The 57,671-nt window shown below is 63.9% G+C and carries 50 protein-coding genes (2 of these 50 only partly in view); 32 read left to right on the top strand and 18 right to left on the bottom strand.

The genetic code is table 11. From position 1 onward, the window contains the following. Positions 1–773, top strand: partial view of an MATE family efflux transporter gene (locus J5X93_RS03135; RefSeq protein WP_250034410.1) — the 3' portion only. Its footprint begins 565 nt before the window's first position; only the last 773 of its 1,338 coding nucleotides appear in the window; its start codon lies beyond the left edge, outside the window; it ends in the stop codon at positions 771–773. 176 nt (positions 774–949) lie between these two features. Next, positions 950–1,822: a class A beta-lactamase gene (gene bla / locus J5X93_RS03130; RefSeq protein WP_250034407.1), complete on the top strand. Its 873-nt coding sequence runs from the start codon at positions 950–952 to the stop codon at positions 1,820–1,822. Positions 1,823–1,862: 40 nt separating this feature from the next. Here the strand turns inward: bla and speA are convergent, their stop codons facing one another. The 4 genes from speA to J5X93_RS03110 all read right to left on the bottom strand — a co-directional run bounded on the left by speA (position 1,863) and on the right by J5X93_RS03110 (position 6,195). Then, complete coding sequence (gene speA / locus J5X93_RS03125; protein ID WP_043207896.1) at positions 1,863–3,776, bottom strand: arginine decarboxylase; 1,914 nt, start codon at positions 3,774–3,776, stop codon at positions 1,863–1,865. A 154-nt stretch (positions 3,777–3,930) separates the two neighbouring features. Beyond that, a complete protein-coding gene (locus J5X93_RS03120; protein WP_043207898.1) occupies positions 3,931–4,302 on the bottom strand; it encodes a translation initiation factor Sui1 in 372 nt (123 codons plus the stop codon). 286 nt (positions 4,303–4,588) lie between these two features. Next, complete coding sequence (locus J5X93_RS03115; protein ID WP_043207901.1) at positions 4,589–5,125, bottom strand: NUDIX hydrolase; 537 nt, start codon at positions 5,123–5,125, stop codon at positions 4,589–4,591. Between the two features lie 2 nt (positions 5,126–5,127). Beyond that, the gene (locus J5X93_RS03110; protein WP_070572707.1) at positions 5,128–6,195 is read right to left on the bottom strand and encodes a DUF2333 family protein; all 1,068 of its coding nucleotides are present in this window, start codon (positions 6,193–6,195) and stop codon (positions 5,128–5,130) included. Between the two features lie 251 nt (positions 6,196–6,446). Between J5X93_RS03110 and J5X93_RS03105 the strand changes: the two genes are divergently transcribed. The 6 genes from J5X93_RS03105 (at position 6,447) to accC (ending at position 14,649) form a co-directional block, all read left to right on the top strand. Further along, a complete protein-coding gene (locus J5X93_RS03105) occupies positions 6,447–8,084 on the top strand; it encodes a diguanylate cyclase (RefSeq protein WP_250034405.1) in 1,638 nt (545 codons plus the stop codon). A 112-nt stretch (positions 8,085–8,196) separates the two neighbouring features. Next, the gene (locus J5X93_RS03100; RefSeq protein WP_182942264.1) at positions 8,197–10,158 is read left to right on the top strand and encodes a methyl-accepting chemotaxis protein; all 1,962 of its coding nucleotides are present in this window, start codon (positions 8,197–8,199) and stop codon (positions 10,156–10,158) included. A gap of 138 nt (positions 10,159–10,296) precedes the next feature. Then, positions 10,297–12,075, top strand: coding sequence for a protein-disulfide reductase DsbD (locus J5X93_RS03095; RefSeq protein WP_250034403.1), 1,779 nt, complete (start codon positions 10,297–10,299; stop codon positions 12,073–12,075). Between the two features lie 179 nt (positions 12,076–12,254). Beyond that, positions 12,255–12,707, top strand: coding sequence for a type II 3-dehydroquinate dehydratase (gene aroQ, locus J5X93_RS03090; RefSeq protein ID WP_070090423.1), 453 nt, complete (start codon positions 12,255–12,257; stop codon positions 12,705–12,707). Positions 12,708–12,808: 101 nt separating this feature from the next. Continuing rightward, complete coding sequence (accB, locus tag J5X93_RS03085) at positions 12,809–13,276, top strand: acetyl-CoA carboxylase biotin carboxyl carrier protein (RefSeq protein WP_043207908.1); 468 nt, start codon at positions 12,809–12,811, stop codon at positions 13,274–13,276. A gap of 17 nt (positions 13,277–13,293) precedes the next feature. Continuing rightward, positions 13,294–14,649, top strand: coding sequence for an acetyl-CoA carboxylase biotin carboxylase subunit (gene accC, locus J5X93_RS03080; protein ID WP_043207909.1), 1,356 nt, complete (start codon positions 13,294–13,296; stop codon positions 14,647–14,649). Positions 14,650–14,705: 56 nt separating this feature from the next. Here the strand turns inward: accC and J5X93_RS03075 are convergent, their stop codons facing one another. Further along, positions 14,706–18,617: a type III effector 1 gene (locus J5X93_RS03075; protein WP_250034401.1), complete on the bottom strand. Its 3,912-nt coding sequence runs from the start codon at positions 18,615–18,617 to the stop codon at positions 14,706–14,708. A gap of 177 nt (positions 18,618–18,794) precedes the next feature. Here J5X93_RS03075 and prmA point away from each other — a divergent pair, with 177 nt between their 5' ends. From prmA to tspR, 8 genes are all read left to right on the top strand, one after another. Next, a complete protein-coding gene (gene prmA, locus J5X93_RS03070; protein WP_043207910.1) occupies positions 18,795–19,673 on the top strand; it encodes a 50S ribosomal protein L11 methyltransferase in 879 nt (292 codons plus the stop codon). A gap of 41 nt (positions 19,674–19,714) precedes the next feature. Beyond that, on the top strand, positions 19,715–21,079 hold the full coding sequence (locus J5X93_RS03065) for a DUF3426 domain-containing protein (protein WP_090343133.1): 1,365 nt from the start codon (positions 19,715–19,717) through the stop codon (positions 21,077–21,079). Positions 21,080–21,302: 223 nt separating this feature from the next. Then, positions 21,303–22,316: a tRNA dihydrouridine synthase DusB gene (dusB, locus tag J5X93_RS03060; RefSeq protein ID WP_043207912.1), complete on the top strand. Its 1,014-nt coding sequence runs from the start codon at positions 21,303–21,305 to the stop codon at positions 22,314–22,316. Beyond that, on the top strand, positions 22,313–22,633 hold the full coding sequence (fis, locus tag J5X93_RS03055) for a DNA-binding transcriptional regulator Fis (RefSeq protein WP_008093076.1): 321 nt from the start codon (positions 22,313–22,315) through the stop codon (positions 22,631–22,633). The genes dusB and fis overlap by 4 nt, the downstream gene beginning before the upstream one ends. A 77-nt stretch (positions 22,634–22,710) precedes the next feature. Next, the gene (gene purH, locus J5X93_RS03050) at positions 22,711–24,318 is read left to right on the top strand and encodes a bifunctional phosphoribosylaminoimidazolecarboxamide formyltransferase/IMP cyclohydrolase (RefSeq protein WP_043207913.1); all 1,608 of its coding nucleotides are present in this window, start codon (positions 22,711–22,713) and stop codon (positions 24,316–24,318) included. A gap of 182 nt (positions 24,319–24,500) precedes the next feature. After that, complete coding sequence (gene purD, locus J5X93_RS03045) at positions 24,501–25,793, top strand: phosphoribosylamine--glycine ligase (RefSeq protein WP_043207915.1); 1,293 nt, start codon at positions 24,501–24,503, stop codon at positions 25,791–25,793. A 132-nt stretch (positions 25,794–25,925) separates the two neighbouring features. Further along, positions 25,926–28,697, top strand: a complete 2,772-nt coding sequence (locus tag J5X93_RS03040; protein WP_043207916.1) for a hybrid sensor histidine kinase/response regulator — start codon at positions 25,926–25,928, stop codon at positions 28,695–28,697. Positions 28,698–28,841: 144 nt separating this feature from the next. Next, positions 28,842–29,438: a type III secretion system genes modulator TspR gene (gene tspR, locus J5X93_RS03035; RefSeq protein WP_043207917.1), complete on the top strand. Its 597-nt coding sequence runs from the start codon at positions 28,842–28,844 to the stop codon at positions 29,436–29,438. Between the two features lie 19 nt (positions 29,439–29,457). Here the strand turns inward: tspR and J5X93_RS03030 are convergent, their stop codons facing one another. The 6 genes from J5X93_RS03030 to cobG all read right to left on the bottom strand — a co-directional run bounded on the left by J5X93_RS03030 (position 29,458) and on the right by cobG (position 35,317). Next, on the bottom strand, positions 29,458–30,081 hold the full coding sequence (locus J5X93_RS03030) for a hypothetical protein (protein WP_250034400.1): 624 nt from the start codon (positions 30,079–30,081) through the stop codon (positions 29,458–29,460). An 82-nt stretch (positions 30,082–30,163) separates the two neighbouring features. Next, positions 30,164–30,850 carry a hypothetical protein gene (locus tag J5X93_RS03025; RefSeq protein ID WP_052352398.1) on the bottom strand — a complete coding sequence of 229 codons (687 nt, stop codon included), beginning with the start codon at positions 30,848–30,850 and terminating at the stop codon, positions 30,164–30,166. A gap of 82 nt (positions 30,851–30,932) precedes the next feature. Further along, on the bottom strand, positions 30,933–32,654 hold the full coding sequence (gene cobJ, locus J5X93_RS03020) for a precorrin-3B C(17)-methyltransferase (protein ID WP_043207924.1): 1,722 nt from the start codon (positions 32,652–32,654) through the stop codon (positions 30,933–30,935). After that, on the bottom strand, positions 32,642–33,373 hold the full coding sequence (locus tag J5X93_RS03015) for a precorrin-2 C(20)-methyltransferase (RefSeq protein WP_043207927.1): 732 nt from the start codon (positions 33,371–33,373) through the stop codon (positions 32,642–32,644). Before J5X93_RS03015 ends, cobJ begins: the two co-directional genes overlap by 13 nt. Beyond that, entirely contained in the window at positions 33,373–33,999 is a 627-nt protein-coding gene (locus J5X93_RS03010; protein WP_043207930.1) for a precorrin-8X methylmutase, read from the bottom strand. The genes J5X93_RS03015 and J5X93_RS03010 overlap by 1 nt, the downstream gene beginning before the upstream one ends. Then, positions 33,992–35,317, bottom strand: a complete 1,326-nt coding sequence (gene cobG / locus J5X93_RS03005) for a precorrin-3B synthase (RefSeq protein WP_244155203.1) — start codon at positions 35,315–35,317, stop codon at positions 33,992–33,994. The genes J5X93_RS03010 and cobG overlap by 8 nt, the downstream gene beginning before the upstream one ends. A gap of 240 nt (positions 35,318–35,557) precedes the next feature. Here cobG and cbiE point away from each other — a divergent pair, with 240 nt between their 5' ends. The 10 genes from cbiE (at position 35,558) to J5X93_RS02955 (ending at position 45,900) form a co-directional block, all read left to right on the top strand. After that, positions 35,558–36,769 (top strand): precorrin-6y C5,15-methyltransferase (decarboxylating) subunit CbiE, encoded by a 1,212-nt coding sequence (gene cbiE / locus J5X93_RS03000; RefSeq protein WP_090343142.1) that lies wholly within the window; start codon positions 35,558–35,560, stop codon positions 36,767–36,769. Beyond that, the gene (locus J5X93_RS02995) at positions 36,762–37,856 is read left to right on the top strand and encodes a cobalt-precorrin-5B (C(1))-methyltransferase (protein ID WP_250034399.1); all 1,095 of its coding nucleotides are present in this window, start codon (positions 36,762–36,764) and stop codon (positions 37,854–37,856) included. Before cbiE ends, J5X93_RS02995 begins: the two co-directional genes overlap by 8 nt. Beyond that, positions 37,853–38,572 (top strand): cobalt-precorrin-6A reductase, encoded by a 720-nt coding sequence (locus tag J5X93_RS02990; RefSeq protein WP_043207938.1) that lies wholly within the window; start codon positions 37,853–37,855, stop codon positions 38,570–38,572. Before J5X93_RS02995 ends, J5X93_RS02990 begins: the two co-directional genes overlap by 4 nt. Positions 38,573–38,799: 227 nt before the next feature. Beyond that, positions 38,800–39,189 carry a DUF2946 domain-containing protein gene (locus J5X93_RS02985; protein ID WP_182817083.1) on the top strand — a complete coding sequence of 130 codons (390 nt, stop codon included), beginning with the start codon at positions 38,800–38,802 and terminating at the stop codon, positions 39,187–39,189. Between the two features lie 46 nt (positions 39,190–39,235). Continuing rightward, on the top strand, positions 39,236–39,718 hold the full coding sequence (locus J5X93_RS02980) for a copper chaperone PCu(A)C (RefSeq protein WP_043207941.1): 483 nt from the start codon (positions 39,236–39,238) through the stop codon (positions 39,716–39,718). A 19-nt stretch (positions 39,719–39,737) separates the two neighbouring features. After that, entirely contained in the window at positions 39,738–40,169 is a 432-nt protein-coding gene (locus tag J5X93_RS02975) for a DUF2946 domain-containing protein (protein ID WP_250034398.1), read from the top strand. Positions 40,170–40,235: 66 nt separating this feature from the next. Then, on the top strand, positions 40,236–42,287 hold the full coding sequence (locus J5X93_RS02970) for a TonB-dependent copper receptor (RefSeq protein ID WP_250034397.1): 2,052 nt from the start codon (positions 40,236–40,238) through the stop codon (positions 42,285–42,287). Between the two features lie 57 nt (positions 42,288–42,344). Further along, positions 42,345–43,709, top strand: coding sequence for a PepSY-associated TM helix domain-containing protein (locus J5X93_RS02965; RefSeq protein ID WP_182817078.1), 1,365 nt, complete (start codon positions 42,345–42,347; stop codon positions 43,707–43,709). A 216-nt stretch (positions 43,710–43,925) separates the two neighbouring features. Then, positions 43,926–45,341, top strand: coding sequence for a D-serine/D-alanine/glycine transporter (gene cycA / locus J5X93_RS02960; protein WP_043207947.1), 1,416 nt, complete (start codon positions 43,926–43,928; stop codon positions 45,339–45,341). A gap of 40 nt (positions 45,342–45,381) precedes the next feature. Continuing rightward, positions 45,382–45,900, top strand: coding sequence for a GNAT family N-acetyltransferase (locus J5X93_RS02955; protein ID WP_043207949.1), 519 nt, complete (start codon positions 45,382–45,384; stop codon positions 45,898–45,900). 86 nt (positions 45,901–45,986) lie between these two features. Here J5X93_RS02955 and J5X93_RS02950 read toward each other — a convergent pair whose 3' ends face one another. Continuing rightward, positions 45,987–46,292 (bottom strand): chaperone modulator CbpM, encoded by a 306-nt coding sequence (locus J5X93_RS02950; protein ID WP_043207952.1) that lies wholly within the window; start codon positions 46,290–46,292, stop codon positions 45,987–45,989. Positions 46,293–46,294: 2 nt separating this feature from the next. After that, the gene (gene cbpA / locus J5X93_RS02945) at positions 46,295–47,245 is read right to left on the bottom strand and encodes a curved DNA-binding protein (protein ID WP_250034396.1); all 951 of its coding nucleotides are present in this window, start codon (positions 47,243–47,245) and stop codon (positions 46,295–46,297) included. 164 nt (positions 47,246–47,409) lie between these two features. Here cbpA and J5X93_RS02940 point away from each other — a divergent pair, with 164 nt between their 5' ends. Then, positions 47,410–48,681: an Hsp70 family protein gene (locus J5X93_RS02940; protein WP_043207958.1), complete on the top strand. Its 1,272-nt coding sequence runs from the start codon at positions 47,410–47,412 to the stop codon at positions 48,679–48,681. 97 nt (positions 48,682–48,778) lie between these two features. Here the strand turns inward: J5X93_RS02940 and J5X93_RS02935 are convergent, their stop codons facing one another. The 3 genes from J5X93_RS02935 to J5X93_RS02925 form a co-directional block, all read right to left on the bottom strand. Further along, positions 48,779–49,786 carry an AI-2E family transporter gene (locus J5X93_RS02935; protein WP_043207960.1) on the bottom strand — a complete coding sequence of 336 codons (1,008 nt, stop codon included), beginning with the start codon at positions 49,784–49,786 and terminating at the stop codon, positions 48,779–48,781. 71 nt (positions 49,787–49,857) lie between these two features. Then, positions 49,858–50,139, bottom strand: coding sequence for a PsiF family protein (locus J5X93_RS02930; protein WP_043207962.1), 282 nt, complete (start codon positions 50,137–50,139; stop codon positions 49,858–49,860). A gap of 74 nt (positions 50,140–50,213) precedes the next feature. Next, the gene (locus tag J5X93_RS02925; protein ID WP_250034395.1) at positions 50,214–50,999 is read right to left on the bottom strand and encodes an AraC family transcriptional regulator; all 786 of its coding nucleotides are present in this window, start codon (positions 50,997–50,999) and stop codon (positions 50,214–50,216) included. 207 nt (positions 51,000–51,206) lie between these two features. Between J5X93_RS02925 and J5X93_RS02920 the strand changes: the two genes are divergently transcribed. After that, positions 51,207–52,100, top strand: a complete 894-nt coding sequence (locus J5X93_RS02920) for a DMT family transporter (protein WP_043207967.1) — start codon at positions 51,207–51,209, stop codon at positions 52,098–52,100. On the opposite strand, the gene J5X93_RS02915 is transcribed toward J5X93_RS02920, so the two are convergent. Then, on the bottom strand, positions 52,081–52,971 hold the full coding sequence (locus tag J5X93_RS02915) for an esterase/lipase family protein (protein ID WP_250034393.1): 891 nt from the start codon (positions 52,969–52,971) through the stop codon (positions 52,081–52,083). The two genes, J5X93_RS02920 and J5X93_RS02915, sit on opposite strands and share 20 nt — an antisense overlap. 119 nt (positions 52,972–53,090) lie before the next feature. Here J5X93_RS02915 and osmE point away from each other — a divergent pair, with 119 nt between their 5' ends. Both osmE and J5X93_RS02905 read left to right on the top strand, forming a co-directional pair. After that, on the top strand, positions 53,091–53,432 hold the full coding sequence (gene osmE / locus J5X93_RS02910) for an osmotically-inducible lipoprotein OsmE (RefSeq protein ID WP_043207971.1): 342 nt from the start codon (positions 53,091–53,093) through the stop codon (positions 53,430–53,432). A 47-nt stretch (positions 53,433–53,479) separates the two neighbouring features. Then, a complete protein-coding gene (locus J5X93_RS02905; protein WP_043207973.1) occupies positions 53,480–54,010 on the top strand; it encodes a ferritin-like domain-containing protein in 531 nt (176 codons plus the stop codon). Between the two features lie 135 nt (positions 54,011–54,145). On the opposite strand, the gene J5X93_RS02900 is transcribed toward J5X93_RS02905, so the two are convergent. Continuing rightward, positions 54,146–56,212, bottom strand: coding sequence for an AsmA family protein (locus J5X93_RS02900; RefSeq protein WP_250034391.1), 2,067 nt, complete (start codon positions 56,210–56,212; stop codon positions 54,146–54,148). Positions 56,213–56,521: 309 nt separating this feature from the next. Here J5X93_RS02900 and J5X93_RS02895 point away from each other — a divergent pair, with 309 nt between their 5' ends. Both J5X93_RS02895 and J5X93_RS02890 read left to right on the top strand, forming a co-directional pair. Next, the gene (locus tag J5X93_RS02895) at positions 56,522–57,022 is read left to right on the top strand and encodes a phage infection protein (protein ID WP_090343167.1); all 501 of its coding nucleotides are present in this window, start codon (positions 56,522–56,524) and stop codon (positions 57,020–57,022) included. A gap of 121 nt (positions 57,023–57,143) precedes the next feature. Further along, positions 57,144–57,671: the 5' portion of a TetR family transcriptional regulator gene (locus J5X93_RS02890; protein ID WP_043211922.1), read on the top strand. It continues 105 nt past the right edge of the window; the window shows 528 of its 633 coding nt (coding positions 1–528); its start codon is at positions 57,144–57,146; its stop codon lies beyond the right edge, outside the window.

Here is a 57,671-nt window from a genome sequence, read left to right as displayed (position 1 = left end):
TCGACTGGGGCGTGCTGGGCTCGGCGCGGGCCTCGGTCATGGCCGAATGGAGCGCCGCGCTGCTCGGGCTTGCCCTGACGCGTCCGGCCCTGCGCGCCTACCCTGGGCACATTGCCTGGGCCGCACTCAAGCGCTGGCAGTCCTGGCGGCCGCTGCTGTCGGTCAACCGCGACATCTTCCTGCGCAGCTTGGCGCTGCAGTTGGTGTTCCTGCTGGTAACCGTTCAGGGGGCGCGACTGGGCGAAGCCACTGTGGCGGCCAACGCCCTGCTGCTCAATGGCCTGATGCTCACCGCCTATGCCTTGGACGGCCTGGCCCATGCAGTCGAAGCCCTGTGCGGCCACGCCATCGGTGCCCGAGATCACCAGACCCTACGCCGCTCGCTGGTGGTGGCCTGCGGCTGGTCGCTGATCGTCAGCCTGGGTTTTGCCGCGCTGTTCTTGCTCGCAGGGCATCTGTTCATCGACCTGCAGACCGATATCGACAGCGTGCGCGTAGCGGCCTACCCGTTCCTACCCTACCTGGCGGTATTGCCGTTGATCGCCGTATGGAGCTACCTGCTCGACGGCCTGTTCATCGGCGCCACACGCGCACGGGAGATGCGCAATGCGATGCTGCTCAGCGTGGCGCTGAGCTTGCCCTTGGCGCTGGCGATGAGCGGGCTGGGCAACCATGGTCTGTGGTTGGCCTTTCTCGTATTCATGGGGCTACGGGCGATAACGCTGGGATGGGTGGGTTGGCAGCTGCGGCAACAAGGCCTATGGGTTCCATGAGGGACGGCGATGCGTCTGCATCACGACCTGGCATTGAGGCAATCAAAGGAATGCCCCAGAAACACCCTACCCAATAACCAGAACAAGTCTTCGTAGCTTGAGGCCATATCCTGCATCTGAAACAACCAAAGCCTCTTAACGTCGCCCGCTCCCTCTTTTATCGACAGGACTTACTCATGCTTTCCCGTCAGGTCAGACGCTTGGTCGGCTCATGGCTGTTCGCTACTGCTGTCACTTTCCCAGCCCAGGCGGCCATGGCCGGCGGCGACCCAATCCAGGAAGCAGCCCTGCAGATAGAGCGCACGCTCAAGGCGACAGTCGGATACTCGATTCATGACACCGGCACGGGTCGCTCCTGGCAGTATCGGGCCGACGAACGCTTTCCGATGGCAAGCACCGTGAAGCTTCTTTTGTGTTCGACGCTGCTCAATGAAGGGCAAGCGCTGATGACCCGATCGGTGCCTATTCACTCGCAAGACATCCTGGCCTACGCGCCGGTGACCAAAGACCTGGTCGGCACGCATGTACCTGCGGCAAAACTGTGCGCCATCACCCTCAAAACCAGCGACAACACCGCCGCCAATGCCGTATTCGAGGTCCTGGGAGGGCCCAAGGTAGTGACCGCTTTTGTCCGAGGACTGGGCGACCAGACCACCCGATCGGATCGAAACGAACCGAGTTTGAATGAGGTCATGCCTGGGGATGAGCGTGACACCACGACACCACGGGCCATGGCAAACACGGTAAAGGCATTGTTACTGGGAACGGCCCTGGACACACCGTCCAGGGCACAACTGACCGAATGGCTGAGCAACAACGAGGTGGGTGGCCCGCTTTTGCGGGCGGCAATCCCCAACGACTGGCAAATCGCCGACAGGACCGGCAGCGGAAGTTTCGGGGCGCGAGGCATTGCGGCGGTCCTATGGCCGCCGCGGGGCGAGGCGATCGTCGCGACCATCTACCTCAAGGACACCGAAGCTTCCCTGGATGAACGCAACGCGGCGATCGCCGCCATCGGCAGGGCCATGGTCAAGGCCGTTTCACCCTAGCCCGCGCCTCGATCGCTCCAGACGCTAGCGCATCGTGCGATCAGGAAGACAGGTACGACGACCGGGTCAGCCCCAGACGCAGCGCATCCAGGAACTGGGTACGCTCACGCGCCGTGATGCGGGCGCTGGCGACCTTGTCTCGGTAGTGCGTCATCAACTCCTCCGGCGAGAGGTGCACATAACGCAGCATGTCCTCGATGGTGTCGTGGGTCTCGATGCCGGCGTGGTACACGCTGCCATCGGCGTTCTGGTAGATGTTCACCGAGTCGGTGTCGCCGAACAGGTTGTGCATATCACCCAGGATTTCCTGATAGGCACCGACCAGGAACACACCCAGCAGGTAGTCCTCGCCTTCCTTGACCGCGTGCACCGGCATGCTGGTCTCGATGCTCTGTTCGTCGACGTACTGGTTGATCTTGCCGTCGGAGTCGCAGGTCAGGTCCTGCAACACGGCGCGGCGCATTGGTTCCTCGTCCAAGCGGTGCAGCGGGATGATCGGCAGCACCTGGCCGATGGCCCAGGTGTCCGGCAGGCTCTGGAACACCGAGAAGTTGCAGATGTACTTGTCGGCCAGCTTGTCGTTGAGCTCGTCCAGCACCTGGCGGTGCGAGCGTTGACGGGCCTTGAGCGAGTTGTGCAGGCGGCGGCACACGGCAAAGTAGCACTGCTCGGCCAGGGCTTTCTCGGCGAGGCTGATCTTGCCGTCAGCATATTGCGCGGCCACATCGCCCATGTAGTGGGTGGCGCGCCAGTAGGTCTCGGTGACCATCTCGATGTCGGTCGGGCCCAGCAGGTCGACCAGCCACTGCACGGTTTCAGGCAGCGATTCCTTGTTCTCGATGGTCGGCACTTCGTCGTTGTGCTTCTCGACGTCGGTCACCTGGATCACCAGCATGGCGTGGTGCGCGGTCAGCGAGCGGCCGCTCTCGGAGAAGATGTGCGGATGCGGCAGGCCTTGAGCGTCGCAGAACTCCTTGAGCATGCCCACCACCACGCCGGCATAGTCGTCCATGTCGTAGTTGATGGAGCTGGCGTTACGCGAGTGTGTGCCGTCGTAGTCCACGCCCAGGCCGCCACCGACGTCGATGTGATCGACCGGCAGGCCCAGGGCGCGCAATTCGCCGTAGTAACGAATGGCCTCCTTGAAACCGTGCTGGTAGTCGGCCAGGTTGGCGATCTGCGAGCCCATGTGGAAGTGCAGCAGGCGAATGCCCTGGTCGAGGCCTGCATCGCGGAAGCGCTGCACCACCGAGATCAGCTGTGCGGCGGACAAGCCGAACTTGGACTTCTCGCCCCCGGTGTCGGCCCACTTGCTCGAAGCCAGCGACGACAGGCGCACACGAAGGCCGACCTGCGGCTTGACCTTGAGATCGGCGGCTTCCTCGATCACCAGGGCGACCTCGGACTCCTTCTCGATAACGATGAACACGTTGTGGCCAAGCTTCTGGCCCATCAGCGCCAGGCGGATGAACTCACGGTCCTTGTAGCCATTGCAGACGATGGTCCCACCCTTGGGCGCCAACGCCAGGACCGCCAGCAGCTCGGGCTTGGACCCGGCTTCAAGGCCTATGGAAACGTTCTGGGTGGCGATGATGTTCTCCACCACCGCTTCCTGCTGGTTGACCTTGATCGGATACAGGGCCGTGTACTTGCTCTGGTATTCCAGGCGCGCGATGTTGGCATCGAAGGCGCCGGTCAGCTGGCGCACGCGGTCCTGCAGGATGTCGGGGAAACGCACCAGAAGCGGCAGCGACAGGCCGCTCTGGCGCAACTCGTCGACCTGCTCGTACAGGTCGATCGGGGCACTGTCCGGACCGTTGGGGCGCACTTCGACGCGCCCGGCCTCATTGATGGCGAAATAACCAGCGCCCCAATGGCGAATCCCATAAACACTGCGGCTGTCGGCCACGGTCCACTGGCTGCCATCATCTTTGCGTGTGCGTCGTACGGACATTCAAGTCCCCTGTAGATAAGTCGAAGACACTGCACCACGAGAGCGCGGATGCAGTGTAAAAACCGAAAATGACGATTCGTCCGTGCCAGGGGATAGACCCTTGCCACGGGAACGAGTTTAGAAAGCAATGGGCGAAAAATCGCGCGGGCCGGGATCAGCCGCCGGATTTCTTCGCCTTGAAGCCCTGCTTGGTCAACTCACCGAGCAGCAGCTCGACATGGTCGCCCTGGATCTCGATGACCCCGTCCTTCAGCGCGCCTCCGGTGCCACAACGGCGCTTGAGATTGCTGGCCAGCTCCTTGAGCTGGTCGAGGGGCAGCGGGACGCCACTGATGGTGGTCACGGTCTTGCCGCCACGGCCTTTGCTTTCGCGGCGCACGCGGGCGATACCATCACCTTCGGGGATGACCTGTTGCTTGCAGATGCAGGCGTCCACCGGCTTGCCACAGTCCGGGCAATGCCGACCGGCATCGGTGGAGTAAACGAGACCGCCAAGGGCGGCGAAGGAAGAAGCTTTCTTGGCCACTTTTGTTCCTCTTTGCTGAGGACAAAAACTGGTCGGTGCCTGGGGCCAGGACCGACCGCGAAGCCCCACTCTGGCAGGGGCAGCGCTACTGCCGCAAAATCCTGCGACAGCCCGAAAAGGGCGCGCAGTGTAACGATAAATCTGCCGGTTGCTAAGTACCGGAATGCGCCATTTTTCGAATGTTTTGCGACCCTTCGCGAACAAACCCATTCCCACAGCGCTCAAGCGCTATATGAGCCCTGTGAGTGCGGGTTCACCTGCGTAAGAGCCGGCCCTGCCAACACAGCTATTTCAGACTGGCGGCGTAACGATCCAGCGCCGCCAGCGAGTCCGGACAGAACGACAAACGTCCACGATCGGCTTCTATCTGGGCAAGACTCATGAACCGCGCTTCACTGACTTCTTCGGGCTGCAGCTTCAACGGTGCATCGGAAACCGCCGAGAACACCGCGCACCATAGGCGGTTGTCCGGTTGATCGAAGTAGAACCGCTCGTGAAAGCGCAACTCGACGCCCGAGATACCCAGCTCTTCCTCCAGTTCACGCGCCGCCGACATCTCGTAACTTTCGCCGGCTGCCACCATGCCACCAGCTGCCACGTCCCAATAGCCGGGATACAAGGCCTTGCTCAACGTGCGCCGGTGCACGCACAGCTCACCGGCGCTGTTGAACAACAAGATGAAGGTGCAGCGCCCGATCAGGCCGCGCTCACGCAGCTCGGCCCGGGGTAGCGCGCCGAGCAGTCGGTCGGCCTCGTCGACCCAGGCGACCGATTCACGATCGGAGGCCGCGCGATGCGCAGCCTCCTGTGGGCTGATGGTCATCCTCAGCCCTGCGACAGCAGTTGACGCAGATCGATGACAGCGGCGTTGGCCCGGGAAATATAGTTGGCCATTACCAGCGAATGGTTGGCCCACATGCCAAAGCCACTGCCGTTGAGCACCATCGGGCTCCACAGCGCCTCCTGGGAGGCCTCCAGCTCACGGATGATCTGGCGCACGCTGACCGTGGCGTTCTTCTTGGCCAGTACATCGGCGAAGTCGACCTCGATGGCGCGCAGCAGGTGCGACAGCGCCCAAGCCTGACCCCGGGCTTCGTAGAACACGTTGTCGATCTGCAGCCATGGGGTTTCCACCAGTTCCTCGTCGACCTGCGGCGCCTGGCCTGGAACGACCGACTCGGTCTTCAGGGTGCTGTTGAGCTTGACCCGACCGACACTGGCCGACAGGCGCTGGGACAACGAGCCCAGGCGGGTGGCCACATCACCCAGCCAGTTGTTCAGGTTGTCCGCGCGGGTATAGAAGATGGCGCCCTGGTCGCCGGCAGCCAGACGGCGCTGGTAGCGGCTGAGCGACTTGATGCCCTCCTCGAACTCCGATTCGCTCGACGGCAGGATCCAGCTCTTGTTGTCGAAGTTAAAGCGCGGCTCGGCCTTGGCCAGGTCCGCATCTTCGGTCGATTGCGACTGGGAGCGGGCGAAGTCCTTGCGCAGGGCGCGGGACAGGTCACGCACCTGGACCAGCACGCCGTATTCCCAGCTCGGCATGTTGTCCATCCACAGCCCTGGCGGGAAACGGTCGTTGGAGATGTAGCCGCCCGGCTTGTTCAGCAGGGTGCCGGCGACGGTCTTGAGGGTCTCGATGGTGGTATAGCCCACCACCATTTGCTGGCCGGTGCGCTCGGCAGCAGCCTGGGCGTTCTGCTGAACGGGGAACAGCTCCGGCTCCTGGCTCCAGTACCAACCGAGGCCGATGCACACCAACAGATACAGGCCGATCAGGGTGCCCAAGGCTCGGCTCCACAACCCCCCCAGATAGCTACGTGCAGCGGCGCCACGGGCGTCGACGCGCTCACGGGGCTCGGCTTTGGCCTCGCGGTTTTTCCAATCCAGCATGGCGTTGTCCTTATCAGTCCGACAGTTCAGGGGCTTGGACCACCAGCCCCAGCCAGGGTGCCACGGCAAGCCCGCGTGGCAGCACTATAAAGCAGACACTGCCTTACGCATAAGCGACCAATCGGTCGGTAACTGAATATTCGTACCTGGGCAGACTTTGTTGACATGGCGCACTGGCCAGTCCAGAAATGAGTGCTAGCATGGAGCCATCATTGCACCTGCATAACCACACACCAACAAGCAGTCAGGACATGACCCAGCCAGCCGACCCGAGCCACGAGCGCCTCAAGCAGCACTTCGCCCAGCGGGTCATCCACCAGGCCCGACAGATCCTGGAGATCTGGCAGCGCCTGCAACGGGGCGAGTGGTCGGCTGCGGAGTTGGGCGAGCTGTGCGAGGCCAACCTGCGCCTGCAACGCTATGCCGAGCGCTTCGAACAACCCGAGCATAGCGTGCTCTCGGCGGCGATCGGCCAGACGTTGCGGGCCATCGAGGCCAACAGCGCGCGGCTGAACTCGGAGCTGATCAGCGAACTCAACCGCCTGATGCAGCGCCTCTCACGTACCGGCCTGCGCAAAGGCGACCAGCTCGACAATGTGCCCCTGCCACCCGTACGCAAGCCCGTCTACATCCTGCTTCAGGACCACGACCGAGCCGAGCGCCTGGCCCAGCAGCTCGAATTCTTCGGCCTGGGCGTGCAGGCGCTGTACAGTGCCGAGGCCTTCTGCGCCTCGATGCGTGAACGTTTGCCTTCGGCCATCGTGATGGATGTGGACTTCACTGGCCCAGGCCAAGGCCTGAAACTCGCGGCCCTGGCCCAGCAAGGGCTGGATCAGCACATCCCGCTGCTGTTCTTCAGCCACCACGAGACCGACACCCCCACCCGTCTGGCCGCCGTACGCGCCGGAGGCCAGGAGTTCCTGACCGGCACGCTGGAGGCCTCGAGCCTGCTGGAGAAAGTCGAGCTCTACACCAGCGCCACCCAGTACGACCCCTTCCGTGTGCTGATCATCGACGACTCCCGCGCCCAGGCCATGTATACCGAACGCCTGCTCAACGGCGCGGGCATGATCACCCGCACCCTCACCGAGCCGATCCGCACCATGGCCGAGCTGGCGGATTTCCAGCCCGACTTGATCATCCTCGACCTCTATATGCCCGACTGCACCGGCCCCGAGCTTGCCAAGGTCATCCGCCATAACGATCGCTACGTCAGTGTGCCGATCATCTACCTGTCGGCCGAGGATGATCTGGACAAGCAACTGGACGCCATGAGCGAGGGCGGTGACGACTTCCTGACCAAGCCGATCCGCTCACGCCACCTGATCACCACCGTGCGCAACCGCGCGGCCCGCGCCCGTCACCTCAAGGCCCGCATGGTGCGCGACAGCCTCACGGGGCTGTACAACCACACCCATATCCTGCAGTTGCTGGAAGATTGCAGCTTCCGCGCACGCCGCGAAGCGCAGCCGCTGAGCTTCGCCATGCTCGACATCGACCATTTCAAGAAAATCAACGATCGCCATGGCCACCCGATGGGCGACCGGGTGATCAAGAGCCTGGCGCTGTTTCTCAAGCAGCGGCTGCGCAAGACCGACTTCATCGGGCGCTACGGCGGCGAGGAGTTCGCCATCGTCATGCCTAACACCGCGCTGGACGCGGCCCACAAGGTACTGGACGAGATTCGCCGACGTTTCGCCGAAATCCTCTACCCGGCCCAGCCCCACGATCTCACGTGCACGTTCAGCGCCGGCGTGGTGCAACTGGACGACAACCTCGATGCCCTGACCATGGCCAGCGCCGCGGACGAGGCGCTGTACCGCGCCAAGCATGCCGGGCGCAACTGCGTGGTGCGTGCCACCTGCTTCCCCGACCGGCTTGGCCAATAAAGGCAAATAGCCACTTTTTTGTAAGGTCACGCCTTTCTCGTCATCACCTCGTCACAAAATCGCAATAACTTCAGGCACCTACCTCTCCACTCCCCGCCGGAAGTTCGCAGCTATGCGCCTGAAGTGGCTGACCAATTTCAATACTTTGCTGCTAGTGACCGTCTGTATCGCCCTGGGCGCGACCCTGTGGTGGTCGCAACGCGCCCTGGAGCGCCCCTATCAATTGATGGAGCGCTACCTGGATTTGTCCCAACAGTTCCAGCGTGACGCAGCGCGCAATATCCAGGCCTATTTGGGCAGTGGCGACGCCCTGCGCCATGCCGCCGCCATGGAGGCGACCAAGCAGTTGCAGGCCTCCCTGGCCGACTGGCCACAGGCGCTTTCGGACAAGCTGCGCCCCAGCCTGGACCACCTGCAGACCTTTACCGCCAACGAGTTGCTCGCCGCCGGCAAGCTCGCCGGCGACCCGCAGGCCTTGCTGCTTCAGGCCGAACGTGAGCTGGGGGCCAATTTTGAGCAATTGGCAGCTTACGCCCGTGACAGCGCCAGCCCAGACGCGGGCCGGTACCTGACGCCCGTGCTGGACGCCTCGGTGCACCTGGGGCGCCTGTCCCTGGCTCGGGACAAGCTGGTCAGCAGTGGCCGTGCGGAGCTGGCCGACGAAGTCGAACGTGAACTGCAACTGATCCGCGCCCAAGCCCAGGCCATCGACACCCTACCACTGCTGGGCGTGACCCGCGCTGCCGAGTCCAACGCCGACGATTTCGCCGCCCTGATGGGGCTGCAGACACAGGCCAGCGAGCAACGCGAAGATGTGGCGGTGGGCCTCAAGCGCGAGCTGCAAAGCCTGCTGGCCCGCTACCCGGCCGAACTGCAACGCACCCGCGAACAGATCGAGCGCCGTACCGCCCTGGCCGCCAGCACAGGCGAGCGACTGGAAGCAGTGCAACAGGCCATCGCAGCCCTGGAGCCTGAGGTACGGGGCCTGCACGCCAAGATCGCCGGCGAAGTGCGTATCATCCAGGGGCTGATGATTGGCCTGATCCTGCTCATCGCCCTGCTCATCGACACCCTTCAGCGCCGCTTGGCGCGGACCTTGACCGGCCTTGCCCCTGCCCTGTCGCGCTGGGCCGAGGGCGACTTCGCCCAGGCCATCACCTTGGGGCGCACCAACCGTGAGCTGCACGATATCCAGGCGTCGCTCAATCGCCTGCGCCAATACCTGGTGGACCTGGTCGGCACCCTGCGTCACAACGCCGAACAGGTTGCCGGCAGCAGTCATGCCTTGGCGGGAATGAGCACTGCCCTGCACGACGGCGCCGAGCGCCAGGCCGGTGACACCGCACAGATCCGCGATGCCTTGGGCGAACTGGAGGCGACCATCCAGCAGGTCGCGGGCGATGCCAGCGCCGCCGCCGAAGCCAGCCGTGATGCCGGGCGCGCCGTGGAACAGGGCCAGGCGGTGATCGGCCAGAGCCTGTCCGGCCTGCGTGCATTGGTCGATGAAGTGCAAGGCAACGCGCAGACGATCGAGCAATTGGCCGAGGAGTCGGCCACCATCGGCGGTGTGTTGACAGTGATTCGTGCGATCGCCGAACAGACCAACCTTCTGGCACTCAATGCCGCCATCGAGGCTGCACGGGCGGGCGAGATGGGCCGTGGCTTCGCTGTGGTCGCCGACGAGGTGCGCTCGCTGGCCCAGCGCACCACGGGGGCTACGGGTGAAATCCAGGGTTTGATCGACCGCCTGCAACAAGCCGCCCGGGAATCGGTGAACGGCATGCGCACCCAGCTCGAACACGCCGAGGCCACCGCCAGCCAGGCCCAGGCTGCCGATGGCGCACTCGATGAAATCGTCGGTGCCATCCGCACGATCGCCGACACGGCGGTACGCATCGCCGAGGTAACCGCCCAGCAGACAGGGGCGGTGAGCGAGATTCGCGACCACAGCGAGCGGATTCACGCACTGGGCGAGGACAACCTGCAACGCATAGGCGAAGGGCGTGAGCAAGGTGAGCAGTTGCTCCAGCTTGGCAGCGAGCTGAACACGGCGGTGCGGGCGTTTCGCCTCTGAGCGTCTCGGCACCTGAGCGGTTGCGTCGGCACTGACAACATGAAATCCAGCGGCCATGTGTCGCGCTGCCGGCCAACCAGGCCCCAATCGTGGGCAAGTCCGCTATGATGCGCCCACGTTTCACCTAGCGAGACCGCCATGCGCCGCCTGTTTTTCCTGCTGTTCCTGCTGCTGGCCAGCCCTGCCTTCGCCGCGGGCCTGCTCGACAACCGCCCCAGCGCCACCCTCGGCGCCGCCTCTCTGAGCAACAGCGCCGACTTCTTGCCTGTCCACGAAGCCTTCAAGCTCAGCCTGGTCCAGGCCGACGCCCAGACCGTCAAGCTACGCTTCGTCGCCACCGACGGCTATTACCTTTACCGCCACCGCTTCCAGTTCCGTACGGAGCCCGCCGACATCGCCCTGGGCCAGGCCGATATTCCCAAGGGCGAAGCCAAGCACGACGAGTTCTTTGGCGATGTCGAGGTCTACCACGGCGTGGTCGACATCCAGTTGCCACGCACCGATCCACGTGCCTTCACCTTGCTGGTGGGCTACCAAGGCTGCGCCGACAAAGGCCTGTGCTATCCGCCGGAAACCGAACGGCTGAGCATCGATGGCACCGGCGGGAAACCCGAGGCCGGCGCAGGTGGCGCCGAGCAAGGCTGGGGCTGGCAGTCACTGCTGCTGTTCTTCCTCGCCGGCATAGGCCTGACCTTCACCCCCTGTGTGCTACCGATGCTGCCGATCCTGTCCGGTGTGGTGCTGCGCGGGCAAGTGGGTGGCTGGCGTGGGCTGAGCCTGTCGCTGGCCTATGTGCTGCCGATGGCCGTGTCCTTTGCCGTGCTTGGGGCGCTGATGGGCATGTTCGGCGCCAGCCTGAACCTGCAGGCACGCCTGCAGTCGGCGTGGGTGCTGGTGCCATTCGCGCTGTTCTTCGTGCTGTTTGCCCTGGCCATGTTCGGCTTGTTCGAAATCAAGCTCCCGCAGGCGCTGAGCAGCCGCCTGGACAGCATGGCCAACCGCACCAAAGGCGGCTCGTTGCTGGGTGCGGCAGTGCTTGGCGTGCTGTCCAGCCTACTGGTCTCCCCCTGCGTGTCGGCGCCGCTGGCCGGAGCCCTGCTGTACATCAGCGCGAGCGGCGATGCATTGGGCGGGGCGCTGAAACTCTTCGCCCTGGGCCTGGGAATGGGCGCGCCGCTATTGCTGGTGGCCACCGGAGGAGCAGCGTGGCTGCCCAAGAGCGGCCCGTGGCTGAACACCGTCAAGAATGCCATCGGGGTTCTCCTGCTGGGCCTGGCCATCGGCCTGCTCAGCCGCGTGCTGCCGGGGCCTGCGACGTTGCTGTTGGTCGGTCTGCTCGCCGCGGGCGTGGCGCTGTTCCTCGGCGCCCTGGAGTTGGTGGTCAAGACCCCGCGTCAACGCCTGGCCCAATTGCTCGGCCTGGCCCTGCTGGTCTACGCCTTGGCCTGCTGGTATGGCGCCCTGAGCGGTCAAGGCGACCCCTTGAGCCCCTTGCCGCCCCCGGCAGTAGCCAGCCTCGACGGCAGCCGGGCCAGCAAGACCGACGCCTGGCAGACCATCACCACGCCCGCCGCACTGGATGCAGCGCTCGCCGACGCCAAGGCCGCCGGCAAACCGGTACTGCTGGACTGGTACGCCGACTGGTGCATCAGTTGCAAAGTGATCGAACACGAAGTACTGAGCGCACCACAGGTCCAATCACAATTGGGCGCGTTCAAGTTGTTGCGTTTCGACATCACCGAAAGCAACGCAGAGCAACGCACCCTGCTCGACCGCTACCAGCTGTTCGGCCCACCTGCGCTACTGTTTTTTGCAGCGAACGGCAGCGAACTTTCCGTTGATCGGGTCATTGGCGAGATAAACGCCGGCGAATTTGCGGCGATTCTGACGCGCGTGCGCGGCAAACTGGGTCTATAACTTCTCCGGACCGGGCAACTTCACTAAAGGAGTGACCAGACTTAATGATCTGGTCACATACTTTGCGCGAACCTCGGACAACGTGCTGGCTATTGCAGGGAACTGGACACCCGACGCCCTCTTGCGGCATAGTCGCCGCGCTCATGTCGTATTGCCCTACAAAACCCAAGGAATCGCAGATGGCAACCCTACTGGTGCTGCACGGCCCCAACCTGAACCTGCTCGGTACCCGCGAACCAGGCCACTACGGTGCCGTGACCCTGGCCCAGATCAACCAGGACCTGGAGCAGCGCGCCCGCGCCGCTGGCCACCACCTGCAGTACCTGCAGAGCAATGCCGAGTACGAATTGATCGACCGTATTCATGCCGCCCGCAACGAAGGCGTGGACTTCATCCTGATCAATCCGGCTGCTTTCACCCACACCAGCGTCGCATTACGTGACGCATTGCTGGCTGTGAGCATCCCATTCATCGAAGTGCACCTTTCCAACGTGCACAAGCGTGAACCGTTCCGTCATCACTCCTACTTTTCAGATGTCGCCGTAGGGGTGATCTGCGGTCTGGGCGCCACCGGTTATCGGTTGGCCCTGGAATCCGCGCTGGAATACCTGGCTGCCAACGCACAGCCCTGATGACACAAGGCTTTGGCCCTTCGGGGCCAGGGCTGTAGAGAAACGTTTTAGACACGTTTTTAAAATTAAGTCCCCGACCGAACCTTGGGAGTTGATGATTAATGGATATCCGTAAAGTCAAGAAGCTGATCGAACTGCTGGAAGAGTCTGGCATCGACGAACTGGAGATCAAGGAAGGCGAAGAGTCCGTTCGCATCAGCCGTCACAGCAAGACCCCGGCCGGCGCCCAGTACTTCGCCGCCCCGGCTCCGGCCGCTGCCCCTGTCGCCGCTGCCGCGCCAGTCGCTGCCGCTGCCCCGGCCGCCGAAGCCGCCGCTGCCGCTCCAGCCCTCAAAGGCACCGTGATTCGCTCGCCAATGGTCGGTACCTTCTACCGCAAGCCTTCGCCGACCTCGGCCAACTTCGCTGAAGTCGGTCAGACCGTGAAGAAAGGCGACACCCTGTGCATCGTCGAAGCCATGAAGATGATGAACCACATCGAAGCCGAGATCGGCGGTGTCATCGACGCCATCCTGGTGGAAGACGGTCAGCCGGTTGAGTTCGACCAGCCGCTGTTCACCATCGTTTGAACCGCGGAGAGCCAACGATGTCTGGGAAGCTCGAAAAAGTCCTGATCGCCAACCGCGGGGAAATCGCCCTGCGGATCCTGCGTGCCTGCAAAGAGCTGGGTATCAAGACCGTCGCTGTTCACTCCACGGCCGACCGCGAACTGATGCACCTGGGCCTGGCAGACGAGTCGGTCTGCATCGGTCCTGCATCGTCCAAGGATTCCTACCTGCACATCCCGGCGATCATCGCCGCTGCCGAAGTGACAGGCGCCACCGCCATCCACCCGGGTTACGGCTTCCTGGCGGAAAACGCCGACTTCGCCGAGCAGGTGGAGAAGTCCGGTTTCGCCTTCATCGGCCCTAAAGCCGACACCATTCGCCTGATGGGCGACAAGGTTTCGGCCAAGGACGCGATGATCAAGTCCGGCGTACCGACCGTGCCAGGCTCTGACGGCCCGCTGCCGGAAGACGAAGAGGTCGCCCTGGCGATCGCCCGCGACGTCGGCTACCCGGTGATCATCAAGGCCGCCGGTGGCGGTGGTGGTCGCGGCATGCGCGTGGTGCACAAGGAAGAGGACCTGATCGCCTCGGCCAAGCTGACCCGTACCGAAGCCGGTGCCGCCTTCGGCAACCCGATGGTCTATCTGGAGAAGTTCCTGACCAACCCACGCCACGTGGAAGTCCAGGTCCTGTCCGACGGCCAGGGCAACGCCATCCACCTGGGCGATCGCGACTGCTCGCTGCAGCGCCGTCACCAGAAGGTCCTGGAAGAAGCGCCAGCGCCAGGCATCGACGAGAAGGCCCGTCAGGAAGTCTTCAAGCGTTGCGTCGACGCGTGCATCGAGATCGGCTACCGCGGTGCTGGTACCTTCGAGTTCCTGTACGAGAACGGCCGTTTCTACTTCATCGAGATGAACACCCGCGTCCAGGTCGAGCACCCGGTCTCGGAAATGGTCACCGGCATCGACATCGTCAAGGAGATGCTCAGCATCGCCGCTGGCAACAAACTGTCGATCCGCCAGGAAGACGTGGTCATCCGTGGTCACGCGCTGGAGTGCCGTATCAACGCCGAGGATCCGAAGAAGTTCATTCCGAGCCCAGGCAAGGTCAAGCACTTCCACGCCCCGGGCGGCAACGGCGTTCGCGTCGATTCGCACCTGTACAGCGGTTACTCGGTTCCGCCGAACTACGACTCGCTGATCGGCAAACTGATCACCTACGGCAAGGACCGCGACGAGGCCATGGCTCGCATGCGCAATGCCCTGGACGAGATCGTCGTCGACGGCATCAAGACCAACATTCCACTGCACCGCGACCTCGTGCGTGATGAAGGTTTCTGCAAAGGCGGCGTCAACATCCACTACCTCGAGCACAAACTGGCCAACCAGGAGTGATCGCGTTAGCGTGATGCAAGAAACCCCGGCCCAGTGCCGGGGTTTTTATTGGGTGGTCAGGACACCAGATGAATCGCGATGGCGTTGTTCTCGTACTCGCTGGCCCTGTAGACACGACCCGCGCCATCGCTGACCTGGCCGCTGCGCAACTGGTACAACGGTTCGGCCCTGACTCGCGCTAGCACTCGGCCAGCCCTGCCGCTGATACCCGCGGCACCCGCGCGTGCTCCACGCAGAATCGGATCGTACAAGCCTGCTACCAAGTCGCCGGAGGTGGTATAGACCTGGGTCACACCGGTGCCCAAGTCCAATGTCATGCCATAGGTCTTGCCAAAGCATGAAGAGTACGACCAATGGTCCCACTGCGCGGATATCCCCTGGCGCCTGAGCACTGACCGGATCGGTTCGCCGATGCTCGTCCCTCCCAACCAATCTCCACCCGCCATCACGGCACGCACCTCCCCTGCTCCGGCACTCTGGATGCGAGACAGAACGTCCCGGATCGCGCGTTCGATGAGCCCGCGGATGTTATGGTCGAAGTGGATGACAGCGCCCCATTTGGTTGCCGGGTTGTACAGCGAAACAGCCACGCAGCTCTGCACATTGAGCGTGAACAGGTAGTTGTCCGCGCTGCTGGCCGACAGCCGCCCGACCACCGCTTCGCCCTGCAGCGCTCCGCGAAGCGGATCAGGGCTCGTACCCTGGGCGACTTGCCGCACGTCGGTGATCCGCCCTAAGTCATGCACGGTGTTGCCCCCGCGCAGGCCTGTGCTATTGGCCACCCAGCGACCATCTGCACTGCGGACGATGGCCTCCCGGTGAAGACTGTCGGGCCGGTTGGCCTTGATCACGCGCAGCGTGCCATGTTCCACGTCCCTCTCGACCTGGAAGTACCGCCCCTGGTGGCGGACGAAGTGCCGGACCCCAGGCGCCTCGCTTGATGCGCCGCCGCGGTAGGTGCCTTGCCAGATGCCCGCCTCGGTGACTTCCTGAAGGTTCGCCGGCTCACCCTTGACCGCCCACCGCTTGTCCAAACGCATCGAAGGAGCGCGCCTGCAGCTGGCAGAGGACACTTGCTTGATCGCCAGCATGTGCCGTGTTTCGTCCAGCAACGACCTGACCGCTCTGAGCGAAAACCCTGGCAGCACGATCATCAGCCCCAACAAACCCCAAGAGGCGAGCAACCACTGTTGCAGGGCATGCGCGGTGTCCTTGCGCGTGTGGGCGATAATCGCCGAGCGCAGCGGCGCCGCGACAAAATAGGCGCCCAGCAACGCTGCGAACGGCGGCGAGACGAGAGAAAGCGGCACCAGCGCGTACAACAGCCCCTTGGCGACTTGCGTGCGAATCACCTCGAAGTGGCTGCTCGTCACCTCATCGACATCCGCCAGCGCATGTTCGATATAGGCCTCGTATTCAGCAGCGATGGTGATGACGTGCTGAAGGCCGCGCAGTGAATCTCGGGAGGCACTGCCCGAAGCCAGGGCAATCAGGCGTTGTTCGACCTTGCGCCTGCCCGCCAGAGGCGCCCGCGCAAGCAGGTAATCGTTTGCCACCCCTGACATCTCATGCCCCAGTGTGCTGTATCGGCTGAACAAACGACCGTTCGGCTCCGCCGGCGCATACAGCCAGTCCTGGGCTTTCCCCTCCTGGATGTGGCGGAACACATAGCACCCCAGGATGACGTACCCCTCGATGGTCAGCCGAAAGATCCCATCGTGATTGGCCACTTGTTCGGAAGACCCGCTTGCCTTCTCTTTTTTTAGCGTGCGTCCCAGTTCAGTGACCAGACGCGTCAGCGCCTCGTAGGTCTCAAGATCGATCTCTGCGCGACCATGCGCAACTCGCAAGTCACGATCCATGCCGCTCAGCAGGGCACTGCCGAACAGCTGCTGGTAGTTCGCATACTCCACCGAACCGGCCAGCAGGAAGCGCTCACGCACATGAGCAATGTACTTTTCTCCCACATAGGCACCACGCGCGTATCGGGCAAGGTCGGCGCTTCGCAGCGCAGATAGGTCCTGACCGACAAGCGAGCGCACGCCTCGCTTCGGGTGGTCGATACCCGAATTGTCGTCATAGCCATAGCAGACCACGTCGAGCAGATTGACAGAACGTGTCGTCCCATCGGCCAATGTCGTGCTCAAGTCGAAGACGATCGATTCCGGTGCCACCGGATCGGTGATGCCCTGCTTTACCAGATACGGCTTGATGGCTTCGCCCACCGTACGTCGGGCAAAGTCCTGAAAACTCTCATAGTCTTTCAGCACCTCGATGAATGCTTGCTCAGCGCCACGGGCCTCGTTGCAAAGCAGGTTGATCACCCGACGCTCTTCAATGCCCAGCACGCTGTACCAACGAGGCGACTCGCTGGCCTGCACTTCGTGCTCGCGTATCGTCATGCGCGCCCGAACGCCTTCTTCGATACAAGCCTGATAACCCCGGCTCGCGCTGCGAAGATCGCGGGTCAGATCCCATGCAGCGGGCAGTGACTGGATGTTTTTGATTTCCAAGACAGCCCTGTCGCGCTGCTCCCCGGGCAATTGCGACAGCAGGTAGTCTTGGCCAGCCGCCTCTTTCATCCAGCCGCCAATCTCGGCGCTGAGCATGCGAAGGGAGCTGAGCTCGATCCACTCCTGTCCGTCCGGCTTTGCTGGCGCATACAAGAACAGGCTGTCCAAGACGCCTTCTTGGCTACGAAAGAACACCAACAGGTCACTGCAAACCATGCCGTCGAACAGCTCGATGGCACTGACCTCCCACTGAGCCTGATTGCCCTGCCGCAGGGATGACAACCGGGCATGATGAGCGTCCTGCAGATGCCCTGCATACACGGCGCGTTGCGCGCTGTACTTCAGGCCGAAATCATAGGCATCGAACAGCGCCTGCTTGACCTCGGCTGCTTCGTGGCGCTTGGTCAGCGCTGGCAGGTAGGTTGCCTTGGCATCGACGCTGGCCGCCAACTCGCGAATCTGCGCTGCGCTCGGTGGCGGGCACAAAAGCGAGGTGTTGGTGATATCACTGAGCTCATATAGCTGGTCGATATTCAGCGCCCCTTCCGCCACCAGCTCCGTCAAGCTCAGCGATTTCCCGTCCTGCAGTGAGGCGCCTCGCCTTCGCCGCTTGAATGTAATCCGGTCAGCGAGCAGCGGTGCGTCAAAATGCTCGTCCAGATAGTCTTGCGCACAGCGACTGGCGTGGCGCTGCAGCGAACGCACATCGCCCAGTGCGCGACCCGCTTGGTCCTGCGCATCCTGCCAGTCTTCCCAAGCCTTCTCCAGACAAGCGCGCTGGCTTTCATCCAGCAATTTGTACCAATGTGGAGAGTGGGATTTGGTCCCGCCATCGACCGCTTCACGCTCGGCTTCGGTGGCCAAGCTTGATAACGCCAACTGCTCATGCCACTGGTGTTCGTGCTCACCGAGCTGCGCACGCAGCCTCTCCACCGACATGTCGAGAAGCGCTGCCGACTCCAGCGTGGCCTTGATGCTCTGGCAATGCGCTTCCACTCGCTCGGCAACACGGACGAGATACGCTTGCCGCTGCACAAGCCCTTGGGGCGCCACCTGCCAGTAACGGGTCAGGTAATCCTGGTAATTATCCAGAAGCCGGGTGCTTGCGCTTTCCACGAGCTGGACCATGACATCCCGGCGCGTCTCGGGTATTTCCTGAACGACACGCCCATCCGGACGATAAGGCGCGTGCAACTGCGCATCGAATACCAGCGGCCTCTGATCGATCCGATGTTGCAGCGCCGCATCGAGCAGGTCGTGCGGCAAACGCGGATCGATAGCGTCGCTGTAATGGGTTTTCAACTCCACCAGAAGATTGTTCTCGGCGACCTCGAAGAAGGTTGACTGATCGTTCAGCCGTCGCTGGAAATGCTCGGCCCAGACAATGAGGCGCTCAAGGATAGGCGAGCTGGTCGTGGAGACAGGTGGCGAAACGGATGCACTCATGACGATCAATCCTGATTGAGAAGCCACCAAGGATTGGTCTGGACACCGACCGACATGCGGTAGCAAGCAACTACCCGCGCCGGAAACCGCCAATGCACGGAATGCACAAACCCCACGCACTCAAGTAAACTGCCAGGCTACGCGCAGCCCTGGGCTGCCCCTGTCGATTTACCAAAGGTGCCCGCCATGCCCTGGCTGCAAGTTCGCCTGGCCATCAGCCCAGACCAAGCCGAAACCTACGAAGACGCCCTGCTCGAAGTCGGCGCCGTCTCGGTGACTTTCATGGACGCCGAAGACCAGCCGATCTTCGAACCGGACCTCAACACCACTCCGCTCTGGTCGCACACTCACCTGCTGGCCCTGTTCGAGGCTGACGCCGAGCCCGAAGCGGTGTTCGCCCACCTGCGCCTGCTGACCGGCGCCGAGTTGCCCGAGCACCACGCCGAAGTGATCGAAGACCAGGACTGGGAGCGCAGCTGGATGGACAACTTCCAGCCCATGCGCTTCGGCCGGCGCCTGTGGATCGTGCCAAGCTGGCACGAGGCCCCGGAAAAAGACGCGGTCAACCTGCTGCTGGACCCAGGCCTGGCCTTCGGCACCGGCACCCACCCGACCACCGCCCTGTGCCTGGAGTGGCTGGACGGCCAGCAGCTCGAAGGCACCCAAGTCCTGGACTTTGGCTGCGGTTCGGGGATTCTCGCCATCGCTGCCCTGCTGCTGGGCGCCCGCGAGGCGATCGGCACCGACATCGACGTGCAGGCCATCGAAGCCTCGCGTGACAACGCCCAGCGCAACGGCATCGCCGACGAGCGACTGGCCCTGTACCTGCCCGAGCAGATGCCCGCCATGCAAGCCGACGTCCTGGTCGCCAACATCCTGGCCGGCCCGCTGGTCTCGCTGGCCCCGCAATTGTCCGGCCTGGTTCGCCCCGGAGGCCTGCTGGCCTTGTCCGGCATCCTTGCCGAGCAGGGCGACGAAGTAGCCGCTGCCTATGCTGCCGACTTCGATCTGGACCCAATCGTCGTGCGCGACGGCTGGGTACGCATCAGTGGTCGCCGCCGCTAGGCCCACCTAGACTTAACCACCTGCATAGCCCGGATTGCCGCATGACCGACAGTTTCGTCACCCAGTGCCCTCATTGCCAGACCAGCTTTCGCGTCACCTACCAGCAATTGAGCATGGCGCGCGGTGTGGTGCGCTGCGGCCACTGCCTGCAGGTGTTCAACGCTGCCAAGCAGTTGCTGGAGCAGAACCGGAGCGCCGACACGCCTGAGGCGGCTAGCCCGCCACCAGCACCAGCGCCAGCCCCGGTCGCGCAACCGGAGCCGGCCCTGCCGCCTCAGGACGTGCCTGCGCAGCCGGCACCGAGCCCGCAACAGGACGATTGGGCGGTCACCGCACAAGCGCTGGATGATTTGGACCTGGACCAGGAACTCGCCCGTCTCGAGCGTCGCGAACCCCACCGGGAGCGCCAGGCGCCATCACGTGAAGAGGCCTTGCAGGCCCGCCGCGATGACCATCGCCACGATGAGCACGCGCACGAGCCCTTCGGCACCGCCACCGATCATGTGCCGGAGCCGCCTTCCGCCGAAGCGCCTGCCCCCGTGCTGGTCGAACAGGAAACCCTCGATCTGGACCTCGAGCCGGCACCCGGCGAACGCACCGAGCCGACCTTGGGCGGCCTGGACCTGGACGACGACGAGCCTCGCCCACTCACCCAGGACGCGCCGCGCGACGTCCTTGCCGACGCGCCGCTGGCACCACTCTCGATCCACGACGACATCCCTGAGAAAGGCCTCTCTGCCCGCGACGACGACGAACCCGGCAGCCTGCGCCTGTCTGCACGTGATGACGACGAGCCAGACGATCTGCATGATGAGCGGCCGGAGCCGATGCTGGCCGCCAAGGCCGAACGTCCTTCCCGCAAGGAGCCGCTGGTGCATGTGGTGGACGACCCATTGCAGCTCGACTGGCAAAAGGCCAAGCCAAACGGGTTCAAGCGCCTGCTGTGGGGCCTGTTGACCCTGCTGGCCGCAGGGCTGCTGGTCTTCCAGTACATCGCCTACCACTTCGATGAAATGGCCCGCCAGGACCAGTACCGTCCCTGGTTCCAGCAGCTGTGCCCGATGCTCGGCTGCACAGTGCCGACCCGCGTCGACATCTCCCGCATCAAGAGCAGCAACCTGGTGGTGCGCAGCCACCCGGACTTCAAGGGAGCCCTGATCGTCGATGCGATCATCTACAACCGCGCGCCGTTCGCCCAACCTTTCCCACTGCTGGAGCTGCGCTTTGCCGACCTCAACGGCCAGTTGATCGCCAGCCGTCGCTTCAAGCCCAGCGAGTACCTGTCGGGTGAGCTGGCCGGGCGCGGCGAGATGCCCAGCCAGACCCCCATCCATATCGCCTTGGACATCCTCGATCCCGGCCCGAAGGCCGTTAATTACAGCCTGAGCTTCCGCTCGCCGGAATGAAAAGCAGCGCTCGTTAGCAAGCTTCAAGCCACAAGAAAAACGCAGGCCAATCAACGATTGGCGTGAAGCTTGCGGCTTGAACCTTGCAGCTAGAAGCGTCTCGTTATAAGCCCGCAGCTGTTCAGATTTTATCCAGATTCATCTTTATCCAGTCATCGAGAGCGGGTATCATGCCAACCCTTTTTCGGACTCCCATGATTCGGCCCCACAACAGGGAACACCTATGTCGGCGGTACGCATCGGCCCTTACACACTGCGAAACAACCTGATCCTCGCCCCCATGGCCGGGGTGACGGACCAGCCTTTCCGTACACTTTGCCAACGCTTGGGCGCCGGCATGGTGGTTTCGGAGATGGTGACCAGCGACATGAGCCTGTGGAACAGCCGCAAATCGCGCCTGCGCCGCATCCATGAAGGCGATCCCGAGCCTCGCTCGGTGCAGATCGCCGGTGGCGATGCGCAGATGCTGGCCGCGGCGGCCCAGGCCAATGTCGAGGCCGGCGCGCAGATCATCGATATCAACATGGGGTGTCCGGCAAAAAAAGTCTGCAACAAGGCGGCAGGCTCTGCTTTATTGAGAGATGAAGCCTTGGTCAGCGAAATCCTCCACGCCGTGGTCGGCGCGGTGGACGTACCGGTGACCCTGAAGATCCGCACCGGCTGGGACCGGGCGAACAAGAACGGCCTGACCGTGGCGAAGATCGCCGAACAGGCCGGCATCCAGGCGCTTGCGGTCCATGGCCGTACACGCGCCGATCTGTATACCGGCGAAGCCGAGTACGACACCATCGCGGCGATCAAGCAGGCGGTGTCGATCCCGGTTTTTGCCAACGGCGACATCACGTCGCCGGAAAAGGCCCGGGCGGTGCTGGACGCCACCGGCGTCGACGGCCTGCTGATCGGCCGTGCCGCCCAGGGGCGGCCGTGGATTTTCCGCGAGATCGAGCATTACCTGCGCACGGGCGAGCACCTGCCTGCCCCGGCGCTGGATGAAGTGGAACACATTCTGCTGGAGCACCTGGCTGCACTGCATGCCTTCTATGGCGATGTGATGGGCGTGCGTATCGCCCGCAAGCATGTGGGCTGGTACCTGGCAACACGACCTGGCGCCAAGGAGTTTCGCGCCCGGTTCAACGCGCTGGAAGACACACAAGCGCAGTGCGCCAACGTTCGCGCGTTCTTTTGCGAACGTCGAGAGAGCCTTGAGACAGAGGACGGACAAGGGGTGGCCGCATGACGATGATGACCGAGACATTAGTGAGTGGAACAACGCCCGTGAGCGACAACGCCAACCTGAAACAGCACCTCAATACGCCGAGCGAAGAGGGCCAGACCCTTCGCGACAGCGTGGAGAAGGCGCTGCACAACTACTTCGCCCACCTGGAAGGCGCGACCGTCACGGACGTCTACAACCTGGTGCTGTCGGAAGTCGAGGCACCGCTGCTCGAAAGCGTGATGAACTACGTCAAGGGCAACCAGACCAAGGCCAGCGAGATGCTCGGGCTCAACCGTGGCACCTTGCGCAAGAAACTCAAGCAGTACGATCTGTTGTAATCCGAATCCCAATCAGAAAAGGCGGCTCTCCCAAGAGGCGCCTTTTTTGCTGAAACCACCGCGTTATGGAATCCGAAATGACCGACCAGACTACCCGCCTGCCGATCCGCCGCGCCCTGATCAGCGTCTCCGACAAGACCGGGATCCTCGAATTCGCCCGTGAACTGCAACAGCTGGGCGTCGAGATCCTGTCCACCGGCGGCACCTACAAGCTGCTCAAGGACAACGGCGTGAACGCGGTGGAAGTGGCCGACTACACCGGCTTCGCTGAAATGATGGATGGCCGGGTCAAGACCCTGCATCCGAAGATCCACGGCGGCATCCTTGGCCGCCGCGGCATCGACGACGCCATCATGAACGAGCACGGCATCAAGCCGATCGACCTGGTCGCCGTCAACCTGTACCCGTTCGAGGCGACCATCGCCAAGCCAGGCTGCGACCTGCCGACCGCCATCGAGAACATCGACATCGGCGGCCCGACCATGGTCCGTTCCGCGGCGAAGAACCACAAGGACGTCGCCATCGTGGTCAACGCAAGCGACTACGCCAGCGTCCTGGAAAACCTCAAGGCCGGTGGCCTGACCTACGCCCAGCGCTTCGACCTGATGCTCAAGGCCTTCGAGCACACTGCCGCCTACGACGGCATGATCGCCAACTACATGGGCACCATCGACCAGGCCAAGGACACCCTGTCCACCGAAGGCCGCAGCGAGTTCCCGCGCACCTTCAACAGCCAGTTCGTCAAGGCCCAGGAAATGCGCTACGGCGAGAACCCGCACCAGAGCGCGGCGTTCTACGTCGAGGCCAAGAAGGGCGAAGCCAGCGTCTCCACCGCTATCCAGCTGCAGGGCAAAGAGCTGTCGTTCAACAACGTGGCCGACACCGATGCGGCGCTCGAGTGCGTGAAGAGCTTCGTCAAGCCGGCCTGCGTCATCGTCAAGCACGCCAACCCGTGCGGCGTGGCCGTGGTACCGGAGGACGAAGGCGGCATCCGCAAGGCCTATGACCTGGCCTACGCCACCGACACCGAGTCGGCGTTCGGCGGCATCATCGCCTTCAACCGCGAACTGGACGGCGAAACCGCCAAGGCCATCGTTGACCGCCAGTTCGTCGAAGTGATCATCGCGCCGAAAATCTCCCAGGCTGCCCGCGAAGTCGTGGCTGCCAAGCAGAACGTGCGTCTGCTGGAGTGCGGCGAGTGGCCAGCCGAGCGCGCCGCTGGTTGGGACTTCAAACGCGTCAACGGTGGCCTGCTGGTACAGAGCCGCGACATCGGCATGATCGGTGCCGACGACCTGAAGGTCGTGACCAAGCGCGCCCCGACCGAGCAGGAAATCCACGACCTGGTCTTCGCCTGGAAAGTGGCCAAGTTCGTCAAGTCCAACGCCATCGTCTATGCCAAGCAGCGTCAGACCATCGGCGTGGGCGCCGGCCAGATGAGCCGCGTCAACTCCGCCCGCATCGCGGCCATCAAGGCCGAGCACGCCGGCCTGCAGGTTCAGGGCGCGGTCATGGCCTCGGACGCCTTCTTCCCGTTCCGTGACGGCATCGACAATGCGGCTAAAGTGGGTATCACCGCCGTGATCCAGCCAGGTGGTTCGATGCGTGATGCCGAGGTTATCGCTGCCGCCGATGAAGCTGGCATTGCGATGGTATTCACCGGCATGCGCCACTTCCGCCACTGATTTACGGCAATCGGCCGCACTGAGGCAGGCATCTGCTGCGTTGGGGCCGGTTCCGCTGATGCTCATTGCCAGAAGGCAACTCCGCTCATCGGAACCGACCCTGCCTTGCATCTACCTGTTTCATTGCGACCTCGTACAGCGTGAGGCTTTGCCTCCCGTCCGAAAGAATTCGAGGTTTTGACATGAAAGTTTTGATCATCGGCAGCGGCGGCCGTGAGCACGCCCTGGCCTGGAAAGTCGCCCAGGACCCACGCGTCGAGAAAGTCTATGTTGCCCCGGGCAACGCCGGCACCGCTATCGAGGCCAAGTGCGAGAACGTCGCCATCGACGTCACTGCCCTGGAGCAACTGGCCGACTTCGCCGAGCAGAACGTGCAGATGACCATCGTCGGCCCCGAGGCCCCGCTGGTGGCCGGCGTGGTCGATCTGTTCCGCAGTCGTGGCCTGGACTGCTTCGGCCCGACCAAGGGCGCAGCCCAGCTGGAAGGCTCCAAGGCCTTCACCAAGGACTTCCTGGCCCGTCACAAGATTCCGACCGCCGACTACCAGAACTTCACCGAGATCGAGCCGGCCTTGGCCTACCTCAAGGAAAAGGGCGCGCCGATCGTCATCAAGGCCGACGGCCTGGCTGCGGGCAAGGGCGTGATCGTCGCCATGACCCTCGAGGAAGCCGAAGCCGCCGTGCGTGACATGCTCGCCGGCAATGCCTTTGGCGATGCCGGTTCGCGTGTGGTCATCGAGGAGTTCCTCGACGGCGAGGAAGCCAGCTTCATCGTCATGGTCGATGGCCACAACGTGCTGCCGATGGCCACCAGCCAGGACCACAAGCGCGTCGGCGACAAGGACACTGGCCCGAACACTGGCGGCATGGGCGCCTACTCCCCGGCTCCGGTCGTCACCGCCGATGTGCACCAGCGCGTGATGGACCAAGTAATCTGGCCGACCGTGCGCGGCATGGCCGAGGAAGGCAACGTCTACACCGGCTTCCTCTATGCGGGCCTGATGATCGACAAGGCGGGCAACCCCAAGGTCATCGAGTTCAACTGCCGCTTCGGCGACCCGGAAACCCAGCCGGTCATGCTGCGCCTGGAGTCGAGCCTGGTGCTGCTGGTCGAGGCGGCTTTCGCCAAGGCCCTGGACAAGGTCGAGGCCCAGTGGAACCCGCAGCCGAGCCTGGGCGTGGTACTGGCCGCCGGCGGCTATCCGGGCGACTACGCCAAAGGCGCCGTGATCAACGGCCTGGACGCTGCCGCCAAGCTCGAGGGCAAGGTTTTCCACGCCGGCACCGCGCTCAAGGACGGCAAGGTCGTGACCGCCGGTGGCCGTGTGCTCTGCGCCACTGCCATGGGTGCCACCGTCGAGGCCGCCCAGCAACAGGCTTATCGCCTGGCCGAGCAAATCGACTGGGACGGTAGCTTCTACCGCACCGACATCGGCTACCGTGCGATCGCCCGCGAGCGTGGCGAGCACCAGTAAGCTGCAACGGATCGCCGTGACGCCCCTGGCTCACGGCCTCCGGCTCGTCGACAAGGCCCCGCCGGGGCCTTGCCTTCGTCTTGGCGCCCCGCGCATAGTTATCCTGCACAACGGCTAGGAAGGGATCTCGTCTTGCGTCGGCTTCGGATTGCCATTGCCCTGATCGTCAGCCTGCTGACGCTGCTCTGCCTTCCCCCGGCCTCGGCCGAACAAGGTGGAGGCTGGAGCGTTCTGCTCGACGAACAGGCCAACCTGCAACTGAGCGATATCCGCTCGGACCGCTACCGCAACCAGTTCAGTCCTCTGCAACTGTTCGAACTCGATGCCGCCCCCGCCGACCAGGCGCTGTGGCTGCACTACCGGCTCGAGCCAGGTGAGCAGGAGCAATTGCTGCGGGTCTTCGCACCCGACCTTTCACGCCTGGACCTCTACGCGCTGGATGGCGACAAGCTCGTTCGCCAGCTGCACCATGGTCGTCAAGGCGGTAATGCCAGCCCGACGCTGCGCAGCAGCGACCACCTGCTGCCGCTGCCCAACAGCCCGCGCGCGCTGGACATCTACCTGCGACTGGTATCCGAACACCAGTTGCGTCCGGCCATCAGCCTTGAGCCTGCGGCTTGGGCCGCGGCCGACCAGACGCGCCCATTGCTGTTCGGCCTGCTGTTCGGCGGTCTGGTGATGCTGATCCTGCACAACCTGATCCGCTTCCTCTACACCCGCTCGAGCACCACGCTGATCCTGGCCCTTTACCACGGCCTGATGCTGCTCAGCGCCTTGATCCTGCTGAACCTCAGCGGCCCCTGGTGGCAGCTGTGGCACAGCGCTCAGACCCCCGCCGCCTATCTGACCTTGGTCTTGGCCGGGCTGGCCGGGCTGTATTTCACCCAGCATTTCTTCACCCCCTGCAGCTCGATCCGCTGCAACCGGCTGCTGCATGCAGAAATGCTGATCGTCGCGGTCAGCGGCCTGGTGCTGCTGTTCGTGGACACCCTGCCACTGAACCTGATGACCTACGCCCTGCTCGCGCTCGGCAGCGTGACCATGCTGCTGGTCAGTGCCTACCACTGGTACAAGGGCTACGGCCCTGCGCGACTGTTCGCCGTGGCCATGCTGATATTCAACCTGGGCGGTCTGGTGCTGCTGCCGGCCTTGCTGGGCCTGACGCGCACCTCGACCCCATGGCTGCTGTTCATCCTGATGGGGCTGACCGTGGCCAGCGGCTTGCTGCTGAACCTGTCGGTCAGCGAACGTCTGCGCCGCATCAGCGAGGAGCGCTTCCGCGCCAGCCGCGCATTGGCTGCCAGCGATGCCGAGATCAACGCCAAGGCCGAGTTCCTGGCCAAGATCAGCCACGAGATCCGCACCCCCATGAATGGGGTGCTGGGCATGACCGAATTGCTGCTGGGCACGCCGTTGTCGGTCAAGCAGCGCGACTATGTGCAGACCATCCACAGCGCCGGCAACGAACTGCTCACGCTGATCAATGAAATCCTCGACATCTCCAAGCTCGAATCCCGACAGATCGAGCTGGATGATGTGCAGTTCGACCTCAATGCCCTGATCGAGGATTGCCTGAACATTTTCCGGGCCAAGGCCGAACAGCAGAACATCGAGCTGATCAGCTTCACCCAGCCCCAGGTGCCACGAGTCATCAGCGGAGACCCGACCCGACTGCGCCAGGCGCTGTCGAGCCTGCTGGAAAATGCCCTGAAGAACACCGAGCAAGGCGAGATCCTGCTGGTGGTGGCCCTGGACCAGCGCGGCGACCTGCCACGCCTGCGCATCGCCGTGCAGGACAGCGGCGAGTCGATGCCCGCCGCCGAGCGTGAAGCCTTGCTGCAAGCCCAGTTGCACAGCCATCAGTTCCTTTCCAGCAACAAGCTCGGCGGCCATCTGGGGCTGGTCATCGCCAAACAGCTGATCGGCCTGATGCAGGGCGAATTCGGCATCAAGAGCAGCACCAGCATGGGCAACACCCTCTGGCTGACCTTGCCGCTGGACCCCTCGCGCCTGGAGCAGCCGCCGGCCGACCTCGATGGCCCGCTGCGCGACGCTCGCGTGCTGGTGGTGGACGACAACGACACCTGCCGCAAAGTCCTGGTGCAGCAGTGCAGTGCCTGGGGCATGAACGTCAGCGCCGTGCCTTCGGGCAAGGAAGCGCTCGCCCTGCTGCGCACCAAGGCACACCTGCGCGACTACTTCGACGCCGTGCTGCTGGACCAGAACATGCCCGGCATGACCGGCATGCAGCTGGCGGCCAAGATCAAGGAAGATCCGAGCCTGAACCACGACATCCTGGTGGTGATGCTCACCGGCATCAGCAATGCGCCGAGCAAGATCATCGCCCGCAATGCCGGGGTCAAGCGCATCCTGGCCAAGCCTGTGGCCGGCTATACCCTCAAGACCACGCTGGCCGAAGAGCTCGCCCTGCGCGGTCGCGAGCAGCCGCCTGCCCCTACACTGCCCGGCCCACCTCCGCCATTGGACCTGCCCAGCGACTTCCGTGTGCTGGTCGCCGAGGACAACAGCATTTCCACCAAGGTCATCCGCGGCATGCTCGGCAAGCTCAACCTCGAGCCAGATACCGCCAGCAATGGCGAGGAAGCCCTGCGCGCCATGAAAGCGCAGCGTTATGATCTGGTGCTGATGGACTGCGAGATGCCAGTGCTCGATGGCTTCTCAGCCACCGAGCAGCTACGCGCCTGGGAAGCCGCCAACCAACGCGAGCGCACCCCGGTGGTTGCATTGACCGCGCATATCCTCACCGAACACAAGGATCGCGCGCGCCAGGCCGGCATGGATGGGCACATGGCCAAGCCGGTGGAGCTGTCGCAATTGCGCGAGCTGATCCAGTTCTGGGCCAGCAAGCGGGCCGCGGCCTCGGACCGTTTGCAGACTCCGTGAGATCCCTGAAGGAACAACGCTGCTGTGTCGCCTGCGCCGCAGCCATTCACCGCGCCGCCTGCTTCGTGCACGAGAGCCTCGCAAGCCGCGCCGCCATTGTGCCTGATACACTTGCCCACACCCTCACCGCCATGGATTTGCGCCATGCTCCATGAGTTGTTCAGCGTCTACCTGAAAATGCTCGTGCTCTACAGCCCATTCTTCGTGCTGTCCTGCTTCATCAGCCTGACCCGCGGCTACTCCAGCAAGGAGCGCAAGCAGCTTGCCTGGCGTGTGGCCATCGCGGCACTGGTGGCCAGCGTCGTGCTCTACCTGTTCGGACGTGCCATCTTCGGCGTATTCGGCATAACCCCCGACGCCTTCCGAATCGGCGCCGGCAGCGTGCTCTTCATCTCGGCGCTGGGCATGGCCCAGGGCAAGGCAGCGGTCCAGGCTGACAACGTGCAACAGGACGTGACCATCGTTCCGCTGACCATCCCGCTCACCGTCGGCCCCGGCACCATCGGTGCGTTGCTGGTGATGGGCGTTGGCCAACCGCACTGGGACGACAAGCTGCTGGCCATCGTCAGTATCGCGCTGGCGAGCTTCACGGTTGGCTTGGTGCTGTATCTGTCGAACCGCATCGAGCGGATCCTGGGCGACCAAGGCCTGCAGATCGTCAGCCGCCTGATGGGGCTGTTCGTCTGCGCTCTGGCCGCACAGATCATCTTCACTGGGATCAAAGGTTATCTGGTGCCCTGACCGGAATGAGCCCATGGTCTCAAATTTCGAAGGAAAGGATCTGCTGCCGGGCGATCTTCTCCAGGCGCCTTTCCACCAACTCACGAAACTGCTGATCGAACAGGCGCGTGTTGAATCGGACGAGCTCGGCCTGAACCCGGGTTTCCTGCCGGTTGCGAAACAGAAATCCAGTACCCAGCGTATCGGTCTCACAACGCTCGTGGTAAAGCACCAGATCAACATATCCGGGTTTCCCGGGAGCACAGGGTAGTAGTTGGAATACTCCGCGCTCACGAGTGCGCTGCTCAAAATTCAACAGCGGCCAGTCGTTCAAGGCCAAACCGTTCATCGCCAGCTTCACGGCGGCCGAATAACGTTCACCGGCCGTGGCTTCTATACGGCGCAGCGCGGCATTGACTATGCCGGGGCGCTCGAGTTCAGGCCAATGAACCTGCTGCGCCGATACCGCGTCCCAACCATAAAACTGCAGTTGCCTGCGGTAATGGCTGAACCAGTCGGTCACCAGCCCCTCGTCATGGTCGGTACGCGTCACCCGCTCCGCCATCAGCGCTGCCGACAAAACCGCTTGGCGCTGCGCCAAGGTGATGCCTGGCAGGAAAGCGACCAGGCTGCTACCTGCCACTGCAGCTCGATGCTTGTTCACGATGCATATCCTCGTTGGGCCGTACAAGGCATGCTTCCCACGTAGTACCTACAGACGCTACGCGCAAAGCAGGTACCGGGCGTCAGAAATCGTATTGCAGTACATTGTCGAATCGGCGATCACCCAGCCGCTTTTCCACATGCTCGCGCACGCGGGCGTAGTGTTGGGTGTTGAACGTCAGAAACGCGGTACCCGAGTAGTGGTAGGCAGCGTTGTTTTTCCACTCGAACGCGATCGTGTCCAGATCCCGTACCATGCCTTTGGTACTGACTGCGGTTTGCACCATCATCAGCCGCCCGTCATCCGTCTCGAGACAAGCCGTCAAGCCAACAGTGCCCGCCATTTTATCCTTGAAGTTGCGCTTGAAGAGTTCTTGGGCTTCGGTGAACTTTCCCAGCCCATCAAGCGCCGACTCGGCGATCTTGCTAATCGCCTCAGTGACGGGGCCGCCGAAGACAGCCTGGCCCACAACCTTCATCGCCTTGAAGGCGATGGCGCCCAGAACGAGCGATTGCTCGCCGGAGTGTTCACGCTCGTAGGTTCGGCGCACTGTCAGCCAGCCCAGGTCTTCCATGACCTTGAGGTTCTGCTTGTACCACTGCTCGCTCTGGTCTTCGCTGTCATAAAGTTTGGAGGCGACCAGCGATGCGAACTGGTAGGAGCTCATGACATCGATGCGATTCTGCAGGCTCATCCCAGCAGCGAATGTCATCAGCGATTGCTCCACCACAGCGGCGGAGTTTGTATCGGTAATCAGTTTGTCGTTCATCATGCAAATCCTTGAGTCGGAACCCGGCGGATACCGGGTAGGACTCGAAGACTATGCATGTAGGGATGAGTAGTTCAGCAGGTCATGCTTCCAGGAGGTTGGGCTTAAGCGGGTACCAACGCGGGGTATAGACCCATTCGCCGCCGTTTGCGCGTGGGAAGGTACAGGTGGTCGAGGAGCCGATCAGTACCATCGTGCGCATGTCCACCATCGCCGGCACCAGCTCGCCCAGGGTGACCACCCGCAGCGACTGCCCCGGGCGCCCGATGTCACGGCCCAGCACGACGGGCGTACTCGCCTCGCGGTGCTTGCGAACGACGCTCAGCGCCAGCCCCAACTGGTGGGGGCGAGCTTTGGAGATAGGGTTGTAGAAAGCCAGGACCAGATCGGCCTGGGCGGCCAGGTCCAGGCGCTTTTCGATGATCGACCAGGGCTTGAGGTTGTCCGACAGGGACATGACGCAGAAGTCATGCCCCAGCGGCGCACCGGCCTGGGCAGCGGTGGCCAGCGATGCCGAGACGCCGGGCAGGATCTGCAGGTCCACCCGGTGCCAGGCGGGGTCGCTGGATTCGTGCAAGGCTTCGAGCACGGCAGCCGCCATGGCGAACACGCCCGGATCACCCGAGGACACCACGACCACCGAACGCCCTTCGGCTGCCAGCTCGAAGGCGTGCCGGGCACGCTGCATCTCTTCGCGGTTGTCGGTGCAATGCAACACCTGGTCGGCGCGGAACGGGCCGGCCATGCGCACGTATGTTTCATAGCCGAGCACATCCTGTGCCCGCGCCAACTCTGCCTTGACCGCAGGCACCATCAGGTCGGCCGCGCCGGGGCCGAGGCCGATCACTGCCAGGCGGCCACGGCCGCGACCGACCTGGGCCGGCTCGATCGGCGCTGGTGCCACGGCGATCACCACATCGCCCTGCTCGATCAGGCGCGCCCCTGGCACGGCCTGCTCGACCTGCTCGGACAGGCGCCCAGCCGCTGGCGCGAAACGCAGGGCGACACCCAACACCTGGGCCGCCTCGTGCAAGGCTGGCTCGGCCATGTAGTGCTCATCGGCCAACAGGCAGGCCAACGCGGCCTGGGCGATACCTGCCTCGGCCAACGCTTGAGGCACGCGCTCTGCCAGATCAGGCGCCGCGCCGTCGACCGCCACCAACACCGAGCGGGCATGGATAAGCAGCTCGTCACGGCAGGCCGGACGCGCTTCGCATCCCACACGGATGATGCGCCGGGCCTGGTCGTGCTGCGGCAATTGCGCCTGGTCGAGCCAGGGCGCATCGCCTTCGACCCGCACCGACTCGCCCGCCAGCAGGTCGGAGACGAAACGCTTGCCCTGCTCCAGGTCCGCCAGGGCGTAGCCCTCGGGAGGATTGAGCAGGCAAGTGCCGAAGCGCAGCTCGCCGCTGGTAGTGATGGCCGCAGCCACGTCCAGCGCCTGGGCAATCGCCCGGGCCATGACATTGACCCCCGACAGGCCGCCGAGCAGCGGCACCACAGCGCTGCCGTCCTCGGCCACGGCCAATACCGGCGGCTCGGCGCCTTTTTCGGTGAGCAGGCTGGCCAGGGTGCGGATCACGATGCCGGCAGCGCACAGGGCGATGATCGGGGTGTCCTGCTGGTAGAGCTGGCGCAGGGTGTCACCGAAATGTTCATAGTGAGCGTCCACGCCCTCCACCCGACCCGCCAGGCCCAGGATCTTCGCCTGTGGATAACACAGCTGGATGCGCTGCGCCGTCGCTAGGCTGCCGGGGCCAAGGATGACGATTGCGGGTGCCTTGCCGATATTCATCCCTGCCATTTCTCACCCGGTACGACGATCAAGGAAAAGTACGGCGAGGACTGCGGGTCCACGTCATCGAGCGGCACGATCTTCTGGTTGGCCATGGTCGCGCGCTCGACATACAGCGCGCGTTGAGCCAGGCCCAGTTCGCCGAGCACCTGGCGCACCTTGGGGAAGTTGCGCCCCAGTTTCATGATCACCGCCGCATCGGCATCGGCCAAGCGACGCTTGAGCTCCTCATGGGGCAGCACGCCGGAAAGCACCGAAAGGCTCTGGTTGCGATACACCAGTGGCGCGCCCAACACCGAGGCGCCACCGAGCATCGAGCATACGCCTGGGATCACCTGGGTCTCGTAGCGCTGGGCCAGGCGGTCGTGCAGGTACATGTAGGAACCGTAGAAGAACGGGTCGCCCTCGCAGATCACCGCCACGTCGCGACCGGCATCCAGATGTTCGGCAACCTGCACGCCGGCTTCGTCATAGAAGTCGCTGATCACCTGCTCATAGGACAGTGGCTCGGGCAGCACCTCGGTGGTCACCGGGTACACCAGTGGCATCAAGGTCTGCTCAGGCTGCAGGTGCGCTTCGATGATGCCAAAGGCATTGCCGCGCTTGCCCTTGGCCACGAAGTAGGCCACCACAGGCGACTCGCGCAGCAGGCGCAGGGCCTTGACCGTGATCAGCTCGGGGTCACCGGGGCCCACGCCCAGGCCGAACAGACGTCCGCGTGGCTGCATCATTCCACCTCCGTGGCCAGGGCGTTGACCGCGGCGGCGGCCATCGCGCTGCCGCCCAGACGGCCCTGCATGATCACGAACGGCACACCACGGCTGTCGGCGGCCAGCATCGCCTTGGACTCCGCCGCGCCCACGAAACCGACCGGGAAACCAAGGATCAGCGCAGGCTTGGGCGCACCGGCATCGAGCATTTCCAGCAGGTAGAACAACGCGGTCGGCGCATTGCCGATCACCACCACGCTGCCTTCCAGATGCGGACGCCACAGTTCCAGCGCCACCGCCGAGCGGGTGTTGCCCAACTTCTTGGCCAAGTCGGGCACGCTGGGGTCGCGCAGGGTGCAGATCACCTGGTTGTTGGCCGGCAGGCGCGCACGGGTCACGCCTTCGGCGACCATGTGCGCGTCGCACAGGATCGGCGCACCGTTGGCCAGCGCCTGTCGACCTGCAGTGCCGGCGCCTTCGGAAAATTGCAACCCATCAATGGCATCGACCATGCCGCAGGCATGGATCACCCGCACGGCGAGTTTCTCCAGGTCGGCGGGGATCCGCTCGAGCCGGGCTTCCTCGCGGATGATCCGGAAGGAATTGCGATAGATCTCCTGACCATCGCGGATGTAGTCAATCATCAAGGTGCTCCGTCGGCAGGTCGAGCATGGCGCCTGCTTCTTCTGGGGAAAGGTCGCGCGCACGCAGCCTGCCGAAGCCTGGCTGGTTCGCGTCGCGCAAATACAGGTCATAACGGCCCGCAGAGCGGGCCAGCAAGGTGGCCGGGGCGACATGAGCCACGGCACAGGAACGCAGGCAGCCGGAAACATGCACACTGCCGGGGCCACCTTTTTGCAGCAAGGAAGCGATGATCAGGGCATCGGCCTTGGTATCGGCCAGGGCCTTGGCACAGCCGGCGGCGCCGGTGCAGGCGGTCAGGCGGGCCAAGGGCTGGCCGGCATCCCAGATCAGCCCAAGACGGTTCAACTCGGCCCGGTCGATCATCGCCAGGTCGACATTGGGCAAAACGAGACTCTGCCAGGGGCTCACGCGCAGACTGCCGTCACCGGCATCACGGGCCAGCCTGGCGAGGCTGCGCAACATGACCGGAGTCAGCCGGCCCAATGGCGGGGCGACCCCCCAGGCCATGCCTTGGCGTTGAGGCAGCGGCCCCAGCCAGTCGCCAGTGGCCGGCGCACGCCGCCAACCCAGCACTGCGCCATCGCGCCGAATCTCCAGGCCCAGGCTGTCGACGAAACGTTCAGCGGGGCAGTCCTCGAGCAACTGGCGCATTCGCGACTGCGCTGGCTCGGCCAGGTCCAGGAAGCGCTCCAGCACGGCATGAACCAGCGTTAGCCCGTGCTCGGCCGGCACGGCGCCCAGGACCTGGCCACTGGCCGGACAGCCGGCCAAGCCGAAGGCATACCAGGCGCGGCCGTCGAGCATCATTGCCGAAAGCCACAGGTCGTGAGGGTGTTCGAGCATTGCCAGATGCTCGCCGCCATCGAGCTGCACAGCGAACTTGGCCGACAGTCCATGCAAGCGCGGGGTGGTCTCCAGCAGGTGCAGCAATTGCTCGGACAAGGGGCGCGTGTCGATGAGCATGTCAGGGTCGAGCCCGGCCAGCGGGCTTTGCATCACATTGCGCACATCGTCGCCTGCTGCTTCGCGCGGGCCGAGGCCGGCGGCCAACAGATGCTCGATCAGGCCAGCGTGGTCCGCGCCGATGCCGCGGATTTGCAGATTGCCGCGATTGGTCGCCTCGATCACGCCGCCCGCGAAACGCTCTGCCGCCGTCGCCACAGCCTCGGCCTGGTCGGCCAGCAGCACGCCTCCGGGGAGTTTGATCCGGCAGATGCCACCGTCACGGGCCGCGACGATGCGCCACAACCCCGGGCAAGCCGAGGGGCGGGGTGACACGGCAGGGACGAGAGGCTGATTCAAGGGGGCGTCCGGCAATCTTGAAAATGCGCTTGAGTGTAGAAGGCGCGGTATTATGCCTGCTTTGTCCGGCGGCATGAAAAGCCGACGGTCGAGCATTGACTGCGATTGAGCAGAAATTCCGGACCGCGTCGCCCTCTTCGCGGGTGAGCCCGCTCCCACAGGATCATCCGCCCCCCTTGGGCTGTGCGGCTTCTGTGAGTGCGGGCTCACTCGCGAAGGGCGCCAAGCGGCCCCAAAGATGGCGGAACGAGACACATGACTCCCTGGCTGACAGTAGTGGGCATCGGCGAAGACGGTTTCAGCGGCCTGGGCAAGCAAGCCCGGCGTGCGCTGCTGAGCGCTTCGCGGATCTTCGGCAGTCCGCGCCAATTGGCCCTGTTGCCACGCTGCGTGGTCGGCGAACGCTCGCACTGGCCAAGCCCCTTCTCACTGGCGCCGGTCCTGGCTCTGCGCGGCGAGCCCGTGTGTGTATTGGCCAGCGGCGATCCGATGTTCTATGGCGTGGGCGCAAGCCTTGCCCGCCAGGTGCCGGCCGAAGAGCTGCATGTGCTATCGATGCCGTCCTCCTGCGCACTGGCTGCTGCGCGCCTGGGTTGGCCGCTGCAGGAGGTGCAGGTGGTGTCGGTCGTCGCCCGCCCCCTGGCCGCGCTCAACGCGCATCTCTACAGCGGCATGCGCCTTTTGGTATTGAGCAATGATGGCCAAAGCCCGGCAGCCGTCGCCCGACAACTGTGCGAACGCGGCTTCGGCCCGAGCCGCCTGCATGTACTGGAGCATCTGGGCGGCGCCGAGGAGCGCCATCTGCGCGGCACCGCCGAGGATTGGCCGCATGCGCGTACAGCCGACCTCAACGTGATCGCCATCGACTGCCAGGCCGCCATCGACACCCCACGACTATCGCCTGTCACCGGTTTGCCCGACAGCGCCTTTCGTCACGACGGCCAACTGACCAAGCGCGATGTGCGCGCCATCACCCTCGCACGCCTCGCGCCACAACCGGGCGAGCTGCTGTGGGATGTCGGTGCCGGCTGTGGCTCGATCGGCATCGAGTGGATGCGCGCCCATCCCAGCTGCCGCACGCTGGCCATCGAGGCCGATGAAGGCCGCCAAGGCCATATCGAATACAACCGCGACGCCCTGGGCGTACCGGGCCTGCAACTGGTCCGTGGCAAAGCGCCCCAGGCCCTGGCCGATCTCGAGCGGCCCGATGCGATCTTCATCGGCGGCGGCGTGACCCGCGAGGGCGTGCTGCCCTTTTGCTGGGAGCGCCTGCGCCCCGGCGGGCGCCTGGTCGCCAACGCCGTGACCCTGCAAAGCGAGCTGGCGCTGGCCAACTTCCGCGAAGCCCATGGCGGCGAACTGACCCGCATCCACGTGGCCCATGCCCAGCCGTTGGGCAATTTCGATACCTGGCGCCAGGCTCTGCCGATCACCCTGCTCGACGTGGTGAAGCCCCTCGATGCGTGAAGAAACCCGCGAAAAAGCCGCGCCCCTGCGCAGCGGCCTCACCACTGGCAGCTGCGCCACCGCCACCAGCCTGGCGGCGGCTCGCCTGCTGCTCACCGGCGAATGCGACGATGCCGTGCGTATCACGCTGCCCAAGGGCAAGCAGGTGACCCTGCGCCTGGCGTTCTGCCGCCGCACCGACAACGGTGCCGAGGCCGGCACGATCAAGGATGCCGGCGACGATCCGGACGTGACCCACGGCGCATTGCTCTACACCCAGGTGCGGCTGCTCGAGCAGCCTGGCGTGCGCTTCGTCGCCGGTCAGGGCGTCGGCACCGTCACCCGTCCCGGCCTGGTGCTGGCGGTGGGCGAGCCTGCCATCAACCCGGTACCACGGCGGATGATCAGCGAGCACCTGCAACAGCTCGCCGACGCCTGCGGCCATGGTGGTGGCTTCGAAGTGACGGTCAACGTGCGCGACGGCGAACAGCTCGCCCTCAAGACCATGAACCCACGCCTGGGCATCCTCGGGGGGGTGTCGATTCTCGGCACCAGCGGCATCGTCCGGCCTTTCTCCTGCTCGGCCTACATCGCCTCGATCCAACAAGGCATCGACGTCGCCCACACCAATGGCTATACCCACATCGCCGCCTGTACCGGCAATGCCAGCGAAGACACCATGCGCCAGGTCTACGGCCTGCCGGAAATCGCCCTGATCGAAATGGGCGACTTTGTCGGCGCGGTGCTCAAGCATTTGCGCAAGGTCCCGGTCGCCCGCCTGACCCTGTGCGGCGGCTTCGGCAAGATCAGCAAGCTGGCCGCCGGGCACATGGACCTGCACAGCCGCAGTTCGAGCATCGACCTGCCGCAATTGGCGGCCTGGGCGGCAGACATCGGCGCCGACGCCACCTTACAGGCAGCGATCATCGCGGCCAACACCAGTCAGCAGGCCTTGGCCTTGGCCCACGCGGCTGGCGTCCCGCTCGGCGATGCGGTGTGCGCCCACGCCCTGGCCTTCGCGCGCAGCGTGGTGCCTGCGCAGGTGCAAGTCGAGGTGTTCGCCATCGACCGCCAAGGCGGCATCGTCGGCAAGGCGGGTGTGCAATGAGCCCGCGCATCCTGCTGCTCGGCGGCATCACCGAAGCCTTGGCCATCGCCCGCCAGCTGGGGCCCGAGCATATCTATAGCCTGGCCGGCATCGGCCGCGTCCCGCAGGATCTGACGTGCCAGGTGCGCGTCGGCGGTTATGGCGGCGCCGACGGCCTGGCGGTCTATCTGCGCGAGGCGCAGATCAGCCTGTTGATCGACGCGACCCACCCCTACGCCGCGCAAATCAGCCACAACGCAGCCCAGGCCGCACGCTACGCGGGCATCCCCTGCTGGGCTCTGCGCCGCCCGGCCTGGCAGGCGCAGCCTGGCGATGACTGGCGCGAAGTCGCTGACTGGGCCGGACTGATCGAAGCCCTGACCCCCTTCGAACGCCCTCTGTTCACCCTGGGGCGCGAGCCCCTGCAACACCTCGATGAGATCCCCGCGCACCAGTTCTGGACCCTACGCGCCCTCGAAACCTACCCAGGCAACGAGCGCTGCGAAGTGATCGGCGCCCGTGGACCGTTCAACCTGATGGACGAACGCGCCTTGTTCCAACGGCGCCGGATCGATGTGCTGGTGAGCAAGAACAGCGGCAGCACAGCCACCGAGCCCAAGCTGGAAGTGGCCAGGGAACAGGGCATACCGGTACTGGTGCTCAAGCGCCCGGTGTTGCCGGCGGTGGATCGCGTCTTCGATCAGGTGGCTGATCTGATGGCTGCGATCAGGCCTTAGTCCAATGAAAATCGGGTCCCAGCATGGCACGTGAAAGCGCGGCCTGACGTCCTTGCTGGTATCCCCTCTCACACAAATTTAGCGGTGCCCCTTGTCGGGCGGGCTCTGCCGCGCGACACGCAGTACCGTCTCCAGGGGGCTGCCCCTGCGGCACTTCACCGCACCCCGGCACTTTTACCTATACTCGCCCTTACAATAGCCACCTGATTCCTGACCGGATCTCTCCCATGCCCCCACGTCGGCACATTGCCTGGATAGCCTGCCTTGCAGTGCTGTTCAACCTGCTGGCCATGCCGCTGTCTTCCGCCGCGCCCAAAGGTCCGGCCGAGCAGCTGCTGTGGGGGGCTTTCTGTTCGAGCATGGCGAACAAAGGCAAGGTCGATGTCCAGGCACTGGCCAAGATCGACCTGGGGCCGCAAAGCGACGACTCCGCCAGCCTGATGAACTGCTGGTGCTGCTCAGGCGCCGCGCCGCTGCTGGCACTGCCCGGCTACCCGCCGCAGCTGCACAACCCAACGTTGCTGCTCGGCAGCCACCTGGCGCCACCTGCCGCCTACACTCCCACGCCGCGCCAGCTATGGCCGGCGCTCAATCCCCGAGCCTCTCCGATCGTCTGAGTTGACCACGCTGTCTGCCCGCACCTGAACAGATCGGAGACTCACCATGCTCAAGCAAGCCCTCGTCCTGGCCGCCCTGTTGCTGCCCGGCGCTTTCGCCAACGCCCACGAATACACCGTCGGCGACCTGCACATCGCCCATCCCTGGTCGTTGGAGCTGCCGCCCAATGCCCCCAACGTCGCGGCCTACTTCGTTGTTCACAACAACGGCCAGCAGGACGACCGCCTGCTCTCGGTCGACAGCCCCATCACCGACGACGCCCAGTTGCACGAGCACGCCAAGACCGCTGACGGCCTGATGAAAATGCAGCAGGTCTCCAGCGTGGCCGTCCCGGCCGGCCAAAACCTGACCTTCGCCCCCAGCGCCTATCACGTGATGCTGATGCAGCCCAAGGACCGCAGCCTGCTCATCGACGGCAAGCGCTTCCCGCTGACCCTGCACTTCGAGAAGGCCGGCGACATCACCGTCGAGGTGGCCGTGCAAAAGCAGCCGCCCGCCGACCAGCAAGGCCAGGCCCATACGCACTGACCGCTGACAGACGCTCGCCATGAGCCTGCCGCGCGACCGGTTCACCCGCTTAACCCGCCCTGATCGCAGGCGCCTGGGTGGTGGCTGGCTGAGCCTGTTCGCCATGTGGATGATCTTCATCGGCCCACTGGTTTCCCAGTCGATGCCGATGGATCACCACGCCGGCATGAACATGTCCACGCCGATGGACATGCCCATGGCAGCCGGGCATGACCACGGCGCCGACCACCATGGCCACGACGACGGCCAGTTGCATGTGGTCTGGGAAAAATGCGGCTACTGCACGCTGCTGTTCAATTGCCCGGCCCTGCCCCAGGCCCTCAGCCCGCTCAGTGCCGGCGTCGTACTTCCCACCGCCCTACTCCCCGCACCGCCCCACCAGGGCCACGCCCGGCAGGCCGTCTTCCCTGGTGCGCGCAGCCGCGCGCCACCCGCCTCGATCAGCGCCTGAACACAACGCTATCGCACGAAGCCTGGAGGCTTCGCGCTCTTTCCTGACTGATCGACTGGAATCACTATGTCTGGCTGTACCCCTGTTTTTGCTCTTTCCCTGCGGGGAACGATCGCCGTGCTCTGCGGCTCTGTGCTCGCGCCCCTGGCCCTGGCCGCCGAAACCGGCCATGACGGCCATGCGCACGAGATGGCCGAGCTGAGCCCGACGGTCATCACCGCCATTGCCCCCAGCTCGCCGCTGACCGTGGTCACCAATCCCAAAGACCCACGCCAGCCGGTGCCGGCCAGCGATGGCGCCGACTATCTGAAAACCATTCCCGGCTTTTCGGCGATCCGCTCCGGCGGTACCAACGGCGATCCGGTGCTGCGTGGAATGTTCGGCTCACGCCTGAATATCCTCACCAACGGCGGCGTGATGCTGGGCGCCTGCCCCAACCGCATGGATGCGCCCACCTCGTACATCTCGCCGGAAACCTACGACCGCCTCACCGTGATCAAGGGCCCGCAAAGCGTCATCTGGGGCCCTGGCGGTTCCGCCGGCACCATCCTCTTCGACCGTGAACCCGAGTCCTTCGGGGCACTCGGCAGCCGGGTCAATGCCAGCCTGCTGGGAGGCTCCAACGGCCGCTTCGACAAGGTGCTCGATGCCGCCGCCGGCAACAGCCAGGGCTATGCCCGCTTTGTCGGCAACCAGTCGCGCTCGGATGACTACGACGACGGTCACGGCGATACCGTGCCGTCGCGCTGGGACAAATGGAACGGCGATGTAGCCCTGGGCTGGACGCCGGACGCCGATACCCTGCTGGAGCTCACCGCAGGCAAGGGTGACGGCGAAGCCCGCTATGCCGGACGCGGCATGGACGGCTCGCAGTTCAAGCGCGAGAGCCTGGGCCTGCGCTTCGAAAAATCCAACCTCGGCGAGGTGCTCGACAAGGTCGAAGCCCAGGTCTATTACAACTATGCCGACCATGTGATGGACAACTACAGCCTACGCACGCCTTCCGGCAGCGGCATGATGGGCATGCCCATGGTCAGCAACGTCGATCGCCGCACCCTTGGCGCTCGCGTCAAAGCCACCTGGCGCTGGGCCGATGTACAACTGGTCAGCGGCCTCGACGCGCAAACCAACGAACACCGCAAACGCGGTGGCATGGGCATCGACGCACACAAAGGCCAGCCCTGGACCAAGGACGCCGACTTCCACAACTATGGCGTGTTCAGCGAGCTGACCTGGTACGCCACCGGAAACGACCGCCTGGTCACCGGCGCCCGCCTCGATCGCGCCTCGGCCCGCGATTTTCGCCAAGGCAGCCCCACCGAGGGCGATACCCGCGCCGATACCCTGCCCAGCGGCTTCGTGCGCTACGAGCACGACCTGGCGGTGATTCCGGCAACCACGTATGTCGGCCTGGGTCATGCCCAGCGCTTCCCCGACTATTGGGAGCTGTTCTCGCCCAAGCGGGCGCCAGCCAGCGCGGCCAATGCCTTCGATGGCATCAAGCCGGAAAAAACCACCCAGGTGGATTTCGGCATCCAGTACCAGGACGAGCGCCTGGAAGCCTGGGCCTCTGGCTATGTCGGGCAGATCCGCGACTACATTCTGTTCGACTACCAAGGCATGAGCTCCCAAGCCCAGAACATCGACGCCCGCATCATGGGCGGCGAGCTCGGCGCCGCCTACAGGCTGACCGAGAACTGGAAGGCCGACGCCACTTTGGCCTATGCGTGGGGCAAGAACAGCAGCGACGACAAGGCACTACCGCAGATGCCGCCGCTGGAAAGCCGTCTGGGGCTGACCTACAGCCGTGATCTGTGGAGCGTCGGGGCCTTGTGGCGCCTGGTCGCGGAGCAAAATCGCATCGCCGAGAACCAGGGCAATGTGGTCGGCAAGGACTACGAGAAGAGCGCAGGTTTCGGTGTGTTCTCGCTCAACGGTGCCTACAAGGTCAACCGCAACCTCAAGCTCAGTGCAGGCGTCGACAACCTGTTCGACAAAACCTACGCCGAGCACCTGAACCTGGCCGGCAATGCCGGGTTCGGCTATCCGGCCACGGACCCACAGCCGGTGAACGAGCCAGGTAGGACCTTCTGGACCAAGGTCGACATCAGCTTCTGACAACAACAAACAGGGCGCGGCGATCACCGCGCCCAAACCGGGTCATCTGGAGGTTCCATGAGCGGACAACGCATTTCCTTCTACAACCTGGCGTGGCGCTGGCATTTTTATGCCGGGCTGTTCGTCGCGCCTTTCATGATCCTGCTGGCGATCACCGGGATCATTTACCTGTTCAAGCCGCAGCTCGACCCAGTGCTGTACCGCGACCTGATGGTGGTCGAGGCCGGTCACCAACGCCAGGATGCCGACACCCTCCTGGCCCAGGTGCGCCAGGCTTATCCACAGGGCCACGTGGGCCAGTACCTGCCGCCGGCCAATGCCGAGCGCAGCGCCCAGTTCGTGGTGCACGACGGCGGGCGCGAGCTGAACGTGTTCATCGACCCCTACAGCGCCAAGGTGCTGGGCGAGCAGGACGCCAAGGACAACCTGCAAGCCGTGGCCCGCGCCCTGCACGGTGAGTTGATGGTCGGCACCGTGGGCGATCGTCTGGTGGAACTGGCCGCCGGCTGGGGCATCGTGCTGGTGGTGTCCGGCCTGTACTTGTGGTGGCCACGTGGGCGCAGCAGCGCAGGCGTGCTGTGGCCGCGCCTGTCCGCCCGTGGCCGGGTGTTCTGGCGCGACCTGCACGCAGTCAGCGGCTTCTGGGGCTCGCTGCTGTTGTTGCTGATGCTGCTCAGCGGCATGACCTGGACCGGCCTGTGGGGCAAGCAGTATGCCGATCTGTGGAACCGCTTCCCGGCGGCCATGTGGAACGATGTGCCCACATCCGATCAACGGGCCGGCGCGCTGAACAACGCCCACCGCCAGACCGTGCCCTGGGCGCTGGAGAACACACCGATGCCGGTTTCCGGCGCCCATGCCGAACATGGCGCCCACCACGGCATGTCCAACGCACCGGCGGCGCCGCAGGTGAGCCTGCAGCAGGTCGAGGACCTGGCCACCACGCGCCAGGTCGAGCCCGGCTACAGCATCACCCTGCCGAGCTCGGCAAGCGGTGTGTTCACCGTCGCAGTGTTCGCTGATGACCCGCGCAACGACGCCACCCTGCATGTGGACCAGTACACCGGCCAGGTACTGGCCGACGTGCGCTGGCAGGACTACAGCCCGGTCGCCCGTGCTACCGAGCTGGGCGTGATGCTGCATGAAGGCAAGATGTTCGGGCCGCTGAACCAGGCGATCATCCTGGTGGTGTGCCTGATGATCCTGCTGGGTTCGGTGAGCGGGCTGGTGATGTGGTGGAAGCGCCGGCCAGCAGGCGGGCTGGGTGTTCCGCCACTGCGCCATGACTTGCCCCGCTGGAAAACCGCCACGGTGGTCATGCTGGTGCTGGGCGTGGCCTTCCCGCTGGTGGGCGCCTCGATGGTGGTGATGTGGGTGGTCGACAGCCTGGTGGTGCGCCGACGGATCCTGGCCGGGGCTTGAAGACTGCTTGTCTGTGCCGCCTCTTTCGCGGGAAAAACCGCTCCGACAGATTTCAGTGATCCTCTGTGCGCGCGGGTTTACCCGCGAAAAGGGGCGGCACAGGCACCACGCTGCTACACAAAAATCGAGGCGATCTGCCGCGCCCCTGGACTGGAACGCGCGTGTTAGCCTACTTGGCTCTGCACAAGAAGACTGACCCACAACGGAATGCAGCCCATGACCCGGACCTCATCAACCTCCGCAGACGATTCACATCTGCAACGCAACCTGACCAACCGCCACATTCAGTTGATCGCCATCGGTGGCGCCATCGGCACGGGCCTGTTCATGGGCTCGGGCAAGACCATCAGCCTGGCGGGGCCGTCGATCATCTTCGTGTACATGATCATCGGCTTCATGCTGTTCTTCGTCATGCGTGCCATGGGCGAATTGCTGCTGTCGAACCTCAACTACAAGTCGTTCATCGACTTCTCCGCCGACCTGCTCGGCCCGTGGGCGGGCTACTTCACCGGCTGGACCTACTGGTTCTGCTGGGTGATCACCGGCATCGCCGATGTGATCGCCATCGCCGCCTACTCGCAGTTCTGGTTCCCCGACCTACCCCAGTGGATACCCGCGCTGATCTGCGTAGCCGTGCTGCTGTCACTGAACCTGATCACAGTGAAGATGTTCGGCGAGGTCGAATTCTGGTTCGCCATGATCAAGATCGTCGCCATTGTCGGCCTGGTCGCCACCGGCCTGTACATGGTCGTCACTGGCTTCGAATCGCCGGCCGGGCGTACCGCGCAACTGGCCAACCTGTGGAACGATGGCGGGATGTTCCCCCATGGCCTGATGGGCTTCTTCGCCGGATTCCAGATCGCCGTGTTCGCCTTCGTCGGCATCGAATTGGTGGGCACCACCGCCGCAGAGGCGAAGAACCCCGAGCGCACTCTGCCACGGGCGATCAACTCGATTCCGGTGCGGATCATCGTGTTCTACGTGCTGGCGCTGATCGCGATCATGGCCGTCACCCCGTGGCGCGACGTGGTGCCAGGCAAGAGCCCGTTCGTCGAGCTGTTCGTCCTGGCTGGCCTGCCTGCTGCGGCAAGCATCATCAACTTCGTGGTGCTCACCTCGGCAGCCTCCTCGGCCAACAGCGGCGTGTTCTCCACCAGCCGCATGCTCTATGGTTTGTCCCAGGAAGGCGATGCGCCCAAGGCATTCGAAAAGCTGTCGCGCCGCGCCGTGCCGGCCAACGGCCTGTACTTCTCCTGCACCTGCCTGTTGCTGGGCGCTGCGCTGATCTACGTGATTCCTGACCTGGTCGAGGCGTTCACGCTGGTCACCACGGTCTCGGCGTTGCTGTTCATGTTCGTCTGGACGCTGATCCTGCTGTCGTACCTGAACTACCGCAAGCACCGCCCCGCATTGCACCAGGCCTCGAAGTACAAGATGCCCGGCGGACGCCTGATGTGCTATGTATGCCTGACGTTCTTTGCCTTCATCCTGGTGCTGTTGAGCCTGGAGGACGATACCCGCAAGGCCCTGATCTTCACGCCGCTGTGGTTCGTCATCCTCACCGCCACCTACCAGTTGGTGCGCAGCAAACGACACCCGCGCACCGCCGTGCGGGACACCCAGGACAGCTGAGCTGTCCTGGCCCAAGTACCGATCCTTGCGAGCCGCTGTCATGACCGCTGAAATCCGCGATGCCCTGCCCAATGACGTACCCGGCATCCTCGAGATCTACAACGACGCCGTGCGCAACACCACGGCGATCTGGAACGAGACGCCAGTCGACCTGGCCAACCGCCAGGCGTGGTTCGAGGCGCGTGCACAGCAGGGCTATCCGATCCTGGTGGCGGTGGATGACAGTGGCGTGTTGGGGTATGCCTCGTTCGGCGACTGGCGCCCCTTCGAAGGCTTTCGCCACACGGTCGAGCACTCGGTTTATATCCGGGGCGACCAGCGTGGCAAGGGCCTGGGGCCATTATTGATGAGCGCGTTGATCGATCGGGCGCGGGCGTGCGGAAAACATGTGATGGTCGCCGCCATCGAGAGCGGCAATGCGGCGTCGGTCCGCCTGCACGAGCGGCTGGGGTTCGTGGTGACCGGGCAGATGCCGCAGGTAGGGGTGAAGTTCGGCCGCTGGCTGGACCTGACGTTCATGCAGTTGATGCTCAACCCAGGCGCCAAGCCAAGCGCCTGACGGTCCAGTCGATGCGGTCTGTTCGCGGCTAAACCAGCATCCGCAGGGTTCGCGCGAAGCGGGTTTACCCGCGACCTATCCTGCGTTCAGAGGTGTATGAACCTGCCCAAACGCTGGCGCAGCATGCTGTTCTCACTGCGCAACTGTTGCACCTCATCGAGCAACTCCAGCGCCAGGGCCACCCCTTCCCATTCCAGCTCCAGGTCCCGGTGCAGCTTCACTGCCCGCCTGGCCAGCAGCGGTGCCTGATCATCGAACAACCAATCCTCCGGCGTTCGCCCCGAAGGTTCAACGATGCCGTGCTCGACGATTTCGATCACGCAGTCGGCCGTGATGTCGGCTTCCTGGCAGAGGGTTCGCATGTCCAGTTGAACGATCAGGGTGCTGCTCATGATCAACTACTCCATTGTGTCCTCGGGTTGAACGCAGCTTTCTCGGAAAGCTTGGTCCAGAGTTCGCGCGTGGCCGCATCCGACTGGCTAGGCATGACGATCTTGAGCTGGGCGTAAAGATCGCCGCGCTCGCCTTGCTTGTTGGCAAGGCCCATGCCCTTGACCCGCAGACGCTGGCCACTCTGGCTGTCGGGGCGGATGGTCAGGTTGATCTTGCCGGTCAGGGTCGGCACCGCCACCTTCGCGCCCAATGCCGCCTCCCAGGGGGCCAGGGGCACGGTGATGATCAGGTCATGGCCTTCGACATCGAACAGCGGGTGCGGTGCCATGCGGATGGTCAGGAACAGGTCGCCATTGGCACCGCCCCCGACACCGGGCGAGCCTTGACCCTTGAGGCGGATACGCTCGCCGTCCGTCACCCCGGCCGGGATCTTGACGTTGAGGGTCTTGGTGGTGAACCCGGTGCGCTGGCCCATGGCGTTGGTCTGCGGCACCTGGAAGCTGATCTGCTTGGATTCCTTGCTCAAGGTTTCTTCGAGGAAGATCGCCAGTTCCAGCTCCACGTCCTGTCCTCGCCTGCCCGCGCTGCGCTGCTGCTGACCCCGGCCAAAGGGATTGCCGCCCCGGCCGCCGAAGATCGAGCTGAAGAAATCGGAGAAGTCTCCGCCCTCGAAACCACCACCACCGCCACGGCTTTCCCAGCCTGGAGGCGCCTGGAACGGCCGGCCATGCTGGCCGCCGTACTTGCGGATCTCGTCGTACTCGGCGCGTTTCTGGGCGTCGCCCAGCACCTCGTAGGCCTCGTTGGCCTCCTTGAATTTGTCCTCGGCGTCACGCTCTTTGCTGACATCGGGGTGATACTTGCGGGCGAGCTTGCGGTAGGCGGCCTTGATCGCCTTTTCATCCGCGGTGGGCTCGACGCCGAGTATCTTGTAATAGTCTTTGAAGTCCATCTAAGGGATCACCGTTGGGAATTTTTACGATGTTTCTGAAGATTGGGGTCAAGCATAGCCTTTCAAGGTTCGCCTGGGGTTGTTCCAGAGCAGACGACCGGTCTTGATTTAGTCGGCCACTGGCATAAACTGCGCGGCCGTTTTGCCTCCGGAAGCTCCTCCCCATGTCTGACGTATCCCCGGCCCGTGCCTGTGGCATCGACTTCGGCACCTCCAATTCCACGGTCGGCTGGCACCGCCCCGGCCTGGAAACGCTGATCGCCCTGGAAGACGGCAAGATCACCCTGCCTTCGGTGGTGTTCTTCAATATCGAGGAGCGTCGTCCGGTCTACGGTCGTCTGGCGCTGCACGAGTACCTGGAAGGCTACGAAGGCCGTCTGATGCGCTCACTCAAGAGCCTGCTCGGTTCCAAGCTGATCAAGCACGACACCAGCGTGCTGGGCAGCGCCTTGCCGTTCAAAGACCTGCTGGGCATGTTCATCGGCGAGCTGAAAAAGCGCGCCGAAGCCAATGCCGGACGCAGCTTCGACGAAGTCGTGTTGGGCCGTCCGGTGTTCTTCGTGGATGAGGATCCGGCCGCCGACCAAGAAGCAGAAGACACCTTGGCCGAGGTGGCACGCAAGATCGGCTTCAAGGAGGTGTCGTTCCAGTACGAGCCGATCGCCGCGGCGTTCGACTACGAGTCGGGCATCAGCCGCGAGGAACTTGTGCTGATCGTCGATATCGGCGGCGGTACCTCGGACTTCACCTTGATCCGCCTGTCGCCGGAGCGCCACCTGGTAGCCGAGCGCCAGAGCGACATCCTCGCCACCGGCGGCGTGCATATCGGCGGGACCGATTTCGACAAGCAGTTGAGCCTGCAGGGCGTGATGCCGCTGTTCGGCTATGGCAGCCGGATGAAAAGCCAGGCGCTGATGCCCACCAGTTATCACCTGAACCTGGCCACCTGGCACACCATCAACGCGCTGTACTCGCAGAAATCCCAACTGGCCTTGGGCAGCATGCGCTACGACATCGAAGACACCCTGGGCATCGACCGCTTGTTCAAGCTGATCGAAGAGCGCGCCGGGCACTGGCTGGCGATGGAAGTGGAAGCCAGCAAGATCGAGCTGACCCACCAGGACAGTCGCCGCCTCGACCTGGGCCGCATCGAGCCGGAGCTGGCCGTGGAGTTGACCCGACCACTATTCGAAGATGCCATCGAAGGTCTGCTCGCCCGCGTGCGCGGAAGCGTCACCGAACTGCTGAACAAGGCCGGCGTGAGCGAAAGCCAAGTGGACACCGTGTTCTTCACCGGCGGCTCCAGCGGCATTCCGGCGCTGCGCAACAGCGTAGCGGCCATGTTGCCCAACGCGCGGCATGTGGAAGGCAACATCTTCGGCAGTATCGGCAGCGGGTTGGCGATCGAAGCACGCAAGCGCTACGGCGCCGTCTAAAAGCTGCAAGCTATAAGCTGCAAGCTGCAAGCTGCAAGCTGCAAGAAGTGGGTGTCTCCACCGACTCGCTTTTACTTGCAGCTTGCAGCTTGAAGCTTCAAACCAGCTCAGCCCGCTTGAGCTCGCTTTTCAGGTACGCGTAGTAGATCGGCCCCGCCACGACGCCCGGCAGCCCGAACGCCGCCTCGAACACCAGCATCGCCAGCAGCAATTCCCACGACTTGGCACTGATCTGACCGCCCACGATCCGCGCGTTGAGGAAGTACTCGACCTTGTGGATGACGATCAGATAGCCCAACGCTGCCACCGCCACCCAGATCGACAACGAAAGCCCCACGATGGTGATCAGGGTGTTGGACATCAGGTTGCCGATCACCGGCAGCAGCCCCAGCAGGAAGGTCAGCACGATCAAGGTCTTGGTCAACGGCAGATGCACCCCGAACAGCGGCATCACCACGGCCAGGAAGACGCCGGTGAATGCGGTGTTGAGCAGGGAAATCTTGATCTGCGCGAAGACGATGTTGCGAAACGCCTGCACCAGCAGGCTCAGGCGCTCGAACAGCGCCGCAGCCAGGGGTTTGCGTCGGGAAATGTCGGGGATGCGCTGCAGGGCCACGATCGCGCCGAGGATCATGCCGATCAGCAAGGTGACGAACATGTGCGCCATGCCCTTGCCCACCAGTTGCAGCTCACCCAGGTGGCTCTTGAGCCAGTCGCCGATCGCCACTTTGAACTCGGCGGCGCTGGCCGGCAGGTACCCTTCGATGAACGGTGGTAACTGGCTGCGGGCGCGCTCCACCAGGGCCATGAATTTATCCAGCGAGGCGCCAGGGTTCTCCGCCTCGTGAAGCAGGAAACTGAAGGCCCCGGCGATCAGCAGCGTCAGCGTACTGACCACCAGGGTGCCAAGCAGCGCCACGGCCAACCAGCGCGCGCGTTGCCCAGCGATCACCGGCTGCAGGCGCGGCGTGAGCATGTTGACCAACTCGAACACCAGCAAGCCTGCCAGCAGGCTGGGCAACAACTTCAGGGGCAGCACCAGCAGCAGGCCGGCAAACACGATGATCCAGCTGGCCAGGGTAATCTGGCGGGGGGTGAAGGTCATACAGCCTCAACGGCGGACAACGGGAAAGAGCCGCAGTCTGCCAGCCTTCGCCAGACAAACATAGGCGCAGGTCATTTCTTCTTCAGGCAATCGCTCATGAAGGCTTTGCGCTCGTCTCCCTTGAGCGCCTTGGCGCTGGCATCGGCGTTGCAGGTTTTCATCTTTTCCTGCTGGGTGGCGGGCTTGGCTTTGAGACAGGTACTCATGAAGGCCTTGCGCTCGTCGCCCTTGAGGGCCTTCTCCGAGGCCTGGGCATTGCAGGTGGTCATTTTCTCCTGTTGGGCGGTGGCTGCGAAGCTCTGGGCACTGATCAACACACCCAACACCAGCAAAGGCACGTGCAGCATTTTCATGAAGCGATCTCCTTGTCTCCACGCTGCATGCGTGGTCGTCGAGCAGAGTGTAGCCAAGATTTTTCGCCGTCCGCTCAGGCCGTGCGCGCCCGGCGACGATACTGCTCGGGCGTGCAGCGGGCCTGGCGCTGGAACATGGCGATGAACGCCGAGGCGGTGCTATAGCCGAGGTCGAAGGCGATGGACTGGATCGACAGACCCGCCTCCAGCGCCTCGATGGCGCGCAGAAAGCGCAGGCGCAGGCGCCATTCACCGAAACTGATCCCCAGCTCACGCAGGAACTGGCGCGCCAAGGTGCGTTCGCTCACATGCACAAGGCCGGCCCACTCGGACAACGGGCGATTGTCGCCAGGCTCGGCATGCAAGGCTTCGAGCACCTGGCGCAGGCCTTCACTGCGGGCGAATGGCAGGTAGCAGGCCTGCGTCGGCGCAAGGTGCAACTGGTCCAGCAGCACCTGGACCAGGCGCTGGTCGCGTTCGTCCTGGGCCACCTTGAGATCGCGTTGGGCGAAGTCGCCGAGGATGGCCTTGAGAATATCGCTGATCACCAGGGTGCAGGCCTGCTGGGGCAGGTCCTGGCACAGCTCGCTGGCCAAGTACACCGAACGGTAGACGATCGCCTGGGGGTTATAGCAGCCATGCTCGGTCCCTGGAGGCACCCACACGGCGTAATGGGGCGGCGAGACGAAGCGCTGGCCATCGACGTCCAGGTGCATGACGCCATGGGCTGCGTAGTTGAGTTGCCCCCAAGGATGACGATGCGGGGCGCTGTGGGTATCAGCGCCGAATTCGTCGTAGCGAAAGTACACCGGCGCCGGGAGTCGCTCGAAGGCAGGGATGTCGAGATATTTGCGGACCATGTTGGCTGCTTCGAAGGGTGGGTTGTCTGGATGCGAGTATAGGCTTGTGAACAGACAAAGGATAATGACTGCCAGCTTGGGCCTGCCTGCACTTCGCGGCTCATCCGCGCCTACAGGAATACGCCGGACCTGTGGGAGCGGCTTTACCCGCGAAGGGCTTCAAGGCAGTCCCGAATTTTTGCAACACCCTCAGAGACTCACAGTTCCATGAATTACGCATTTCCCCTGCTGGCCATCCTCATCTGGGCCGGCAATACCGTGGTCACCAAGCTTTCGGCCGGGGCGATCTTCCCTGCCGAGATCGGCTTCTACCGCTGGTTGCTGGCAGGCCTGTTGTTCACGCCGTTCCTGCTGCCCCAGGTCTTGCGCAACCGCGCCGCGATCGCCCCACACCTTGGCAAGATCTTCGTCCTTGGTGTGCTGGGCATGGCCATGTACCAGAGCCTGGCCTACTTCGCCGCAGGCATCACCAGCGCCACCAACATGGGCATCATCCTCTCGCTGATGCCGCTGATGTCCCTGGCCCTGGCCATCGCCTGGCTCGGCCAACACCTGACCTTCGGTGCACTGTGCGGCGCGTTGTTATCGTTCATCGGCGTGCTGGAAGTGGTCTCGGCCGGCAAACCCAGTGCCTTGCTGCAGCAAGGCCTCAACAGCGGCGACCTGTTGATGCTGGTGGCCACCTTTGCCTACGCGCTGTACAGCTTCCTTCTGAAGAAATGGCAACTGCGCCTGCCGGCGATGCAATTGCTGTACTTGCAAGTGGTGGTGGCGATCTTCGTGCTGCTGCCGTTGTTTTTGCTGTCACCGAAAACCGGGCTGAATGCCCAGAACATCGGCCTGGTGCTGTACGCCTGCGTGCTCGCCTCCATGGTGGCGCCACGGGTATGGATGCAGGCCGTGCATCGCCTGGGGCCCAGCCGCACCACGCTGTTCTTCAACCTGCTGCCGGTGGTGACGGCAGTGATCGCCGCCGTGGTGCTGGACGAGCAGCTGGCCAGCTATCACCTGTATGGCGGCCTGCTGACATTGGCGGGCGTGCTGTTGGCCGAACGCTGGACCACACCTGTACGCCGGCCTGTTACAGCCCCGCAGCCTTGAGCCGGGCAGCGTGTTCGGTGAACAGGCGCACCGGGTCGGCGCCCCTGCCCACCGCGCCGAGGGATTGATTGACGATGTCCAGATGATCGAGCGGGTAGTCATCGCCGATCACCTGGCCAAGATGCGAGCTGAAACGCCCGACCATGCCGTCGCACTGGCCTTTCTCACGCTCGAACGTTCGGGCGAACAGACGACAGAAGCGGTTGCTGGCGTCGAAGCGATTGCGCCCCTGATCGGTACGCCCCGGCTGCAAGGTGCCGGACCAGGAGTAATAGCGCACGCCATTGACCTCGGCATCGCCCTGCCCGCCCCAAGTGACAGGCAGGCCCTGTGGATAAGCCCGGTTGAAGCGGGCCACACCGGCAGTGGTGAAGGACTGGTGCGAGGCATGCACATCGATCGGCAGCGGGTCACGGCGCCAGCCGGTTTCCAGCCAGACCAACAGCACCGCCGTGCCATGCAGCACGGCTTTGAGCATCCGCCCTTGGGCTGAGTCTCCCGGGGCCTTGCGTTCCAGGTAGTCGGCCAGTTCCGAGCCTTGGTTGGGCCCTGCCACCGAGGTCACCGAGGCGACCCGGTCGGGCCGTTTCGCCGCGGCGTAGCGGGCGCTGAGGGCTCCCTGGCTGTGGCCGATCAGGTTGACGCGCGCAGCGCCGGTGCGCCCGCAGATGTCCTCGATGATCGCCAGCAATTGCTCGCCGCGCAGCTCACTGGAATGCAGCGGCGAGACCTGCACCGCAAAGACCTGCGCCCCGCCCCGGCGCAATGCCGGGACGATGCCGAACCAGTAGGGATAGAGCAGCAGCCGCACGAAGCCGAGCATGCCCGGCACCAGCACCAACGGGTAACGCGTGGCAAGTTCCTGGCTCATTCCCTGCCCTCTGCCTGGATCGTAGGCCAACACTACAAGGCCGTGCCGGCGCGATGCAATCGAACTCCTGAGGCGCCCTGCGGTTCCAACCAGAACACCCCTGAGCAAGGAGCCGGACCATGTACAGAAAGACCCTGGCCATCCTGTTGGCAAGCGCGGCGCTGGCCGCCTGCGGCAGCCATCCGGAAAACCCGGTGGATTACGTGACCTACCGTGACGAGCCGCTGGTCAAGCAAGTGGAAAACGGCATGACCATGCAGAAAGTCATCGCCATCGGCGGCAGCCCGTCGAACGCTACCGACCTGCCCAATGGCGGTACCTGCAATGACTACATCCTCAACCGCGACGGCCACCAGCAGCCCTACTACGTGCGCTTCGACGCCACCGGTCATGTCGACGCCAAGGGCTTCAAGACCTGCAAGCAACGAGAAGAGGACCGCGAGGCCGTACCCGGCGCGTGAGCCCTCCCTGACGCACCGTGAATACCCTGATCCTTTCGGAGACGAACATGAACGCTATTGAACTGACCGATGTCCGGACCCTGCGCGAGCGTGCCCGACAACATGTCGAACAAGGCGCCGTGACCGAGGGTTACAACGCCGACCGGGACAAGATCCTTACCCTCCTCAACGAGGCGCTGGCCACAGAGCTGGTCTGCAACTTGCGTTACAAGCGCCATTACTTCATGGCCAGCGGGATCAAGGCCAGCGTCGCTGCCGACGAGTTCCTCGAGCATGCCACCCAGGAGGCCGAGCATGCCGACAGGCTGGCCGAGCGAATCGTCCAGTTGGGCGGCGAGCCGGATTTCAACCCCGACAACCTGAGCAAGCGCTCCCACGCCCAGTACGTGGCCGGCAGCACACTCAAGGAGATGGTGCTGGAAGACTTGGTGGCCGAGCGCATCGCCATCGACAGCTACCGTGAAATCATCCAGTACATCGGTGAGAAGGACCCGACCACTCGGCGTATCTTCGAGGATATTCTGGCCCAGGAAGAAGAACATGCCGATGACATGGCGGACCTCTTGAAAGGGTTGTAAGCCAGTTTGGGGGCTGCTCTGCAGCCCTCGCGAAGAAACCCGCTCCCGCAAGCTCTGCAGTGCCGTCAATCACACCGCTATCTGTGGAGCGGGCTTACCCGTGAAGCCTGTCTCGGCGCCCGCACTCGTCACCGATCACTTTTTCTTGCCCTTCACCGCACTCGGCGCCTTGCCTGCCTTCATTTGCTCCAGCAGCGGTGTGCACTGGTTGGGCACATCATCTCCCGGTGCGATCAGCGCCAGCAGCCCGGCCGCAGGTCCCATGGCCACACCCAGGGCGACCATCCCTGCCCCGCGAAGCGCCAGCGGAACCGCCTGCACCCCAGCGCTGGGCTTGGCGAACGGCCCCCGCACGTAGAGCGGGGATCGCAGGGAGAACAGGCGCAGCCCTTTGGATTCAGGCGTGATCTTCAGGTCCAGTTGCTCGGTGGCAAAATTCGCCGTGCCATTGATGTAGATGATCGCGTTTTCGGTGTCGAAGACGAACAGGCGCGTGGTCGCCAACCCGTCCTTGATACCCACGTTGGCCGCCGCACAGTTGATCTTCACCTCCTCGTCGCCGAACAGCTTGCCAATCACATAGTTGCCCACGTTGAGCCCGGCGATTTCCATCAGGCTGCGGCTGATGGCGCCGTCGTTGATCAACAGGCTCAGATCACCATTGGAAGTGCCCAGCAAGGCCGCCACCGAATTGCCACGTCCGCTGAGGTCGGCATCGCCATTGAGTTCGCCGAAACTGGTCTGCATGGGCGCAAAGCTTGGGAACAACTGCTTGAGTTTGAAGCCCCGGGCGCTCAGGCGCGCCCGCCCCTGCATCGGCACGCTGCGCCCGTCCAGGCGTATGTTCGCGTTCAAGTTGCCGCCCGCCACGCCAAAACGCAGAGGCTCCAGACGCAACAGGCCGTCCTCCAGCAATACGTGGGCGGAGAGGTCCTTGAACGGCAATTGCTCGCTGTGCACGATGCGTTTGCCGCTGAAGGTGACGTCCGCATCCATCGCGCGCCAGCGCTCGGTCCGGAACTCCTCTACCGGCAGTACCTTTCCGGTCGGCTGCTTGCTGGCGCCGCCCCGGGCCTTCTGCTCGGCGTTGGAGTCGGCGCCGATCAGCGGCGCCAGGTCCTTGAACAGCAACTGCTCGGACACCAGGTTGCCAGAGAGCTTCGGTCGTGGCTGGCTGGCGACGAACGTCAGGTCGCCGTGGATATCGCTGTCGCCGATCTTGCCGTTGAAGCCTTCATAGCGAAACCGCGCCCCCTGGGCATCGTGCAAGTTGGCGGTGAGGTGACCGTCGGTTGCGTAGGCCGGGGTGTCTGGCAGGGTCACACCCGTGAGGGGGTAAAGATTGCCCAGGCTGCTGCCAGACAAGCGCAGGCGCACATCGAGCGCCCCCAGGTTGCGCGGGTCGGTCAGGGTGCCGGCGAGCGCCACCCGGGTATCGCCGATCCGCGCGTCGGCCTGCAGCGGAAAGGGCTGGCTGGCGTCCTGCAAGGCCAGCAGACCACCGATCTTGCCCGTGCCGGAGACCGGCTGGCCTTTGTAGGTGCCTTGGGCCTTGAGGCCAAAGGCGTAATCCTGGGCAACGCCGGTCTTCTCGGCACGGGCCTTGCCGACGATCTCGCTGAAGGGGATCGGCTTGCCCAGCGGATCGATCTGGACCTTCATGCGGGTTTTCAGCGTCTGGTCATCGAAACTGACGTTGCCTTGATCGAAGCCGATGGCGCCGATGTCCAGCACCCAGGGAGAGGGTTGGGCGTTCTCATCCTTGGGGCCGAGGTCGAAAGTCCAGTTGGCCCGGCCATCGGCCAAGCGCGTCAGGCTGGCGGTAGGCTTGGTGAGGTCGATGCGTGGAATGACGATCTGCTGGAATACCAGCGGCACCGGCGACAGACGAAACGTTACACGCTCAAGGCCGACCATGCGCGGCGCTTCGAGCCAGTCGGGGTTGCCGAGGGTCAAGTCCTCGGCCACGAAGTGCGGCCAGGGGATCCAGGCGCGCCAACCGCCCTCTGAAGGTTCACGGTGCCATTGCACGGCCAGATTGCCGTTGATCGCAAAAGGGCGGTGCAGGGCTTCGGAGACCTTCTCGTTGAGCAGCGGCTTCACGCGGTTCCAGTCGAACGTGGCGATCACTACCACCAGTATCGCCAGCAGGGTCAACAGGCTGGTGAGGATCCAGGTAAGGATGCGCAAGGGACGCGTCATTGCGTAATTCTCCTGACTGCATGGCACAAAACGGGCACCGCGATGGCACTCATTATGTCGGACTGACGAAAGCGCGCCGGGTTTAATCGATGGCGATCATAAACCGGCCCGAGCGGTCGGTGCGCGGGCCTCAACCACCGGTGACACTCCAGTTGGACTTCTCTGAAAACACTGAGCCAGAGCCGCTCAAGCGGTGTATCAATGGCATCGATTGTTACCATTACCCGGATGAACTTTTCTCTGGCGTTACCGAGCGTAGCATTGGCCTCGTACCCACTTTTCCCAGCCCCCTAGAGGAGCACCGAGATCATGAAACGCCATCTGCTGCTGAGCCTGACCCTGACAGCCCTTGCCGCCAACGCCTTCGCTTTGCCGGCTGCCGAACAACATCTTACGGCTGAATCCCGGTCCAGCGCTGCCACCGTCAGCCAGCCACTCAATACCCTGGCAGAAGGCGGTTCCGATCGCCTGATCGAGCGCAACAACCGCGTCGCCGAGGGTGGCTCCGATCGCCTGATCGAGCGTAACAACCGCGTCGCCGAGGGTGGCTCCGATCGCCTGATCGAGCGTAACAACCGCGTCGCCGAAGGCGGCTCCGATCGCCTGATCGAACGCAACAACCGCGTCGCCGAGGGTGGTTCCGATCGCCTGATCGAGCGCAACAACCGCGTCGCCGAGGGTGGTTCCGATCGCCTGATCGAGCGTAACAACCGCGTCGCCGAGGGTGGCTCCGATCGCCTGATCGAGCGTAACAACCGCGTCGCCGAAGGCGGTTCCGATCGCCTGGTAGAACTTGGCCGCATGGGCTGATCACCATGGCCAAGAACAACAACCCGCCAAGCAATACCTGCTCCCCTCCAAGCCCGGTCCATTGACCGGGCTTCGTTTTTTTATCTAGAGTGCCCAGCCGTACAGTCACAGAATACGTCCCATGCTGCCGCGCGCCGAACAGAAGCTACAGACACGCCAGGCCCTGCTCGATGCCGCCTGCCAGCTCATGGAGAGTGGCCGGGGTTTCGGCAGCATCAGCCTGCGCGAAGTAGCCAAGGCCGCGGGTATCGTCCCCACCGGTTTCTATCGGCATTTCACCGACATGGACGCCCTGGGCCTGGCCCTGGTGGCCGAGGTCGATGCGACGTTCCGCCAGACCATCCGGATCGTGCGGCACAACGAGTTCGAACTCGGAGGCATCACCGACGCTTCGGTGCGGATATTCCTGGACGTAGTGGCTGCCCACCGCGCGCAATTCCTGTTCCTGGCCCGCGAACAGTACGGTGGCTCCCAGGCCGTGCGCCAAGCCATTGCTCAGCTGCGCCAGGGCATCAGCGCAGACCTCGCCACCGACCTGGCGCGCATGCCGCGTTGGCAGCATCTGGACGGCGCCGCACTGGCAGTGATGGCAGACCTTGTGGTCAAGACCGTGTTCGCCACGTTGCCCGAACTGATCGACAGCCCTGAC

The organism is Pseudomonas sp. BYT-1, assembly GCF_023611805.1.
In the GTDB taxonomy this organism is placed as follows: Bacteria; Pseudomonadota; Gammaproteobacteria; order Pseudomonadales; family Pseudomonadaceae; genus Aquipseudomonas; species Aquipseudomonas guariconensis.
The sequence above is the reverse complement of the archived record's forward strand: the minus strand, read 5'-3'. Positions and strand labels throughout refer to the sequence as shown.

Excerpts from the sequence above, each read along its gene's own strand:
- bla (WP_250034407.1), top strand. The coding sequence starts at position 950 with ATGCTTTCCCGTCAGGTCAGACGCTTGGTCGGCTCATGGCTGTTCGCT.
- speA (WP_043207896.1), bottom strand. The coding sequence starts at position 3,776 with ATGTCCGTACGACGCACACGCAAAGATGATGGCAGCCAGTGGACCGTG.
- J5X93_RS03115 (WP_043207901.1), bottom strand. The coding sequence starts at position 5,125 with ATGACCATCAGCCCACAGGAGGCTGCGCATCGCGCGGCCTCCGATCGT.
- J5X93_RS03110 (WP_070572707.1), bottom strand. The coding sequence starts at position 6,195 with ATGCTGGATTGGAAAAACCGCGAGGCCAAAGCCGAGCCCCGTGAGCGC.
- J5X93_RS03105 (WP_250034405.1), top strand. The coding sequence starts at position 6,447 with ATGACCCAGCCAGCCGACCCGAGCCACGAGCGCCTCAAGCAGCACTTC.
- J5X93_RS03100 (WP_182942264.1), top strand. The coding sequence starts at position 8,197 with ATGCGCCTGAAGTGGCTGACCAATTTCAATACTTTGCTGCTAGTGACC.
- J5X93_RS03095 (WP_250034403.1), top strand. The coding sequence starts at position 10,297 with ATGCGCCGCCTGTTTTTCCTGCTGTTCCTGCTGCTGGCCAGCCCTGCC.
- aroQ (WP_070090423.1), top strand. The coding sequence starts at position 12,255 with ATGGCAACCCTACTGGTGCTGCACGGCCCCAACCTGAACCTGCTCGGT.
- accB (WP_043207908.1), top strand. The coding sequence starts at position 12,809 with ATGGATATCCGTAAAGTCAAGAAGCTGATCGAACTGCTGGAAGAGTCT.
- accC (WP_043207909.1), top strand. The coding sequence starts at position 13,294 with ATGTCTGGGAAGCTCGAAAAAGTCCTGATCGCCAACCGCGGGGAAATC.
- prmA (WP_043207910.1), top strand. The coding sequence starts at position 18,795 with ATGCCCTGGCTGCAAGTTCGCCTGGCCATCAGCCCAGACCAAGCCGAA.
- J5X93_RS03065 (WP_090343133.1), top strand. The coding sequence starts at position 19,715 with ATGACCGACAGTTTCGTCACCCAGTGCCCTCATTGCCAGACCAGCTTT.
- dusB (WP_043207912.1), top strand. The coding sequence starts at position 21,303 with ATGTCGGCGGTACGCATCGGCCCTTACACACTGCGAAACAACCTGATC.
- fis (WP_008093076.1), top strand. The coding sequence starts at position 22,313 with ATGACGATGATGACCGAGACATTAGTGAGTGGAACAACGCCCGTGAGC.
- purH (WP_043207913.1), top strand. The coding sequence starts at position 22,711 with ATGACCGACCAGACTACCCGCCTGCCGATCCGCCGCGCCCTGATCAGC.
- purD (WP_043207915.1), top strand. The coding sequence starts at position 24,501 with ATGAAAGTTTTGATCATCGGCAGCGGCGGCCGTGAGCACGCCCTGGCC.
- tspR (WP_043207917.1), top strand. The coding sequence starts at position 28,842 with ATGCTCCATGAGTTGTTCAGCGTCTACCTGAAAATGCTCGTGCTCTAC.
- J5X93_RS03025 (WP_052352398.1), bottom strand. The coding sequence starts at position 30,850 with ATGAACGACAAACTGATTACCGATACAAACTCCGCCGCTGTGGTGGAG.
- cobJ (WP_043207924.1), bottom strand. The coding sequence starts at position 32,654 with ATGGCAGGGATGAATATCGGCAAGGCACCCGCAATCGTCATCCTTGGC.
- J5X93_RS03015 (WP_043207927.1), bottom strand. The coding sequence starts at position 33,373 with ATGCAGCCACGCGGACGTCTGTTCGGCCTGGGCGTGGGCCCCGGTGAC.
- J5X93_RS03010 (WP_043207930.1), bottom strand. The coding sequence starts at position 33,999 with ATGATTGACTACATCCGCGATGGTCAGGAGATCTATCGCAATTCCTTC.
- cbiE (WP_090343142.1), top strand. The coding sequence starts at position 35,558 with ATGACTCCCTGGCTGACAGTAGTGGGCATCGGCGAAGACGGTTTCAGC.
- J5X93_RS02995 (WP_250034399.1), top strand. The coding sequence starts at position 36,762 with ATGCGTGAAGAAACCCGCGAAAAAGCCGCGCCCCTGCGCAGCGGCCTC.
- J5X93_RS02990 (WP_043207938.1), top strand. The coding sequence starts at position 37,853 with ATGAGCCCGCGCATCCTGCTGCTCGGCGGCATCACCGAAGCCTTGGCC.
- J5X93_RS02985 (WP_182817083.1), top strand. The coding sequence starts at position 38,800 with ATGCCCCCACGTCGGCACATTGCCTGGATAGCCTGCCTTGCAGTGCTG.
- J5X93_RS02980 (WP_043207941.1), top strand. The coding sequence starts at position 39,236 with ATGCTCAAGCAAGCCCTCGTCCTGGCCGCCCTGTTGCTGCCCGGCGCT.
- J5X93_RS02975 (WP_250034398.1), top strand. The coding sequence starts at position 39,738 with ATGAGCCTGCCGCGCGACCGGTTCACCCGCTTAACCCGCCCTGATCGC.
- J5X93_RS02970 (WP_250034397.1), top strand. The coding sequence starts at position 40,236 with ATGTCTGGCTGTACCCCTGTTTTTGCTCTTTCCCTGCGGGGAACGATC.
- J5X93_RS02965 (WP_182817078.1), top strand. The coding sequence starts at position 42,345 with ATGAGCGGACAACGCATTTCCTTCTACAACCTGGCGTGGCGCTGGCAT.
- cycA (WP_043207947.1), top strand. The coding sequence starts at position 43,926 with ATGACCCGGACCTCATCAACCTCCGCAGACGATTCACATCTGCAACGC.
- J5X93_RS02955 (WP_043207949.1), top strand. The coding sequence starts at position 45,382 with ATGACCGCTGAAATCCGCGATGCCCTGCCCAATGACGTACCCGGCATC.
- J5X93_RS02950 (WP_043207952.1), bottom strand. The coding sequence starts at position 46,292 with ATGAGCAGCACCCTGATCGTTCAACTGGACATGCGAACCCTCTGCCAG.
- cbpA (WP_250034396.1), bottom strand. The coding sequence starts at position 47,245 with ATGGACTTCAAAGACTATTACAAGATACTCGGCGTCGAGCCCACCGCG.
- J5X93_RS02940 (WP_043207958.1), top strand. The coding sequence starts at position 47,410 with ATGTCTGACGTATCCCCGGCCCGTGCCTGTGGCATCGACTTCGGCACC.
- J5X93_RS02935 (WP_043207960.1), bottom strand. The coding sequence starts at position 49,786 with ATGACCTTCACCCCCCGCCAGATTACCCTGGCCAGCTGGATCATCGTG.
- J5X93_RS02930 (WP_043207962.1), bottom strand. The coding sequence starts at position 50,139 with ATGAAAATGCTGCACGTGCCTTTGCTGGTGTTGGGTGTGTTGATCAGT.
- J5X93_RS02925 (WP_250034395.1), bottom strand. The coding sequence starts at position 50,999 with ATGGTCCGCAAATATCTCGACATCCCTGCCTTCGAGCGACTCCCGGCG.
- J5X93_RS02920 (WP_043207967.1), top strand. The coding sequence starts at position 51,207 with ATGAATTACGCATTTCCCCTGCTGGCCATCCTCATCTGGGCCGGCAAT.
- J5X93_RS02915 (WP_250034393.1), bottom strand. The coding sequence starts at position 52,971 with ATGAGCCAGGAACTTGCCACGCGTTACCCGTTGGTGCTGGTGCCGGGC.
- osmE (WP_043207971.1), top strand. The coding sequence starts at position 53,091 with ATGTACAGAAAGACCCTGGCCATCCTGTTGGCAAGCGCGGCGCTGGCC.
- J5X93_RS02905 (WP_043207973.1), top strand. The coding sequence starts at position 53,480 with ATGAACGCTATTGAACTGACCGATGTCCGGACCCTGCGCGAGCGTGCC.
- J5X93_RS02900 (WP_250034391.1), bottom strand. The coding sequence starts at position 56,212 with ATGACGCGTCCCTTGCGCATCCTTACCTGGATCCTCACCAGCCTGTTG.
- J5X93_RS02895 (WP_090343167.1), top strand. The coding sequence starts at position 56,522 with ATGAAACGCCATCTGCTGCTGAGCCTGACCCTGACAGCCCTTGCCGCC.